The organism is Roseburia sp. 1XD42-69 (assembly GCF_003612565.1).
In the GTDB taxonomy this organism is placed as follows: Bacteria; Bacillota; Clostridia; order Lachnospirales; family Lachnospiraceae; genus Roseburia_B.
On the sequence record NZ_RAZG01000002.1, the window covers coordinates 115,343 to 173,013 of the forward strand.

At 44.5% G+C, this 57,671-nt stretch carries 53 protein-coding genes and 1 other RNA gene (2 of these 54 running past the window's edge); 46 read left to right on the top strand and 8 right to left on the bottom strand.

Features of this window, described 5'->3' with window-relative positions; genetic code table 11:
* Window positions 1-1,424, top strand: the 3' portion of a protein-coding gene (locus D7Y06_RS01930) for a L,D-transpeptidase family protein (RefSeq protein ID WP_158591191.1). Its footprint begins 169 nt before the window's first position; only the last 1,424 of its 1,593 coding nucleotides appear in the window; the start codon falls outside the window, past its left edge; its stop codon occupies window positions 1,422-1,424.
* Here D7Y06_RS01930 and D7Y06_RS01935 read toward each other — a convergent pair.
* Complete coding sequence (locus D7Y06_RS01935; protein WP_120406144.1) at window positions 1,405-2,211, bottom strand: hypothetical protein; 807 nt, start codon at window positions 2,209-2,211, stop codon at window positions 1,405-1,407. The two genes, D7Y06_RS01930 and D7Y06_RS01935, sit on opposite strands and share 20 nt — an antisense overlap.
* A 120-nt stretch (window positions 2,212-2,331) precedes the next feature.
* On the opposite strand from D7Y06_RS01935, the gene thrC reads away from it, so the two are divergent.
* Window positions 2,332-3,822: a threonine synthase gene (gene thrC, locus D7Y06_RS01940; protein ID WP_120406145.1), complete on the top strand. Its 1,491-nt coding sequence runs from the start codon at window positions 2,332-2,334 to the stop codon at window positions 3,820-3,822.
* Between the two features lie 125 nt (window positions 3,823-3,947).
* On the opposite strand, the gene D7Y06_RS01945 is transcribed toward thrC, so the two are convergent.
* Window positions 3,948-4,934: a chemotaxis protein CheX gene (locus tag D7Y06_RS01945; RefSeq protein WP_199714605.1), complete on the bottom strand. Its 987-nt coding sequence runs from the start codon at window positions 4,932-4,934 to the stop codon at window positions 3,948-3,950.
* A gap of 3 nt (window positions 4,935-4,937) precedes the next feature.
* A complete protein-coding gene (locus tag D7Y06_RS01950) occupies window positions 4,938-5,315 on the bottom strand; it encodes a response regulator (protein WP_120406146.1) in 378 nt (125 codons plus the stop codon).
* A gap of 205 nt (window positions 5,316-5,520) precedes the next feature.
* Between D7Y06_RS01950 and D7Y06_RS01955 the strand changes: the two genes are divergently transcribed.
* On the top strand, window positions 5,521-5,865 hold the full coding sequence (locus tag D7Y06_RS01955; RefSeq protein WP_147415563.1) for a hypothetical protein: 345 nt from the start codon (window positions 5,521-5,523) through the stop codon (window positions 5,863-5,865).
* A 73-nt stretch (window positions 5,866-5,938) separates the two neighbouring features.
* Here the strand turns inward: D7Y06_RS01955 and D7Y06_RS01960 are convergent, their stop codons facing one another.
* Complete coding sequence (locus tag D7Y06_RS01960) at window positions 5,939-7,303, bottom strand: citrate/2-methylcitrate synthase (RefSeq protein WP_120406148.1); 1,365 nt, start codon at window positions 7,301-7,303, stop codon at window positions 5,939-5,941.
* A gap of 245 nt (window positions 7,304-7,548) precedes the next feature.
* Here D7Y06_RS01960 and cdd point away from each other — a divergent pair, with 245 nt between their 5' ends.
* The 11 genes from cdd to D7Y06_RS02015 all read left to right on the top strand — a co-directional run bounded on the left by cdd (window position 7,549) and on the right by D7Y06_RS02015 (window position 18,853).
* Entirely contained in the window at window positions 7,549-7,944 is a 396-nt protein-coding gene (gene cdd, locus D7Y06_RS01965; RefSeq protein WP_120406149.1) for a cytidine deaminase, read from the top strand.
* A 96-nt stretch (window positions 7,945-8,040) separates the two neighbouring features.
* Window positions 8,041-9,765, top strand: coding sequence for a phosphoenolpyruvate carboxykinase (ATP) (locus D7Y06_RS01970; RefSeq protein WP_120406150.1), 1,725 nt, complete (start codon window positions 8,041-8,043; stop codon window positions 9,763-9,765).
* Window positions 9,766-10,034: 269 nt separating this feature from the next.
* A non-coding RNA gene (ssrS, locus tag D7Y06_RS01975) (6S RNA) lies at window positions 10,035-10,213 on the top strand.
* Window positions 10,214-10,419: 206 nt separating this feature from the next.
* Window positions 10,420-12,693 carry a SpoIID/LytB domain-containing protein gene (locus tag D7Y06_RS01980; RefSeq protein ID WP_158591192.1) on the top strand — a complete coding sequence of 758 codons (2,274 nt, stop codon included), beginning with the start codon at window positions 10,420-10,422 and terminating at the stop codon, window positions 12,691-12,693.
* 46 nt (window positions 12,694-12,739) lie between these two features.
* Window positions 12,740-13,597 carry a YihY/virulence factor BrkB family protein gene (locus D7Y06_RS01985; RefSeq protein WP_120406151.1) on the top strand — a complete coding sequence of 286 codons (858 nt, stop codon included), beginning with the start codon at window positions 12,740-12,742 and terminating at the stop codon, window positions 13,595-13,597.
* A gap of 188 nt (window positions 13,598-13,785) precedes the next feature.
* Window positions 13,786-14,628 (top strand): hypothetical protein, encoded by an 843-nt coding sequence (locus tag D7Y06_RS01990; RefSeq protein ID WP_120406152.1) that lies wholly within the window; start codon window positions 13,786-13,788, stop codon window positions 14,626-14,628.
* 206 nt (window positions 14,629-14,834) lie between these two features.
* The gene (locus D7Y06_RS01995; RefSeq protein ID WP_120406153.1) at window positions 14,835-15,677 is read left to right on the top strand and encodes a hypothetical protein; all 843 of its coding nucleotides are present in this window, start codon (window positions 14,835-14,837) and stop codon (window positions 15,675-15,677) included.
* 24 nt (window positions 15,678-15,701) lie between these two features.
* A complete protein-coding gene (locus tag D7Y06_RS02000) occupies window positions 15,702-16,547 on the top strand; it encodes a hypothetical protein (RefSeq protein WP_120406154.1) in 846 nt (281 codons plus the stop codon).
* 21 nt (window positions 16,548-16,568) lie between these two features.
* A complete protein-coding gene (locus D7Y06_RS02005) occupies window positions 16,569-17,426 on the top strand; it encodes a hypothetical protein (protein WP_120406155.1) in 858 nt (285 codons plus the stop codon).
* A 9-nt stretch (window positions 17,427-17,435) separates the two neighbouring features.
* The gene (gene queA, locus D7Y06_RS02010) at window positions 17,436-18,461 is read left to right on the top strand and encodes a tRNA preQ1(34) S-adenosylmethionine ribosyltransferase-isomerase QueA (protein WP_120406156.1); all 1,026 of its coding nucleotides are present in this window, start codon (window positions 17,436-17,438) and stop codon (window positions 18,459-18,461) included.
* Window positions 18,462-18,508: 47 nt separating this feature from the next.
* Entirely contained in the window at window positions 18,509-18,853 is a 345-nt protein-coding gene (locus D7Y06_RS02015; RefSeq protein ID WP_120406157.1) for a PilZ domain-containing protein, read from the top strand.
* Window positions 18,854-18,975: 122 nt separating this feature from the next.
* On the opposite strand, the gene aroA is transcribed toward D7Y06_RS02015, so the two are convergent.
* Window positions 18,976-20,253 (bottom strand): 3-phosphoshikimate 1-carboxyvinyltransferase, encoded by a 1,278-nt coding sequence (aroA, locus tag D7Y06_RS02020; protein ID WP_120406158.1) that lies wholly within the window; start codon window positions 20,251-20,253, stop codon window positions 18,976-18,978.
* Window positions 20,254-20,268: 15 nt separating this feature from the next.
* Entirely contained in the window at window positions 20,269-21,366 is a 1,098-nt protein-coding gene (locus D7Y06_RS02025) for a prephenate dehydrogenase/arogenate dehydrogenase family protein (RefSeq protein WP_120406159.1), read from the bottom strand.
* A 230-nt stretch (window positions 21,367-21,596) separates the two neighbouring features.
* Between D7Y06_RS02025 and D7Y06_RS02030 the strand changes: the two genes are divergently transcribed.
* The 3 genes from D7Y06_RS02030 to leuS all read left to right on the top strand — a co-directional run bounded on the left by D7Y06_RS02030 (window position 21,597) and on the right by leuS (window position 27,694).
* A complete protein-coding gene (locus D7Y06_RS02030; RefSeq protein ID WP_120406160.1) occupies window positions 21,597-23,684 on the top strand; it encodes an elongation factor G in 2,088 nt (695 codons plus the stop codon).
* A gap of 150 nt (window positions 23,685-23,834) precedes the next feature.
* Complete coding sequence (locus tag D7Y06_RS02035; RefSeq protein ID WP_243119038.1) at window positions 23,835-25,157, top strand: InlB B-repeat-containing protein; 1,323 nt, start codon at window positions 23,835-23,837, stop codon at window positions 25,155-25,157.
* A 125-nt stretch (window positions 25,158-25,282) separates the two neighbouring features.
* On the top strand, window positions 25,283-27,694 hold the full coding sequence (leuS, locus tag D7Y06_RS02040; protein WP_120406161.1) for a leucine--tRNA ligase: 2,412 nt from the start codon (window positions 25,283-25,285) through the stop codon (window positions 27,692-27,694).
* Window positions 27,695-27,732: 38 nt separating this feature from the next.
* Here leuS and D7Y06_RS02045 read toward each other — a convergent pair whose 3' ends face one another.
* Complete coding sequence (locus D7Y06_RS02045; protein ID WP_120406162.1) at window positions 27,733-29,472, bottom strand: Rqc2 family fibronectin-binding protein; 1,740 nt, start codon at window positions 29,470-29,472, stop codon at window positions 27,733-27,735.
* Between the two features lie 228 nt (window positions 29,473-29,700).
* Between D7Y06_RS02045 and D7Y06_RS02050 the strand changes: the two genes are divergently transcribed.
* The 15 genes from D7Y06_RS02050 to D7Y06_RS02120 all read left to right on the top strand — a co-directional run bounded on the left by D7Y06_RS02050 (window position 29,701) and on the right by D7Y06_RS02120 (window position 43,204).
* Window positions 29,701-32,013, top strand: coding sequence for a glycosyltransferase (locus D7Y06_RS02050; protein WP_120406163.1), 2,313 nt, complete (start codon window positions 29,701-29,703; stop codon window positions 32,011-32,013).
* An 18-nt stretch (window positions 32,014-32,031) separates the two neighbouring features.
* Window positions 32,032-33,123: a hypothetical protein gene (locus D7Y06_RS02055; RefSeq protein ID WP_120406164.1), complete on the top strand. Its 1,092-nt coding sequence runs from the start codon at window positions 32,032-32,034 to the stop codon at window positions 33,121-33,123.
* 2 nt (window positions 33,124-33,125) lie between these two features.
* A complete protein-coding gene (locus D7Y06_RS02060) occupies window positions 33,126-34,556 on the top strand; it encodes an MBOAT family O-acyltransferase (RefSeq protein ID WP_120406165.1) in 1,431 nt (476 codons plus the stop codon).
* Window positions 34,557-34,567: 11 nt separating this feature from the next.
* Window positions 34,568-35,767: a DHHW family protein gene (locus tag D7Y06_RS02065; protein WP_120406166.1), complete on the top strand. Its 1,200-nt coding sequence runs from the start codon at window positions 34,568-34,570 to the stop codon at window positions 35,765-35,767.
* 16 nt (window positions 35,768-35,783) lie between these two features.
* A complete protein-coding gene (locus D7Y06_RS02070; protein WP_120406167.1) occupies window positions 35,784-36,884 on the top strand; it encodes a glycoside hydrolase family 5 protein in 1,101 nt (366 codons plus the stop codon).
* A 95-nt stretch (window positions 36,885-36,979) separates the two neighbouring features.
* A complete protein-coding gene (locus tag D7Y06_RS02075; RefSeq protein WP_120406168.1) occupies window positions 36,980-37,858 on the top strand; it encodes a YicC/YloC family endoribonuclease in 879 nt (292 codons plus the stop codon).
* 17 nt (window positions 37,859-37,875) lie between these two features.
* Entirely contained in the window at window positions 37,876-38,139 is a 264-nt protein-coding gene (locus D7Y06_RS02080; RefSeq protein ID WP_120406169.1) for a DUF370 domain-containing protein, read from the top strand.
* Window positions 38,139-38,774, top strand: coding sequence for a guanylate kinase (gmk, locus tag D7Y06_RS02085; RefSeq protein ID WP_120406170.1), 636 nt, complete (start codon window positions 38,139-38,141; stop codon window positions 38,772-38,774). Before D7Y06_RS02080 ends, gmk begins: the two co-directional genes overlap by 1 nt.
* A gap of 2 nt (window positions 38,775-38,776) precedes the next feature.
* On the top strand, window positions 38,777-39,022 hold the full coding sequence (rpoZ, locus tag D7Y06_RS02090; RefSeq protein ID WP_120406171.1) for a DNA-directed RNA polymerase subunit omega: 246 nt from the start codon (window positions 38,777-38,779) through the stop codon (window positions 39,020-39,022).
* A gap of 95 nt (window positions 39,023-39,117) precedes the next feature.
* Window positions 39,118-40,443 carry a 30S ribosomal protein S12 methylthiotransferase RimO gene (rimO, locus tag D7Y06_RS02095; protein ID WP_120406172.1) on the top strand — a complete coding sequence of 442 codons (1,326 nt, stop codon included), beginning with the start codon at window positions 39,118-39,120 and terminating at the stop codon, window positions 40,441-40,443.
* Between the two features lie 2 nt (window positions 40,444-40,445).
* Window positions 40,446-40,985 (top strand): CDP-diacylglycerol--glycerol-3-phosphate 3-phosphatidyltransferase, encoded by a 540-nt coding sequence (pgsA, locus tag D7Y06_RS02100; protein WP_120406203.1) that lies wholly within the window; start codon window positions 40,446-40,448, stop codon window positions 40,983-40,985.
* Between the two features lie 38 nt (window positions 40,986-41,023).
* Window positions 41,024-41,515 carry a CinA family protein gene (locus D7Y06_RS02105; RefSeq protein ID WP_120406173.1) on the top strand — a complete coding sequence of 164 codons (492 nt, stop codon included), beginning with the start codon at window positions 41,024-41,026 and terminating at the stop codon, window positions 41,513-41,515.
* On the top strand, window positions 41,512-42,069 hold the full coding sequence (gene rsmD, locus D7Y06_RS02110; RefSeq protein ID WP_120406174.1) for a 16S rRNA (guanine(966)-N(2))-methyltransferase RsmD: 558 nt from the start codon (window positions 41,512-41,514) through the stop codon (window positions 42,067-42,069). Before D7Y06_RS02105 ends, rsmD begins: the two co-directional genes overlap by 4 nt.
* Before the next feature lie 8 nt (window positions 42,070-42,077).
* On the top strand, window positions 42,078-42,563 hold the full coding sequence (gene coaD / locus D7Y06_RS02115) for a pantetheine-phosphate adenylyltransferase (protein ID WP_120406175.1): 486 nt from the start codon (window positions 42,078-42,080) through the stop codon (window positions 42,561-42,563).
* A gap of 11 nt (window positions 42,564-42,574) precedes the next feature.
* Window positions 42,575-43,204, top strand: a complete 630-nt coding sequence (locus D7Y06_RS02120) for an ATPase (protein WP_120406176.1) — start codon at window positions 42,575-42,577, stop codon at window positions 43,202-43,204.
* Here D7Y06_RS02120 and D7Y06_RS02125 read toward each other — a convergent pair.
* Window positions 43,178-44,098 carry a hypothetical protein gene (locus D7Y06_RS02125; protein WP_147415564.1) on the bottom strand — a complete coding sequence of 307 codons (921 nt, stop codon included), beginning with the start codon at window positions 44,096-44,098 and terminating at the stop codon, window positions 43,178-43,180. The two genes, D7Y06_RS02120 and D7Y06_RS02125, sit on opposite strands and share 27 nt — an antisense overlap.
* Before the next feature lie 45 nt (window positions 44,099-44,143).
* On the opposite strand from D7Y06_RS02125, the gene D7Y06_RS02130 reads away from it, so the two are divergent.
* The 14 genes from D7Y06_RS02130 to D7Y06_RS02195 form a co-directional block, all read left to right on the top strand.
* A complete protein-coding gene (locus D7Y06_RS02130) occupies window positions 44,144-45,592 on the top strand; it encodes an aminoacyl-histidine dipeptidase (RefSeq protein ID WP_120406178.1) in 1,449 nt (482 codons plus the stop codon).
* A gap of 3 nt (window positions 45,593-45,595) precedes the next feature.
* Entirely contained in the window at window positions 45,596-46,234 is a 639-nt protein-coding gene (locus D7Y06_RS02135) for a M23 family metallopeptidase (protein ID WP_243119039.1), read from the top strand.
* A 9-nt stretch (window positions 46,235-46,243) separates the two neighbouring features.
* The gene (locus D7Y06_RS02140) at window positions 46,244-46,957 is read left to right on the top strand and encodes a pseudouridine synthase (RefSeq protein ID WP_120406179.1); all 714 of its coding nucleotides are present in this window, start codon (window positions 46,244-46,246) and stop codon (window positions 46,955-46,957) included.
* A complete protein-coding gene (locus D7Y06_RS02145) occupies window positions 46,951-47,622 on the top strand; it encodes an HAD family hydrolase (protein WP_120406180.1) in 672 nt (223 codons plus the stop codon). The genes D7Y06_RS02140 and D7Y06_RS02145 overlap by 7 nt, the downstream gene beginning before the upstream one ends.
* A gap of 2 nt (window positions 47,623-47,624) precedes the next feature.
* Window positions 47,625-49,547, top strand: coding sequence for a YgiQ family radical SAM protein (locus D7Y06_RS02150; protein ID WP_120406181.1), 1,923 nt, complete (start codon window positions 47,625-47,627; stop codon window positions 49,545-49,547).
* Window positions 49,544-50,542, top strand: coding sequence for an RluA family pseudouridine synthase (locus D7Y06_RS02155; RefSeq protein ID WP_120406182.1), 999 nt, complete (start codon window positions 49,544-49,546; stop codon window positions 50,540-50,542). The genes D7Y06_RS02150 and D7Y06_RS02155 overlap by 4 nt, the downstream gene beginning before the upstream one ends.
* Window positions 50,515-51,048 carry a Holliday junction resolvase RecU gene (locus tag D7Y06_RS02160; RefSeq protein ID WP_120406183.1) on the top strand — a complete coding sequence of 178 codons (534 nt, stop codon included), beginning with the start codon at window positions 50,515-50,517 and terminating at the stop codon, window positions 51,046-51,048. The genes D7Y06_RS02155 and D7Y06_RS02160 overlap by 28 nt, the downstream gene beginning before the upstream one ends.
* Before the next feature lie 72 nt (window positions 51,049-51,120).
* Complete coding sequence (hisZ, locus tag D7Y06_RS02165) at window positions 51,121-52,308, top strand: ATP phosphoribosyltransferase regulatory subunit (protein WP_120406184.1); 1,188 nt, start codon at window positions 51,121-51,123, stop codon at window positions 52,306-52,308.
* Window positions 52,309-52,321: 13 nt separating this feature from the next.
* Window positions 52,322-52,975, top strand: coding sequence for an ATP phosphoribosyltransferase (hisG, locus tag D7Y06_RS02170; RefSeq protein WP_120406185.1), 654 nt, complete (start codon window positions 52,322-52,324; stop codon window positions 52,973-52,975).
* Window positions 52,976-52,997: 22 nt separating this feature from the next.
* A complete protein-coding gene (hisD, locus tag D7Y06_RS02175) occupies window positions 52,998-54,287 on the top strand; it encodes a histidinol dehydrogenase (RefSeq protein WP_120406186.1) in 1,290 nt (429 codons plus the stop codon).
* A 10-nt stretch (window positions 54,288-54,297) separates the two neighbouring features.
* On the top strand, window positions 54,298-54,885 hold the full coding sequence (gene hisB, locus D7Y06_RS02180; RefSeq protein ID WP_120406187.1) for an imidazoleglycerol-phosphate dehydratase HisB: 588 nt from the start codon (window positions 54,298-54,300) through the stop codon (window positions 54,883-54,885).
* A gap of 21 nt (window positions 54,886-54,906) precedes the next feature.
* Complete coding sequence (gene hisIE, locus D7Y06_RS02185; protein WP_120406188.1) at window positions 54,907-56,187, top strand: bifunctional phosphoribosyl-AMP cyclohydrolase/phosphoribosyl-ATP diphosphatase HisIE; 1,281 nt, start codon at window positions 54,907-54,909, stop codon at window positions 56,185-56,187.
* A gap of 57 nt (window positions 56,188-56,244) precedes the next feature.
* The gene (locus tag D7Y06_RS02190; RefSeq protein ID WP_120406189.1) at window positions 56,245-56,544 is read left to right on the top strand and encodes a hypothetical protein; all 300 of its coding nucleotides are present in this window, start codon (window positions 56,245-56,247) and stop codon (window positions 56,542-56,544) included.
* A 42-nt stretch (window positions 56,545-56,586) separates the two neighbouring features.
* On the top strand, window positions 56,587-57,671 hold the 5' portion of the coding sequence (locus D7Y06_RS02195; RefSeq protein ID WP_120406190.1) for a TIGR03960 family B12-binding radical SAM protein. It continues 775 nt past the right edge of the window; 1,085 of the gene's 1,860 nt are visible here — the first part of the coding sequence; it begins with the start codon at window positions 56,587-56,589; its stop codon lies beyond the right edge, outside the window.

Consider the following 57,671-nt stretch of genomic DNA (forward strand, 5'->3'; position numbering starts at 1 on the left):
GCGGCCTGACGGCGGAGGAGGCAGCGGATAATCTGAAATCGGAAGTGCGGGATTATCTCTTGACTATCTATGACAGGGATGGAAACAAGTATCAGATTCTGGGGATGGATTTTGAGTACGAATACCAGCCCTCCGGGGAGGAGGAGAAGTTGGTAAAAGACCAGAAGAATTTTCTATGGCCGGGAAAGATTACCAAGCAGAAAAACCTGGATATAGACAAGAGCATTACATATGACGCCAGCCTGCTTAAAAAAGCGGTAAATGAGCTTTCCTGTTTTGACCAGGAACATATGGAAGAGCCAAAGGATGCCCATATTGAGCAGACAGAAAACGGGTATGAGCTGGTACCTGAAAAACAAGGAAGCTATCTTTTAGAGGATAGGGTATATACCTATGTAAAGGCTGCCGTGGAGGCGGGAGAATCGGAACTCACCCTGCCGGATGAGGTGTATAAAGCCCCGGAGGTTACGGCGGAAGATGAGGTTTTAAGCCGCTGTATGTCGGACATAGAGTCATATTTTGGGGCAAGCATCACCTATGATATGGGAAATGACACAGAGGTGGTGGACCGCTCTGTGATTTCTGACTGGATTAAAATTGATGAGGATTACCAGGTGACTTTCGATGAGAGTGCAGCGGCATCCTTTGTCCAGCGTCTGGCCAGCAAATATAACACCTACGGGGATGTGCGGAAGTTTGAGACTACCAGGGGAGGCATTATCTCCATAGGCGGGGGAGATTACGGCTGGGTAGTGGACAAGGAAGAAGAGCTTGCCCAGCTCTTAGAGGAAGTGAGAGAGGGAAAAGTAGTTACCAGGGAGCCGGTATATCAGCAGAGGGCTGCGCAGCCCGGGCAGGATGATATCGGGGACACTTACCTGGAGATTGACTATACGAATCAGCACCTTTACTATTATGAGAAAGGAAACTTAAAGCTGGATACAGAGATTGTCTCCGGAAATATCAGCAGGGGAAACGGATCCCCGGACGGAGTATTTAAGATTGTGTACAAGAAAAGCCCCGCTGTGTTAAAGGGGGAGGACTATGAGTCCGACGTTACATATTTTCTTCCCTTTGCCTATAATGTGGGAGTCCACGATGCCTCCTGGCGCAACGGCAGATTTGGAGGGGAGATTTATAAGACTTCCGGTTCCCACGGCTGTATCAATGTGTCTGAGGAAGCTGCCACCAAACTCTATGAGATGATAGAGGTGGGGACGCCGGTCATTGCCTATTACAGGGAGGAAGTCCGCCTGACAGCGGAAAATACAAAAATTTCCAATGCATATTCCTATTATGACGAGGAGAAAGAAAAGAAGAAAGAAGAGCAGCAATCCCAGCAGAGAACCCAGGACAACCCTGTGGCAGGTGAAAACCAGATAATTGAAGAGGACGGGAATGTTGTCAATGTTCCCCAAAATTAGTTTTCAGATAGTTTACATATTTCCTGGAAATCTTTAAACCGGCATACATTTCTGTATATTCCTTGGCAGACAGTTCCGGTATATAGTTTTCCGGGAAATTTTTTTTAACCCCATGGGACAGGGCAAGGTCCACGGCCTTGTTGTAGGCCACTGCCCCCTGTGTCTCCGTTTCATAGGTGCCGATTTTATAATTTCCGTTAATGTGTATCTGGGTTTCATAGTATACATTCCCCTGTTTTGTCACTGCGGTTACGCCGTAGTACTGGTTGATTACGATAATGTTGGAATATCGGTAGTCAAAGGAATCTCCGTTGGCAAAATCATAGTCCCTGCCCGCCACGGCAAAATTTTTAATGCCGTACCGGGAGAGAAGATTGGTCTGCATGCCGTATTCATTTACAAAGAGATGTCCCCCACGCTTCATGATTTTATGGCTGGAATAAAAGAACAAATCGTCAATATCAAATTTGTATTCCTCCCTGGGAGAGATATAATAAGAAAAATAGTTTGCGTGAAGGTAAATGGGGGTTTTCATATAAATCTTGTTGTCACGGAAATTTGCGAGGGAAACTATTTTTTCAAAATGCAAGATATCCTCCTCGTAGAGAAGCTGCTCTAAGAGAAGAGATTTGTCTTTCAGAATTTTATCAGCTTTTTCATAGGCCTTATGGGCACTTTCCTGGGTTTTGAAACTTCCTAGGCTGATGTGCTTATTGGAAAAAGTAATGCTGGAACGATAATAGATGCTTCCGTCCTTTTTCTTTGCCTGGTAAACGCCAGCTAACATAAAAACCTCCTAAAATGCATTGACATTACAGATTTGTTTCTTATATAATAAAAAATGCAGATATGTTATACTATAACACAAAAAGACGTATTTCACCATAGAAAAGAAGAGGATAAAGACATGGAATTAATTTATGCAAGCACGAGAAACAAAGAGGAAAGGGTTACGGCATCCCAGGCAATTTTAAAGGGTCTGGCAAAGGGAGGGGGGCTGTATGTGCCCACCGAGATTCCTGCCTTGGATATAGACATGGAAAAACTTTCCGGGATGACTTACCAGGAGACTGCCTACGAGGTGATGCGCAGGTTTTTCACGGATTTTACGGAGGAGGAGTTAAAGCACTGTATTTCCAGTGCATATGACAGCAAATTTGATACGGAAGAGATTGCGCCTTTGGTTTCGGCAGAGGGAGCTTATTATTTGGAGTTATTTCACGGTTCCACCATTGCCTTTAAAGACATGGCATTGTCCATTCTGCCCCACTTGTTAATTACGGCGGCCAGGAAAAATCAGGTGAAAAACGATATTGTGATTCTCACGGCCACATCCGGGGATACGGGGAAGGCGGCTCTTGCAGGATTTGCAGATGTGGAGCATACAAAGATTATCGTATTTTATCCCAAAGACGGCGTAAGCCCTATCCAGAAAAAGCAGATGGTAACCCAGAAAGGGGAAAATACATATGTGGTGGGGATTAACGGGAATTTTGACCAGGCCCAGACAGGGGTAAAGAAAATGTTTTCCGATGAAAAACTGGCGGAGATTATGAACCAGGCGGGGTATCAGTTTTCCTCCGCAAACTCCATAAATATCGGACGCCTGGTTCCTCAGATTGTATATTATGTGTATGCCTATGCAAAGCTCTATGCAGGAGGGGAGATAACAAAAGGGGAAAAGATAAACGTTGTGGTTCCCACAGGAAATTTCGGCAATATACTGGCGGCATTCTATGCAAAAAATATGGGGCTTCCCATTGGAAAGTTAATTTGTGCCTCCAATGAAAACAAAGTGTTGTACGACTTTTTTACCACTGGGACGTACGATAAAAACCGGGAATTTAAATTGACCTCTTCCCCCTCCATGGATATTTTGATTTCCAGCAATTTGGAGCGCCTTATCTACCGCCTTGCAGGGGATGACGCGGAGAAAAATGCTGAGTTTATGTGTGCCCTGGGAAAAGAGGGCAGGTATGAAATCACGCCTAAGATGCGGGAAGAACTGAAAGATTTTTACGGCAGCTATACAACGGAGGAGGAGACGGCAGAATTTATCCGTAATCTCTATGAAAAAACAGGTTACGTTATCGATACCCATACAGCTGTGGCTGCAGGGGTATATGAGAAGTACAAAAAAGAGACGGGAGACAGCACAAAAACTGTGATTGCATCCACTGCAAGCCCCTTCAAATTTACAAGAAGCGTAATGGATGCCATTGACAGGGATAAATACAGTTCCCTGGGAGATTTTGAACTGGTGGATGAGCTTAGCAAAATCGCCAATGTGAAAGTTCCCCAGGCTATCGAAGAAATCCGAAGTGCTCCGGAACTCCATAAGACGGTGTGCGAAGTGGATGAAATGGAAGAAGCCGTAAAGAAGTTTTTAAAGATATAAGGCAATTGAGCAGGGAAGAGCCATCTTCCCCCTACCCGTTGCGGGACGTCCGTCAACGTATGCTGACATTTTCCTCTGAGTGCCCGTGTGCATAAAAAAGCAGGGAAGAAAAACTTCCCTGTTTTTTATGACATTTTTTCTAAATCGTTCATCAGCGCTTCTAGATTATTTAAACTTTCCAGACTGTTTAAATTCTTTGTCTCCGGAAGAACAGAATTTTCGCTTTCGCTGATGGAAATCAGCAGATTAATAATTCCGAAAGGATAGATGATGGGAAGAAGTATGGTTTCTGTGGAACAGCTTATCATGGTATTATCCATGGAAACCGGCGGGTCTAACTGCAACGATACCTCGGAGTTGTTATTAGAGATATTCACATTGAATAATCCATTATGTAAATTCAAAAAGTCTTCCACAGATGCCTGTACATATTCGTCGTATTCGGTAAAAGAATCATTTACATAGCGGGAAGCAAATGCCACGGCGGCATCCTCTGTCATATCAAAATAGGAGGTAAGCTGAAAATCACCTTTTACAACCTGGCTGGAACATCGTCCGGTTACAAATTCCGACACAATAGAAGGGTTTAACGGTGTAAAGTCTTCCCCTATAAAACGAAGCAGATTGTTGAATAAAAGATTCAGGTACTGAAGTACATACTCAGGTACATTCTCAAGAGTAATCAAGAAAAGATTGCGCACAAGGGCATCTAAATTTTCCTGCTGTTCCTTGTCGCTTTCCAACTGGGAAATCTCATTTTCCTTCTGGTAGGACTTAATGTATTTATCCAAATCTGTATTGGTAAATACGCCGTCGTCCACTAAGGTCTGTCCAATTAAGAGGTAATCCGGTGTCTGGGTATTTAAAAGTTCCTCCACCTGTTCCTCGGTTAAAAGCCCTTCCTCAATGGCAATTTCTCCAAAAAGTCTGTCTTCATGGGTTTGGCGGATTACTACATTGTCTACCTGCAGGGCGGTGAGCAATCCTGCGTGCATAGCCAGTGTACCCAGCCTTAAGTGTTTGGTGTGCTGTTCCTGGATAGCGTGAACTAACTGGTCTGTGGTAACTGCCTGCTTGCTGAGCAGGTAATTTCCAAAAAATTGTGAATACATATTTTATCTCCCTTCAAATCGAGTTTTTAGAATAGACTCTATCTGATTGCGGTTTAACGGCTTTTGTACAAAATCTTTTGCACCGAGCTGGATAGCCTGCTTTAACTGCAGCTGTGTGCCGATAGATGAAACTACAACTATGTCAGCCGCGGGATCATTCTTCATGATTTCAGCAATAGCTCCGTTGCCGTCTACTACAGGCATTACAATATCTAAAAATACAATGTCCGGGGAATTGGCAGCATATAAATCAATGGCTTCCTGTCCATTAGAAGCTTCTAAAAAATGAGTGCCGCCAATTGAGAGAATAATATCTTTGAGCTGCTTTCTGGCCAGAATGGAATCATCACCGATTAATATTTTTGCATCTTCGAGTTTCATATATAACCGCTCCTTTTCATTTCTATATGATAATCATCATTACCTATTTTAAACTATAATATTTAAAGTTTCAATATTTATTGCACCGATTATTGGATTTTTTTGAAAAATTTTGGGAAGAAGTATAAAAAAGTATAAAATGTATATAAAAAATAACCAAAATATGTTATACTTGAAAAGATAGAAAAAAGAAAGCGAGGAAGAAATGATGGATTTTATGTTGATTTTTGATTTGGTTATTGCGGGATTAGGACTGTATCTCATATATTCCTCCCTGAAAATGAGACAGACAGGTGAGCTGAGTACCATTGTGGTGAATCAGGACGATATGGCCCGGTGCAGAGACAAAGGGGGATTTATTGAGGCTATTGCCATGAAATCTGTTTACTTTGGCCTTGTTGCGCTGATTTACGGCATTTTGGCCCTGTTAAACGATTTTTATTCTATTTTTGGGAAATATTTTAATGTGGCGGGAGCGGTTGTCTTTATTGTGTCCTGGCTGTGGTTTGCGGGGGAACTGAGAAAGGCCAGGGAAAAGTTTTTCTATTAAGGTTTTTAGGGAAAAAGAAGGCGTTTTCCATGTGGAAAGATGCCTTCTTTTGTGTCTTGGCCGATTTGTATGCCTACCGCTTTAAGATAGGCACGTAGTCTCTGTGATGCCCCACATACTTATATGCGGGACGCATAATCTTGCCGTTGCTGGAAAGCTCCTCTAATCTGTGGGCGCTCCACCCGGCGATTCGGGCTATGGCAAAGATTGGCGTGTATAATTCCAGGGGAAGATTCAGCATGGAATATGCAAATCCGCTGTAGAAATCTACATTTGGGCTGACGCCTTTGTAAATTTTCCGCTCTTCTCCAATGATTTTTGGTGCGAGCTGTTCTACAAGAGTGTACAGTGCAAATTCTTTCTCTTTTCCCTTTTCCGCCGAGAGGCGTTCCACAAAGGAGTGGAAGATAACCGCACGGGGGTCAGACAGGGAATATACCGCATGGCCCATCCCGTAAATCAGGCCGGCGCGGTCAAAGGCTTCTTTATTTAGGAGAGCCCTTAAATACCGGGAAACCTCTTCCTCATCCTCCCAGTCTTTTACAACTTCCTTCATATCTTCAAACATCTGTACCACTTTAATGTTGGCGCCGCCGTGTTTCGGGCCTTTTAAAGAACCTAAGGAAGCGGCAATCACCGAGTATGTATCTGTGGCGGAGGAGGATACCAGATGGGTGGTAAAGGTGGAGTTGTTACCGCCGCCGTGTTCCATGTGGAGAATCAGGGCAATGTCCAATAGCTTTGCCTCCAGTGCGCTGAATTTGGAGTCGGCCCTTAATATGTGCAGAATATTTTCCGCAGTGGAATATTCCGGTTTGGGCTGGTGGATAAACAGGCTTTCCCCGTCATGGTAATGTTTGTATGCCTGATAACCGTATACGGATAAAAGCGGGAATAAACTAATCATCTGAAGGCATTGACGCAGCACGTTGGGAATGGAGATATCGTCCGCCGCATCATCATAGGAATAAAGGGTGAGAACGCTTCTGGCAAGAGTATTCATCATATCCCGGCTTGGGGCTTTCATTATAATGTCCCGGACGAAACCAGTGGGAAGGGTGCGGTAATAACTAAGCAAATGAGTAAATTCATCCAGTTCTATCTGGTTTGGAAGTTTGCCGAAGAGCAGAAGATAGGTGCATTCCTCAAAGCCGAAGTGGCTTGATTCAGAAATCCCTGTCACCAGGTCCTTCACATTGTATCCCCGGTAGTAAAGCTCGCCCTCCATGGGAACGGATTTGCCGTCCACGATTTTTGAGGAGCAGACATCGGAAATTTCCGTCAGGCCGACTAAAACGCCTTTTCCGTTTAAGTCACGAAGCCCTCGTTTCACGTCATATTTTGTATAAAGCTCCGGGTCAATACTGATATCGTCTTCATATATCTTAGAAAGCTTTAATAGTTCCGGTGTAATTTCGCTGTATGGATTTGTGTACATAGAATACCTCCCTATAAAAGTTTTTGAAAAATCTCATAAGAAAAATCCTTTAGAAATGAAAATTTATTATATTGAGATTTAGCTGTTTGATAATCATACCACAGATGGGAAAGGCAACACAAGAAAATGAATAAAATTTAATAAAAATTTAGTTTTTGTTCATATTTTTGAAATTATTATAAAGTCGTGGAAATATCCATATTTTTGGGGTATAATAAAGCCATGCAATATACGGAGGACATGGTATGGAGAAAGAAAAACTGGTGAGAGCGGCTTATCAGGCAAAAGAATTTTCCTATGCCCCCTATTCCAATTTTCATGTTGGGGCGGCGCTTTTGGGGGAGAGCGGCAGGGTTTATCTGGGATGCAATATTGAAAATGCAGCATTCTCCCCCACAAACTGCGCCGAGCGCACCGCTGTTTTTAAAGCGGTATCGGAAGGGGAGAGAAAATTTAAGGCCATAGCTCTTGCGGGGGATAAAGAGGAGTATTTAACGCCCTGCGGGGTGTGCCGCCAGGTGATGGCAGAATTCTGCGATCCCGGGGACTTTCAGGTAATCTGCGCAAAAAATGAGACGGACTTTCGGGTGTATACGTTACAGGAACTTTTTCCGGAAGGATTTTCGCCGGAAAATTTATAAAAAACACATTGAAAAAAAAAAACACTTAGTGTATATTTGTAATAGAGTATTTTAGGGCAGACCGCCCTATACATAATATGAAGGAGGAATATAGTAATGGCAACAAAAGCTTATTACCCTATTAACGAAATTGGCGCTGGAAAAGTTGGGTTTTCCAAGACACGCTCTATTATTGAGGCTGCTTTCTATGGAAACAACGTGGTGAAAGTAAACACTTTAAAAGAGGCGTATCAGTTGGCGAAAAATTCACCTGGAACCATTGTGACAGACATGCCTGTGAAAAACGGGGAGACATTCGGTCTGGAGAAGGATGCAAAGGTATTGTTATTCAACGATGGAGCCGTAACAGGGCGTTATGCTGCAGCAAGGCGTATCAAGGGCGAGCCTGGCGTTGACGATGCAAAACTGGACAAAGTTGTTATGGATGCCGTTTATGAGACAAGATGGAAAACTATGTACCACGCAGAGTGCTTCATCGGCCTTGATCCGGAATTTATGGTAAAAGCTCATCTTCTCATTCCAGAAGGAGAAGAGAATATCCTTTACAACTGGATGTTAAACTTCCAGTATATGTCCGATGAGTATGTGAAAATGTACAAAAACTCCAAGTTAATCGGAGACGGCAAAGAGCCGGATGTATATATTTTCTCCGATCCCCAGTGGTTTCCACAGGAGAGGCCTGACGTTGACTTTAGCTGCTTAAGCGACCCCTTAACTTTATGTTATTTTGACACCAATGAAAACTGTGCGGCAATCCTTGGTATGAGATATTTCGGAGAGCACAAAAAAGGCACACTGACCATGGCATGGGCTCTTGCAAACAGAAACGGCTATGCTTCCTGCCACGGCGGACAGAAAGAATACTCCTTAGAGGGCGGCAAGAAATTCGTTGCTTCCGTTTACGGCCTGTCAGGATCCGGTAAGTCTACATTGACCCATGCAAAACATGGTGGAAAATATGACAGCTTCGGCGGAATCAAAGTACTTCACGATGATGCGTTCATTATCAATACAGATACCTGTGCGTCCATCGCTTTGGAGCCCACTTATTTTGATAAGACAGCAGATTATCCTACAGGCTGCCCGGATAATGAATATTTGTTATCTGCTCAGAACTGTTCCGCAACATTGGATGAGAATGGCAAGATTCAGCTTGTAACTGAAGATATCCGTAACGGTAATGGACGTGCCATCAAATCCAAATTATGGTCTCCTAACCGTGTGGATAAGATTGAAGCTCCTGTAAACGCAATCTTCTGGATTATGAAAGATCCTACTATTCCGCCGGTATTGAAACTGAAAGGCTCTGCCCTTGCGTCTGTTATGGGAGCAACCCTTGCAACAAAGACATCCACCGCTGAGCGTGTGGCTGCCGGTACAGACCTTAATGCACTGAGAATTGTTCCTTATGCAAACCCATTCCGGACATATCCACTGGTGAACGACTACGAGAAATTCAAAAAGCTGGTAGAGGAGAAAGATGTGGCATGCTACATTGTAAATACTGGTGATTTCATGGGTACCAAATGTAAACCTGCAGATACACTGGGAATTCTCGAGGATATTGTGGAAGGCAAAGCAAAATTCGAGAAATGGGGACCTTTTGAAGATATTGAGATTATGTACGACTGGTCCGGCAAGACAGCAGACTTTAAACCAGACCTGGGAAATAAAGATTATGTTGCAGCATTAAAGAATGCTATGCAGAACCGTGTGGATGCTGTGGAAGGATTTGCAACCAAGAAGGACGGTTATGACAAACTTCCAGATGAAGCTTTGGCAGCATTAAAGAAACTTGTAGATGAGGCAGCTTCCATTTAGTTTTATTATATTTTAATCTAAAAAATTGGGAATCTCTCTATGGGATTCCCTTTTTTGGCAGTGAAGATATTTTATTGAAGATGCTAAGGAAGCGCTGATGAAATCATCGCTTCCTCTAGAACCTCCAGTGGATGTGCAGGAATTTGCAGCGGAAAATGCTGCTTCGCAGGGCAAATCCGGCGCAGGTAACGCTTTAGTCAGCGTTTTCCTAAAATTTAACATGAATTTTTCGTTGAAATATGAGAGAAACTATAGTATAATCTAAACATAAATTCCTGGGATGTTCGATACCCTGCTATTTTGAACCTACATTTTATTTTAGGGTTCCCTATATTGCAGATTGGATGTCAGGCCGCCGTTTGCAGCGGAAGGCAGAAGAGATGCTGCGGTTACCCACCTAGCTCTGGCTAGGCGTCAAAATTGCAGGAAACGGCATTTTGGGTTTTTGTAAAGTACGAAAGAGAAATACATAAGGCACAAAAGATTTGGTACAAAAGAAAAATGTTTTATGTACAAGGGATAAACGATGTAAGTACTTTAAGATTTACAAAATATACGCAGGAAAAAGAAGAAGAGAACAAAAGAGAGAGAAGCTGCTGTTACAGTGGCTTCTCTTTTAGGTTCGGCTTTTTACGGGAAGGGAAGGTAAAAATATTGCGGAGACAGAGAAATAGATACAGAGTGAGAAAAAGGGTGCAGCGCCTGGAGAAGAGGCAGGAAGACAAAAAGCTTTTTGCTATGATGATAATTGTGGCAGTTTTGGGAGCCATTGCAGTTTGCCTTATAATAAAAAATCAAAAAGGTACGGTTACATACCAATATTGTCAGGAGTATGTTATGACAGAAGAACTGCCTTATCTTATGGATTTCTGCTATTATTCCTCTGATGAATGGAAAGGTAAGATAGAGGAGGAGAAGTTTGGGGGAACTGTAACTATCCAAATGTGCAAATGGCTTCTGCAGCAGACAGGCACGGCAGAGTACGTGGTTCTGCCGGAGGGAAAGGAGAAACAGACAGTTACCAGAGATGAATTTAACCAGGTTTATGACCAGATTTTAGATTTGCTGGATGAAAAACGGGAGATTCATGCTGCAGATGAAATTCTCTTAAAGCAGGAGGGGCAAAATTTTATTACGGCAAATCAGACCTACATATGTGAGAGGGACTTTTCTTTTGCGAAACCTATGAAGTCCTATGAATTTTATGTAAGGGGGGAAACTATTATCGGTGTAAGGAATATGAAGGGAATTTCCTCAGCAATAAAAAATGCTTATCTTTTGGAGGAATCCGGGGATAAAATCCGTTTTCTCTACGGGGGGGACACTTACGAGATTTCCATGGAGGAGTGGCAGACAAAAGGGGTGGAGAAGCAGGTGTGCGACCTGGTGTGGGAAGAGGGGGAATTGTGTAAAATTCAGTTAAAGGAAGAGCGCATTCAGGGGAATTTGATTGCGGTGGATGATTCCAGGATACAGATTGAAGGATATGGGGAAATCAATCGCTCTGTAAATCTTCCAGTATATAAAATTTATGGATCGGTGGAGGAAAAGAACCTTTCGGATATTGTAATAGCCAATATGAAGGTGGAGTATGTGGTGGCGGAGGACCGGGTGGAAGCCATTCTTTTGGTGGAGCCGGCCCAAATCAGCAGGATACGTGTGCTTCTTTTGGGGGAGGATTCCAGTCCTTACCGCAGAGAGGCAGCCCTCACCTGCAGTACGCCTTATACCGTGGATTACCATGACAGACAGGAGGTGAGGGAACAGGATGCTGTGGTGAAGGGGGAGGAATTGTTTTCCGGTACGGAGGGCGGCAGCATTCGTTTTACTCCCGCAGAGGATGGGGGAGAGTTTTTTTTGTGCAGCCAGGAGGGAGAAAAAATTTCTCTTGGTTACCGGGGGGTTTTGGAGCTTTACCGGTATCCGGAAGGCTACACACTAATCAGTGAACTTTCTATCGAAGATTATCTGTGCAGTGTTGTTCCCAGCGAGATGCCTGCCACTTACGGAATGGAAGCCCTTAAGGCCCAGGCGGTGTGCGCCAGAAGCTACGTGTATATACAGATGCAGAAAGGAGCCTATGCCCCTCTGGGCGCCCATGTGGATGACTCCACCAGCTATCAGGTATATAACAAACAGGCCAGGGAGGAAACCACCAGCAATGCGGTGTGGGATACTGCAGGGGAGGTGTTAAAATACCAGGGAGAGATTGCGGAGGCATATTATTTTTCCACATCCTCAGGGGTTACGGGAAATGGGGACAGCTGGGAATTGGACAGTGACCCAGCCTACGGATATCTCCGCAGTATCCAGTTAAAGGATGAACCGGAAGCTTTTGATTTGTCCGGTGAAGAAGCTTTCGGGGCATACATAAATTCCGATGGGGATAGTTATGATAGTTTTGCACCTTTTTACAGGTGGAATGCCGTGTGTTCTTTTGGGGATGAGGAGGTCTTAAACAAAATTTCAGGAATCCTAGCCGCCCGAAAAGAAAAAGCACTGGATGCCATCACTTTTTTGGATGAAAAGGGGGCGGAAGCAGAAAATGTAAAGGGATTTGGAAACCTGACGGGAATGGCTGTACAGAGAAGAAGCGTCTGCGGGGTGATATTGGAATTATGCCTGGAATATGAAAAGGGAAAAGTGATTCTTAAAAATGAGTACAATATTCGTGCGGTTTTAGGGGCGGGGTGCAAAAGCCTCACTTTGAAAGACGGAAGCGCAAGGGAGAACGTATCATTAATTCCCAGTGCCTTTGCAGTAATTACCCCGTCTCCGGAAGGGGAATACCATATCAAAGGGGGCGGATATGGACACGGAATCGGCATGAGCCAGAACGGGGCAGGGAAAATGGCGGAAGTGGGAAAAAATTATAAAGAAATTTTACAGTTTTTCTTTCAGGATGTTGAAATCCTTCCCGTTTCGTGATACCCTTTAAAGGCTTACTGTCAACAGCATTCAGAACGGAGTTTTTATGGTTTTTCGGACAATAATCGAAATTAAACGGTTTACGGATAAATGTAAAAGAGATAATATAAATGCTTTTGCAGCCCAGTCTGCTTTTTTTCTCATTATTTCCCTGATACCCTTTGTTATGGTATTCTGCTCTCTGCTGCAGTATACGGTGGTGTCGGAGGGGATGCTTTTGAAAATAGTAAGAGAGATTATGCCGGAGTATATTTCCCCGGTGGTGGTCTCCATTATTGATGAATTTTATAACAAATCCATTGGTATCGTGTCCCTGACAGCCCTTTTGGCCATTTGGTCTGCGGCAAAGGGCGTCCAGTATATGGCAGACGGGCTGAATGTGATAAACGGGATTCAGGAGACAAGAAACTGGGTTGTGCTGCGGTTCTGGGCTGTGGTGTATATGATTGGATTTCTGCTGGCCCTTTTAGCCGCCCTGCTGTTTTTGGTGTTTGGCAACGGCATCCAAAAAATACTGGTAGGGTATTTTCCTTTTCTCGCCCATGCCACAAATCTTATTTTTCAGCTCCGCAGCGTGATTATGCTTGGGGTTTTAAGTATAATGTTTACGGTTTTGTATAAGACACTGCCCAACAATAAAGAGATCAGGGACAGAAAGCTTACCTTTAAAAACCAGCTTCCCGGCGGGATTGTCTGCGGTGTGGCATGGTATCTCTTTTCTTTTGGGGTATCTGTCTATGTGGACTATTTTAACGGGTTTTCCATGTATGGAAGCCTGACTACTGTTGTGCTTGTCATGCTCTGGCTCTATTTCTGCATGTATATTATGATGCTCTGCGGCGAACTGAATGTTTTATTTGGAGAGAGAATTCAAAAGCGGATTGGGGCAAGAAAGTATTTATAAAACAGGTTTTTCACGGAGATTTCAAAATATGGACACACTTTTGACATAATTACCAAAAAACTACAAGATATGGTAAGGAAAAATCGTGGCTTATGCACTATTGATTCAGGCAATCCCCAGGGGTATAATAAGCTTGTAAGTTATTTTTGACCATTTTAACAAAATAAAAACGAAAGGAAAGAGAGAAAATGGAGAAAAACATTTTAAAACGTGTGGCAAGTCTTGCACTTGCATTGGTGATGGTGCTTTCTGTATTGGTTGTAGTTGATCCAAAGGAAGTAAGCGCAGCAGGCGTAACCAAGAATGGTACTGGTAAATGGAGTGTCACAATTAGTGATGATCAATGTTATGGTGGTGCTGGTTATGATGCCTATGGCAATTATATTTCTTATGGCACAGGGCAGGTGTATTGGATAAAATTTAAAGCAAAAGCAGATGGATATGTAAGGTTTACAGCTTCGCCTGCTACTTCTTTAGATTCCTTTTCTGATGGAAAATGGGGATTGTATGATAATAAGAAAAAGCTTTTAAGTTATGAAGATACTTTTACTACATTAAAAGATGATTATAAGCAGACATATTACGGAATTAAAAAGAATAAAACATATTATTTTGGTGTTAAAGCTTATGTGGGAACAAAAATTAATGCCAGTTTTACGAAGGTAAACGAGAAAAGTGGTTCCAAGAAATCCAAAGCAAAAACGATTGCTAGAAATCAAAAAGTTCAGGGTGTTATTACAGCAAATTCTAAGGAAACAGATTGGTATAAGTTCAAGCTTAGCAAAAAGCAATATGTAAATCTTTCATTTGCGGCAAAAACTAACGGAGTACTTAAGTTTACTATTTATCAAGGTGGGAGAAGCATTGGTACGGTAAAACAGAACTATGAGTCATCTGAATCTTATTCAGATTATATTCGTAATGCTTACACTAAAGCAAAATTGAAAATACCAAAAGGAACAACTTATTATATAAAAGTGGAGAGAGAGGGTACAGGTTCTTCTGGCGGTTATACATTGAAATGGAAATAAAATTAAACTTACAATGAGGGAGCGGGCAATGCCCGCTCTTTTCGATTGTTTGGCGCGATGAATCCTTAATTTTCGTTGTACTAAACCCAATATATGGTATATGAAATTCATATTTCTTTCCTTCACAACAAGTTTTAGTCTTTACATCCCTTGGATAATCTTTTATAATAAATATAGCAATGTTGCAGAGGATGGAGGAGAAGAGTATGAATAAGGGGAAATTGTATTGCATGACAGGCATTTTTTGCCTGATTCTTATTTTTGGGGGAGTGCTTCCTTCCCGGAAGGTAAGAGCTTCCGAGAATTTTAACAGTAATCCAACGGTTACCATTCCAGAGGAAAAATCTTATTCGGTTACAGGGGCCTATACCTGGATAAAATATAAGGCTCCGGGCAACGGCTATATCACGGTAAGGGCATCATCCATTTTACCGAAGAATACCGTTTCCTATACGGACAATACAGTTACCATTCAGGATCCGGCCACAGGGCAGCAGTCCACTCTTCCACGGGTGTATTCCCAGGGAAAATGGAGATTGTATAGTGCAAAGAAAAATACAGCTTTGTCTTCTGATGATATCTTTCGCACCGCCAGTTCTCAGTCTATGGACACCACCCAGACCTATGGCGTCAAGAAAAATACCACCTATTATCTCAGGGTATCCTCCAACGGAAATCTTACTATAAAGTGCAAGTTTACCAAAGTCAGTGAAAACAGCGGGAGTCAAAAATCCAAGGCGAAATCTGTGAAAAAGAATAAGACAGTGAAGGGAATTATAGGGGCAGGGGAAAAAACTGCTGACTGGTACAAGATAAAGCTTCCGAAAAAACAGGTGCTGCATCTTTATTTTTCAGGTAAGACAAACGATAAAATAAAGCTTACATTTTCCGGAACTTATTTAAAGACGGCAAAGAAGTATATTGTGAGAGGAAATACAAAAACTCAGCACACCTATACGACAGAACGGGCTCAGCCAGGAACTTATTATGTAAAAGTGGAGCGGAATAACAGTAAATCTTCCGGGTACTACACCTTAAAGTGGAAGTAAATAGGGAAAAGAGGCACAGTATTTATGAGAAAAGTAATGGTGAGAAATGAGAGAATGGGGAACAGGAGAGGGAAACTGAAAGTCTTTTTGGGGATGTTTGCCATGATGTTTATGGTCTTTGCGGGAAACCTTCCTGTGTCTGCTGCGGGAAGCAGGGATTTTAACAAGACAAAAACGGTGAGCATTTCCGACTCGGAGGCCCATATGGTTTCCGGAAAATTCACCTGGATTAAATATAAGGCTCCGAAAAACGGTTACATTACTGTTGCCGCAGAATTTGGTTCCAGAAAGTATAACAGGTCCGAGGGATACTGGCGGCTGTATGCGTCCAATAAAAAGACAGCGCTTTCAGAAAAGAATATTCCCTACAGCGTGGGCGTTTACAATACCGGGAGCAAACATGCGAGACAGAGCATATTTGGGGTGAAAAAGGGAACCACCTATTATTTAAGGGTACAGGCGTACGACGGGGTCAGGATTTCCTGCAAGTTTAAAGAGGTAAAGGAAAAGTGCGGAAATAAGCGCAGCAAAGCTCCTGTCCTCAAGAAAAATAAGTCTGTCACCGGGTTGATTCTGCCCAAGGATAAGAACAAGGACTGGTACAAGATTCGGATAAAAAAGGCTCAGTATATCCAGCTTTTTTATGATATTAAATCTGACGGAAAATTTAAAATCAGTTTTTGTTCCATTATAGGAAGCAAGCTCCAAAGCGGAAAATTTGGTTATACCTCTTCCGCCAGAAGGCTCGTGATGAAACAGCACAATTCTGTTACCAACAAGAACAGTAAAATTAATGCGGGGACCTATTATATTAAGGTGGAACCTGTGAACAAGTACAGCAGCGGATATTACAGGCTCAGATGGGAGTAATCCGCAAAGGGAGGTTATTGCATGGCATTTAGACGCAGCATTTTGGCAATGTTTATCCTTTGTCTGCTCTGTCTTTTTCCTTTGGATGTAAAGGCGGGAGATGCAGATAAATCGGGAAATACAACCACAGGAAAGACCCAGGAGCAAAAGATTAAAGACAAGAGTTTTAACAAGCATAAAACCATAACGATTCGGGAGGAGGAGACTTTTCAAAAGGCAAAGGAGTATATCTGGATTTCTTATCAGCCCAAATATGACGGTTACCTCACCATTCAAAATACAAATGTGGGGAATGTTCCCGCCAATGGCTATCTGGCCCTGTACAATAGGACGAAGTCCATTGTGCTCTCCTCAAAATCTATTTCCTACAGCGGAAAATACAGTTCCAACAAAAAAACGTCAGAGTATTGGACGAAAAATGTTTTTGGCCTGAAAAAAGGAGAGACATATTTTATACGGGTAAAGGCATTTACTCCTGTTACCCTGAAGAGTTCTTTTAAGAAAGTCACGGATAAGTCCGGGGCCTTACAGTCAAAGGCACTTAACATAAAGAAAAGTAAGACAAAAACTGGGTTGATTCCCGCAGGGGGAACTACCCCGGACTGGTATAAATTTACCTTGAAAAAGAACCAGAAAATACAACTGTATTACAATATCCATACGAAAGGAAGTTTTCAGATTTCCCTGTATTCCGGCCGCAGACGGCTTGCCGGCAAAGTGCTGTCCACCCAGGGGGCACAGAAGATGACCATTGCCCGTCAAAAGACCGATACAAAGGGAAAGAGAACCACCCACCCTATGGAGAAGGGAACTTACTACATAAAAATAGAGCCGGTGAACAGCCTTAGTTCCGGTTATTATACCTTAATGTGGAAATAGGTAAAAAACATGGATGTAAAAGATTTTTATTATGATTTGCCCCAGGAATTGATTGCCCAGGACCCCTTGGAGCACCGGGACAGTTCCAGACTTATGGTGCTGGGGAAAAAAGACGGTGCTGTAAAACATCGGTTTTTCCGGAACATTACAGAGTATTTAAGGCGGGGAGACTGCCTTGTCATTAACAACACTAAAGTGATTCCAGCCAGGTTGTATGGAATCAAAGAGGACACCGGGGCACAGATTGAAATTCTTCTTTTAAAGAGGAAGGAAAAGGATATCTGGGAGACTTTGGTAAAGCCGGGAAAAAAGGCAAAAATCGGTGCTAAAATTTCCTTTGGGGAGGGTTTGCTTTTTGGAGAAATTTTAGATGTGGTGGAGGAGGGAAACCGCCTGATTCAGTTTCACTATGAAGGGATTTTTGAAGAGATTCTGGATAAGCTGGGACAGATGCCCCTGCCTCCCTATATCACCCATCCCCTGGAGGATAAAAGCAGATACCAGACAGTGTACGCCAAATACGACGGCTCTGCGGCAGCGCCAACTGCAGGGCTTCATTTTACGCCGGAACTCCTGGATAAAGTGAGGCAAATGGGAGTGGATGTGGCGGAGATAACCCTTCATGTAGGACTTGGGACATTCCGTCCGGTAAAAGAGAGGGATGTATTAAAGCATCACATGCACTCAGAATATTTTCAGATTGAGGAACATGCGGCGGAGCTGATAAACAGGGCCAAGGCGGCGGGAAACAGAATTATTTCTGTGGGAACTACCAGCACAAGGACATTGGAGTCGGCGGCAGATTCCGAAGGCTTTATAAAAGCAAAGAGTGGTTTTACGGATATTTTTATCTATCCGGGATATGAGTTTAAGGTGATTGACGGACTGATTACCAACTTCCATCTGCCGGAATCCACTTTGGTGATGCTGGTGTCCGCCCTGGCGGGAAGAGAGCAGGTATTAAAAGCTTATAAGCTGGCAGTGGAAGAAAAATACCGCTTTTTTAGCTTCGGAGATGCCATGCTGATTATATAGACATACAACTAAAATTTAACCAAGAGACGGAAGAGAGGAAAATAATTATGGATGAAAAGAGAAGGAATAAAAGGCTGGATTTGGAAGTCTCCGTGGAGATGGAAAGGCTGGATAAAGATGAAAATATTACTGCCATGAAATTTATCCATGTGGATGTGACCAATATATCACGTTCTGGAATCGGCTTTTTTTCTAATATAGAGTTGGTGCCAAATACCTTCTACAATTCCAAAATTCAGATATGGACAAAGGAGATTGTGAATGCGGTGATTAAAATTGCCCGGTGTGTTCCTGAAGAGGAGGGATTTAGCTGCGGAGGAGTCTTTATCGGACTGGCGGAAGCAGACGCCCTGAAAATTGATATCTATGAAATGTATAGCGATAAGGAATAAAAAAGCTGCCCCAGGGACGGGGCAGTTTTTTATGTGCAGACCCACATAAGGAAATTTGTTGCAGGCGCAGCATGTGGGCGCAGGGCGAGTAGGGAGAAAATCTTTCCTGCCCGATTTCCTGTTTATTCCGCTAAATCGTACAAATCCTGATAAAAGGTGGGATAGGAGATATTGACGCACTCTCCGTTTTTCATGGTGCTGGGTCCATCTAAGGCAAGGGCGGCAACGGCGAAAGACATGGCAATCCGGTGGTCTAAGTAGCTGTCAAAGCCTGCACAGTGGAGAGGGGTGCCGCCTTCAATTATCATTCCGTCTTTTGTGGCGGTGACATTTGCCCCCATGCGTTTTAAATTAACCGTTACCGTGTCGATGCGGTTGGATTCCTTTACTTTTAATTCCTCCGCATCCCTTATCACTGTGGTTCCCTTTGCAAAGGCGGCCATAACCGCCAGAATGGGAATTTCGTCAATAAGGGTGGGAATCATATCCCCGGCGATTTCCGTCCCTTTAAGCTGGCTTGAGGATACGAAAAGGTCGCATACCGGTTCCCCGGATACGGTGCGCTCATTTTCTTTTTTTATCTTTGCCCCCATGGCATAGGCGGCTTTTAAAATCCCATCCCTGGTGGGGTTTACTCCTACATTTTTAATGAGTATTTCCGAGTTTGGCAGCAAGAGCCCTGCCGCAATAAAATAGGCTGCGGAGGAAATATCCCCGGGAACCTGAATGTGCTGCCCCTGAAGTTTTGGATTTGGCAGAACCCCTGCGGTGGCATCCCCGGAAATCACTTTTGCCCCGAAGGCCCTTAACATTAATTCCGTGTGATTCCGGGATGGGGCGGGCTCTTTAATGGAAGTTCCTCCCTCGGCGTAGAGTCCGGCTAAGAGAATACAGGATTTTACCTGGGCGGAGGCCACGGGAGAGTCATACCGGATGCCCTTTAATGAGGAGGGGTGAAAGATCAGCGGTGCACAGTTGTTTCCTTTTTTGCTGGAAATATCGGCTCCCATTAAGGTGAGGGGGGAAATAATCCGTTTCATAGGGCGCTGTCTTATGGAGGCATCCCCGTCTAAGGTGGAGGAAAAGGGCTGGCCGGCTAAAATACCGGAAAGCAGCCGTGTGGTGGTTCCGCTGTTTCCCACGTCTAGGGGGGAGGAGGGCTTTTTTAAGCCGTGAAGTCCCTTTCCATGGACAATCACCTGGCTTTCATTGTTTTCAATTTCAATTCCCATCTTTTTGAAACAGGAGATGGTGGAGAGGCAGTCCGCCCCCTGTAAAAAGTTTGTGACTTCCGTTGTGCCTTGGGAGATTGCCCCAAACATAATTGCCCGGTGGGAAATGGATTTGTCCCCGGGGATGGCAATGGCGCCGTTTAGTTTTTTTGCTCGTTTCAGTTCCATGGAAAGTCCTTTCTTTTACCGCTCATAAACGGTGTAGTTGTATTTGCGCAAAAGTTTAATGGCATCGGAGTAGGAGGTTTCATCGTACATTTCAATTTTTAATACCCCCTCCTCAAATTCCCGGTTGTGTATGATGCCTATGTTTTTTATGCTTAACTGATTCCTGGCCAGGATGGTGGAGATTGTGGCAATTCCCCCGGCTTCGTCCGCCAAATCGCAGTACAGTTCATAGGCTGCCCCCGGGGAGCCTTTTGGGGCAAGAGCCAGGGAATCCCGGTAATCTTTGGCACTTTGAAAAAATTCCCTAAGGCCCTGCCCGTCTCCGGCAGAAATCTTATCCCGAATATTGTTCAGATATATATGATATGTATCTATCATGGACAATAGCATATCCCTGTTGGAAATGCAGATTTCCTCCCACATCACGGGGGAGGAAGATGCAATCCTTGTGATGTCCTTAAATCCCCCTGCGGCAATCCTTTTCATAATTTCCGCTTCATTGTCGGAATCCTTTACCAGATTTACCAGGGCATATGCCAGGACATGGGGCAGGTGGCTGATGGCCGCCGTGGATTTATCGTGTAAGCCATATCCCATGGTAAGGGGAATTGCACCTAAGGAGGAGATGAAGCTGCAGAATTCTTCCACCCGCTCTTTTGGGACAATTTCTGTGGGGGTTATAATATAATAAGCATTTTCCAAAAGATAGGGGCTTGCGTGGCCCAAGCCCGTTTTTTCGGAGCCTGTCATGGGATGTCCGCCGATAAAACAGCGCTCCATGTCCAGTGACACAATTTCCCTGTGGATATCCCCCTTCACACTTCCCACATCCGTTAAAATGCAGCGGGGGTTTATTATATGTTTTAATTCTCTCAGATATTCCAGGTTCTGTTGTACAGGGGTACACAAAAAAATATAGTCGCAGTCAGAAAAATCCGAAAGGGAAGGATTTTTGCTGTTTTTTATCAGGCCTTCCTCAAAGGCTTTGGAAACGGTGGACGTATGTCCCGAACGTGCAATCATCTCAATTTCCGGATGGATTCTCTTTGTGGTCTTTGCAATGGAGCCTCCGATTAATCCCAAACCGATAAACCCCAGTTTCTGAATGGACATATGCATGCCTCCTGAACTTTAATATAAAATTATGGCTGTATGACATAATTTTTCTATTAAATCTTAGGGGAAAACTGTGTGTAAGTCAATACTTCGGGGGAAAATGGAATTTTTCCGGAAAAAATATGTGCAAATTCAATAAAATAGTTGTAATATTTTTCTGAATTTAGTAAAATATAAACATAATAAATAGGACTAGTGTGTTTTGCACTGGATGGGAGGATTTGACAATGAATGTATACACAACTGACAAAATTCGCAACGTTGTTCTTCTGGGACATGGGGGATGCGGCAAGACCAGCCTGGTGGAAGCAATGGCTTACTTATCCGGCATGACCACACGTATGGGGAAGGTAGCTGACGGCAATACTATCAGTGATTACGATAAGGAGGAAATCAAACGGCAGTTTTCCATAAATACATCTGTTGTGCCCATTATCTGGGAAGATACAAAGATTAATATTTTGGATGCTCCCGGCTATTTCGATTTTATCGGCGAAGTGGAGGAGGCTGTCTCCGCAGCGGACGCGGCGATTATTGTTGTGAGCGGCAAAGCGGGAATCGAGGCAGGTACAAAGAAGGCCTGGGAGATTTGCGAAAAACATAAACTGCCCCGTATGGTGTTTGTGACAGACATGGATATTGATGAGGCCAGTTACAGACAGGTAGTGGAGCAGCTCCAGGAGCTTTACGGAAAACGTATTGCACCCTTCCATCTGCCAATCCGTGAGGGCGGACAGTTTGTGGGATATGTGAATGTGCTGCAGCAGCGGGCAAAGAGATGGACAGACAAGGGAGATGTGGAGAAAACCGATATACCAGAGTACTCCAAGGCCAACCTGGAAATCTGCAGGGAAGCTTTGATGGAGGCCGTTGCAGAGACAAGTGAGGAATTTATGGACCGTTATTTCGCAGGGGAGGAATTTTCCGAAGACGAAATCCGTCAGGCCCTCCGTGTGAATGTGGCGGACGGCAGCATCGTACCTGTGCTCATGGGTTCCAATATTCTTGCAAGAGGCCAGTACACCCTTTTAGTGGATATTGTAAAATATCTTCCCAGCCCGGAAAAGAGAAAATGTGCGGGGATTCACGCAAAGACAAACGAAGTTTACGAGGCGGATTACGATTTTGCTAAACCAAAATCTGCCTATGTGTTTAAAACGATTGTAGACCCCTTTATCGGAAAATATTCTCTGATTAAGGTAAATTCCGGTGTGTTAAAGACAGATGACGTGCTCTTTAACTTCCACAAAGATGCGGAGGAAAAAATTGGAAAACTTTACGTTCTTAAGGGTAATAAAACCGAGGAGGTAAAGGAACTCCACGCCGGGGACATCGGGGCTTTGGCAAAGCTTTCCGTTACTACCACCACAGATTCCCTCTCCGTAAAGAGCAGCCCTGTTTTGTATATCCGCACTGTGATTTCCATGCCCTATACGGCAATGCGGTATCAGGCGAAAAATAAGGGGGATGAGGATAAGATTTCCCAGGCGCTGCAGAAACTTACCATGGAGGACCTCACTTTAAAGACGGTAAATGACAGCGAAAACGGCCAGACCCTTTTATACGGCATCGGGGACCAGCACCTGGAAGTGACAGCCAGCAAGCTGTTAAACAAGTACAAAATAGAAATTGAGCTGAGCAAACCTAAGATTGCTTTCCGCGAGACAATTCGCAAAAAAGCGGATGTGGAATATAAATATAAAAAGCAGTCCGGCGGACACGGCCAGTACGGCCACGTAAAAATGACCTTTGAGCCTTACGGGGAGCTGGGGGAAGCCTATGTGTTTGAGCAGACTGTTGTGGGAGGGGCAGTTCCGAAGAATTACTTCCCAGCCGTGGAAAAAGGTATCCAGGAGGCGGTATTAAAAGGACCTTTGGCAGCTTATCCCGTTGTGGGGGTTAAGGCAGTGCTCTACGACGGCTCCTACCACCCGGTGGACTCCTCTGAGATGGCATTTAAGACGGCAGCAAGGCAGGCGTTTAAGAAAGGCTTTATGGAGGCTTCCCCAGTGCTGTTAGAGCCAATCTCTTCCTTAAAAGTGGTAGTGCCGGACGCTTACACAGGAGATGTTATGGGGGACTTAAATAAACGCCGGGGCAGAGTGCTTGGCATGAATCCTGTGGAGGGAGGCAAACAGGAGATTGTGGCGGATATTCCCACTATGGAGCTTTTTGGATATAACACGGATCTGCGCTCCATGACAGGAGGCACCGGAGAATTTTCCTATGAGTTTGTCCGCTATGAGCAGGCACCCTCCGATATACAGGAGCGGGAAGTTGCCGAGAGGGCCAGCAAGTTAGACAGCGGAGAATAAGGAAAAACAGGAAGATTTAAACATACATAAATAAAAAAGAGAAGCAACAGACTATTACAGAGAACGGAAAACATGCAGCAGTGAAGTGAATAGAGGGCATGAAGCGCTGCATCCATGACATCCTAAATCCAAAGAACGGGAGATGATTTTATGAGGATGAAAAGGGAATGTTTTACGGTGCTGTTGATAGTGACGTTACTCCTGCAGGATCCTTTCGTTTCCAGGACAAACCGGTTGATGAACGAAATGAAACTGTGGAGGGAACAAAATTCAGTATACAGTCTGACCGAACATGTGATAGAGATAGAATCTGCAAGTTTTACGGATCAGTTTCAGATTCAGTATTTCCTAAACGGCGGGGCCAATCCACAGGGGAATCCTCTTACGATTTATAAAGAGAATCTGCCGGTGGCATTGGCTGCCCCGGTAAGGGAAGGTTATAACTTTGCAGGGTGGTACACCGACAGCGGCTACCGCCATAAAATAACTGAGATAAGCCAGGAGAATGCGGATAATTACACCTTGTATGCCAAGTGGACAAAACCCATAGACGGGCACTATAATGTGCAGATGTACTCCTACCAAAATACGGTGACGCCAAATAACCGGAATAAAAAGCTGAAAAACTGCAGTTATGATTTTGTGGATGAGATTCAGATTCCGGGAATGCCCACCACAAGGGAAAGTGATGCGGTGGAGAACAGGATTACGGATACCAGTGTTTGTCCCCAGGGGATCTGTCTGACCAAGGATTACATTCTGGTAAGTGCATACACGGCAAACCGCAGAGGGACTTTGGGATGCGTCCATGTGTTTGACAAAAACAGCGGAGAATACCTTGTCACCCTTGGAATGAAAAAGGAAAGCCATTTGGGGGGCCTGACCTTTGACGGGGAAAACATATGGGTGTGCCATTCCGATAACAGCACCTTAGAGTGTATCCCCTACAGTTTTGTGAAAAGGCTTGCTGCAAAAAAATCAAAAGCCGTGGTGGACTGCACTTCCTGGTTTGAGGCTTTCCACGTATCCAATTCCCCATCCTGTATTGCCTTTTACGACGGGAAACTGTGGGTGGCTACCCACACAAAAATTTTAAATTCCGTTATGATTGCCTATAAGCCTACGGAGAAGGGGTTAAAACAGGTGGAGACATACCGGATTCCCGACAAGGTACAGGGTGTGGCTTTTGACGATAAGGGCAGGGTATATTTAAGCACTTCCTTTGGAAGGCAGAATTCTTCTTACCTGAAAGTATATGACTCTTTGGAAAGGATGAACAAAAAGCCTGCACACCCTATGGTTAAGGTGGAAATGCCGCCCTGTTCCGAGGAAATCGATATGGAAGACGGGAAGGTTTATGTCCTGTTTGAGTCCGCCAGTGAGAAATATTTTGAGGGAACAGACGGGAAAGGAACCAGTGTATCCCCCATAGACCAGATTCTTACCCTATCAAAAAGCTCTATTTTTCAATAAGTTTTCTTGACAAATATTGGTCATGTGATAAAATTTTATAGAGAATGCATAAGATTTCATTACAGTTTGCAAAAGCGGCTTTTCATATCTTTGCAAACTGTAATGTTTTTTAGGAGGAAATGACTATGTCGATACCGTACAACCACAGAGCCATCGAACAGAAATGGCGTAAAAACTGGGAAGAACATCCCATTAATGTGAATGATGGGAAGAAAGAAAAATATTACTGCCTGGATATGTTTCCCTACCCTTCGGGAAATGGGCTTCATGTAGGCCACTGGAGAGGTTATGTAATCTCCGATGTGTGGAGCAGATATAAACTGATGCACGGACATTATGTGATTCACCCCATGGGGTGGGATGCTTTTGGACTTCCCGCAGAAAACTATGCCATTAAAATGGGTATCCATCCCTCCAAGTCCACCGCAGAAAATGTAAAGAACATTAAGCGCCAGATTCAGGAAATCGCAGCAATCTATGACTGGGATATGGAGGTAAATACCACAGATCCTGATTTTTACAAATGGACCCAGTGGATATTTGTAAAGATGTTTAAAAAGGGCCTGGCATATGAGAAAGAGATGCCTATCAACTGGTGTCCTTCCTGTAAGACAGGCCTTGCCAATGAGGAAGTGGTAAACGGTAAGTGCGAGAGGTGCGGGGCTGATGTTACCAAAAAGAATTTAAAGCAGTGGATGCTTAAGATTACAGCCTATGCAGACCGTCTCCTGGCGGATCTGGATAAGCTGGACTGGCCGGAAAAAGTAAAGAAGATGCAGACAGACTGGATTGGAAAAAGTTACGGGGCGGAAGTAGACTTTAAGGTGGAGGGAAAAGAGGAGAGTATCACCGTATACACCACAAGGCCGGATACCCTCTATGGCGCTACCTTTATGGTGCTTGCCCCGGAACATGAATTGGCTAAGGGACTTGCAACTGACGAGACCAGGAATGCCGTGGAAGATTATATTTACAAATCTTCCTTAAAATCTTCTGTGGACCGTCTTCAGGATAAAGAAAAGACAGGGGTGTTTACGGGAAGTTATGCCATCAACCCCTTAAACAATGCAAAGGTTCCCATCTGGCTTTCCGATTATGTGCTTGCAGACTATGGTACAGGGGCGATTATGTGCGTGCCTGCCCATGACGACAGGGATTTTGAGTTTGCCAAAAAATTTGACCTGCCCATTATCCAGGTGATTGCAAAAGACGGCAAAGAGATAGAAAATATGACGGAAGCCTACACGGAAGCTTCGGGAACCATGATAAATTCCGGAGAGTGGGACGGCATGGAGTCTTCCGTCTTAAAGCGGGAAGCCCCTGCTATGATAGAAAAAAGAGGATTTGGGAAAAAGACGACAAACTATAAGCTCAGAGACTGGGTATTTTCCCGCCAGCGTTACTGGGGAGAGCCAATTCCCATTGTCCACTGCAAAGACTGTGGCGCTGTGCCTGTGCCGGAAGAAGAACTCCCATTGCTTTTGCCGGATGTGGATTCCTATCAGCCCACAGGAACCGGGGAATCTCCGCTGGCGGATATTGAAGACTGGGTAAATACCACCTGCCCCAAATGCGGGAAAGCTGCAAAGCGGGAGACAAACACCATGCCCCAGTGGGCAGGGTCATCCTGGTATTTCCTTCGGTATGTGGACAGCAAAAACGATAAGGAACTGGTAAGCCGGGAAAAGGCGGATAAATACCTTCCTGTGGATATGTATATCGGCGGGGTGGAACATGCGGTGCTGCATCTTCTCTACTCCAGGTTTTACACCAAGTTTTTGTGCGATATCGGGGTCATCGATTTTGACGAGCCCTTTACCAAGCTTTTTAACCAGGGGATGATTACCGGGAAAAATGGCATTAAAATGAGCAAATCCAAAGGAAATGTGGTTTCACCGGATGATTTGGTGCGGGATTACGGCTGCGATTCCCTGCGGCTTTACGAGCTTTTCGTGGGACCGCCGGAGCTGGATTCCGAGTGGGACGACAGGGGAATTGAGGGGGTGTACCGTTTTATCACCCGTTTCTGGAACCTTGTCATGGAAAACAAGGATAAAAACGTGCCGGAGACAAAAGAGTTGGTAAAAGCCCGCCATAAGCTGGTGTATGATATTACCAACCGTCTGGAGAGCTTTAGCTTAAATACTGTAATCTCCGGATTTATGGAGCACAACAACAAACTCATTGATATGTCCAGAAAGGGCGGCGTGGACAAAAAGACACTGGAAGTATTTGTTCAGCTTTTAGCCCCCTTTGCCCCCCATATCAGCGAGGAACTCTGGGAGGAATTAGGACATAAGGAGTCTGTATTCCACTGCGGATGGCCGGAGTATGACGAGAAAGCCATGGAAGAGGAAGAGATTGAGATTGCAGTCCAGGTGAACGGCAAAACTAGGGCGGTTGTAACAATCCCTAAGGATGCGGCAAAAGAGGAGGCTGTCGCAAAGGGCAAGGAAGCTCTGGGGGATAAGCTTACCGGAAATATCATAAAAGAAATATATGTGCCTGGGAAGATTATAAATATTGTGGCAAAATAAGTGAAAAAAGCGGCTCTGGAAATTTCAGAGCCGTTTTTTTACTGGGAAAGTAGTTTTATGCCGGTAATGTCAGGATGGATGGTGAGGGAATAGTTTGTGTAATACACCACAAATCCCGGCGCACCTTTATTTGGTTTTTTTACATTTTTCTTCTGGAGATAATCGATTTCCACTTTTTCGCTGTCCCTGCCTTTGGAGTAGTAACCTGCCAGTTTTCCTGCCTCCTCAAAGGTGCGGTCGGGAAGTTCCTCCCCTTCTGTCTTTACCACCACATGGGAGCCGGGCATGCCTTTTGCATGGAACCACCAGTCGTTTCCCGTGGCAAATTTAAAGGTCAGCTCATCGTTCTGATAATTATTTTTTCCCACGTACATATGGAATCCGTCAGAGGAAATATAGTGGAAGGGTCTGCTTTTTACCTTTGCCTTTTTATCCCCACGCCTTTTTTTGATATAGCCGAATTCTATCAGTTCCTCCTTAATTTGAACCAGATCGTCTTCCGCCAGGGCAATATCTAAGGAAGATGCAATGCTCTCCAGGTGAAGAATTTCATGTTCCGTCTCCTGGATTAAAGTGGTTAGGGCTTCATAGGTGCGCTTTAGTTTTCCGTAACGGTCAAAATATTTTTTTGCATTTTCCGTGGGGGAGAGAGTCTCATCCAAAGGAATTTTTACCATCTCATTGGTGTAATAGTTTAAGGCGGATAATTCCTTTGCACCCTCTTTTAATTCATAGCCGTAGGTGTTTAAAAGTTCTCCGTACACCCGGTACTTTTCCCTTTTTTCCGTGTCTTTCAACTGTTTTTGCTGCAGGGTGAATTTTTTCCGGTTTCTGTCTAAAGCTGTGGAGACGATCCTTCTTAAGTCAGAGGATTTCTGGCGGATTCTGGTGTATACGTTTTTGTCCGCATAATAAGTTTCCAGGACCTGGGAGATGGAAGGAAAATCCACTCTTCTGTAATCACTGTATTCTTTTAAGCACAGGGCGGAAAAATCCACAGGCTCTTTTTCGTTATAGACGATATTGGGGGAAAAATTCGCCTCTTTGATATCGGAGATAAGCCAGTCAAAATTGTGGTACAAATGAAGCTTTTCCTCCTCCTTTAGGGAACTTGTGGAAAAATCCCCGTCAAGCCCGGCCCGGAAACAGATTTCATTGGCCATGGCAGGGCTGATTCCCGTGTAAGTACTGTAAATGGCTTTGGAAATAGATTCCGGTTTCTTTAAGGCTGTTTCAAAGAAAGAGGCTTCTGTGGCGGTGAGAGGATTTTCTTTGTGGGCTGTCTCCGGTATAAAATAGGCCCGTCCCGGCAGTACCTCCCTCACAGAGCTTACCTGGGCGGAGACATGTTTGATGCTGTCAATGATGGTGCCGTCCTCTTTGCAGAAAATAATATTGCTGTGTTTTCCCATTAATTCCACAATGAGAAGCTTATGGCACAAATCCCCCAGTTCGTCTAAATGTTCGATTTCAAATTGGATAATCCGCTCCAGCCCCGGCTGGGAAATCTTTGTAATCCGCCCGTTTCCAATATGCTTTCTTAAGACCATGCAAAAACTTGGGGCAGTCATGGGGCTGGGCTTGTTTTTATCTGTTAGATATAAAAAGGGCAGGGAAGCGCTGGCGGACATAGCCAGACGGTGCTGTCCCCCCGGGTTTTTCAGTGTAAACAGAAGTTCGTCTTTTTCCGGCTGGGCAATCTTGCTGATTTTACTGTTTATTATATTTTGATTTAATTCATGGACTAGGTTTGCCACTGCAATACCGTCAAATGCCATAGCATAATCCTCCGTTTTTTTGCTTTTCGGCAGATTATATAGTTCTTTCCCATTCGATGGGGTATTTTTATGGGATAATTGCCGTAAACTTCATTTTAGCATTGTTCTCAAGTAAACACAAGGAAAAAATAGAACTAATAAATGTATTTCCGGTAGATTTTTTCTGTCAGATACGATATAATAATAACAGAGCCGAAAAGTTCAAAAATCATAAAAGGAGTATGCGAGATGAGTAAAGGAAATACCAAGGCAATCAGAAACCGAGCCTGGCTTTTTTTCAATATTGGCTGGACAGTTGTATATCTTTTGTGGAGAACCTTCCGTACAGTGCCCCTCCATGACGGCATAGTGTCGGCGGTGGCGGGAATCTCTCTCCTTGTGGTGGAGATTTTTGGAATGTTTGAAGCTTTCGTGCACTATTTTAATATGCATAAAATCGAAAATCATGAAATTCCGGTGGTTCCCCCAGAGGAATACCCGGATATCGATGTGCTTATCGCTACATATAATGAGCCGCCGGAGCTTTTGTATAAAACCGTAAACGGCTGCGTCCATATGGAATATCCCGATAAAAACAAAGTTCATATCTATATCTGTGATGACGGAAACCGCAGTGAGATGAAAGAACTCGCCCAAAAAATGGGGGTGGGTTACTTAAACCGCGAGGATCACAAGGGCGCAAAGGCAGGAAATTTAAACCATGCCATGTCAGTCACCTCCTCCCCTTTGATTGCCACTTTTGATGCGGATATGATTCCCAGAAGAGAATTTCTCATGGTGACGGCTGCCTACTTTGTGGACCAGGAGATAAAAAACAGGGAGTTAGAGGAAAAAGACAGGATTAAAATCGGCTTTATCCAGACACCCCAGAGTTTCTATAATCCGGATTTGTTCCAGTTTAATCTCTTTTCTGAGAGTACGATTCCAAATGAACAGGACTATTTCTATAAAGACGTGCAGGTGTCCAGGAATAAAAGCAACAGTGTAATTTATGGAGGATCCAATACCCTGATTTCCAGGGAGGCGTTAAATGACGTGGGAGGTTTTTATACCAAGAGTATTACGGAGGATTTCGCCACAGGAATGTTGATACAGGGTAAGGGATATAAGTGCCTGGCAATAAACCACGTGTTAGCTTCCGGGCTTTCCCCAACAGATTTAAAGAGCCTGATTAACCAGAGGGTGCGCTGGGGCAGAGGATGTATCCAGACGGGAAGGAAGATGCATCTGATTTTCAACCTAAAATTAAAGTTTAAGCAGAAAATAAATTATCTGGCTTCTGTGTGGTACTGGTATGCCTCCTGGAAGAGGCTGATTTATATTATGTCCCCCATTCTCTTTGCCACATTTGGGGTGATGGTAGTCAAGTGTACTTTGATGGAAGTTTTGATTTTCTGGCTGCCTATGTATATCAGCAGTAATATCTCCTTAAAGATGATGAGCCGGAACATCCGCACCACAAAGTGGACGAACCTTTATGAGACGATTATTTTTCCCTTTATGTTAATCCCTACCTTGCTTGAGACATTCTGTATCAGCATGAAGAAGTTTAAGGTGACAAAAAAAGAGAGGAAACAGGAGGAGAGAAACTGGCCCTACGCTATCCCACATGCCATACTTGTGGTTTTGTCTGTGATTGGAATCGTAAACTGTATCTCATGGACTTTTGCCACAGGAAGAATTGATTATATTGTGATTCTTTTCTGGCTGTTTTTGAATCTGTATAATATTGTCATGTCCCTGTTTTTTATTCTGGGAAGAAAGACTGTGCGGAATGCGGAGCGGCAGAAAGTTTCCATACCCTGTGTGGTAAAGACACGGTTCGAGGAGATGGAGGGGGTCACGGAGGATATATCGGAAAGCGGGACATCCATTTATCTCAATGTGCCCTGTGATATAGAGGAGGACGAGCCGGTCACCCTTACATTGGACGACGGGTATTATCACGCCGAAGTGGAGGGAAGGGTGGTCTCCGTTGCCAACAGAGACGGAAAGAGATGGAGGTATGCCTTTAAAATAGTGGATTTAAAGGACAGCAGGGCAGAGTACTGCCAGCTGATTTATGACAGGGAGCCCTCCCTGCCCACCAACCTGGACGAGTCCCAGAGCAGTTTTGAGGATTTGAAGAAGAATGTGACCAAACGTATGGTAAACTCGGAGTTTCACAACAGGAAGAAGGCCAGAATCCCTGTCAACAAAACATTTTTGGCTGACGGGTATAATGAAGTGATGATGGTAAACTATAATTATGACTATGTGCTCCTGGAAAAACGCCTGGGCCTGGGACGTTTCCTGGAGCTGGAACTGGAGGATGGCTTAAAGCTGGAACTGGGGAAATACCGGGAGCTGGGGCGGGGGGGAATTCTCTACCGTGTGGAAAATGAAGCCGAGCTCTATGAGGATTTTGTCCTTCACACAAAAATCAGGGAGTGGATTATGAAGCTGCTTGCCCTGGAGGAAAACCAGGTGGAGGAGAAGGCGCAATACAGCAAAAAACATGTTGTTAAGGAAGATGAGTTTTCGGAAATGGAATGTCTGTAGCAAACAAGGAGTATCTGTATGAAGTTAAAGAAAACTGTAAGTGTGGCTTTTCTGGCATTTTTTCTGCTGCTTCCCCACATAAATGCCCAGGGGGAAAAAACACTTGACTTTAAAGAATATATCCCCGGAGGGGAAACGGGGGAAAATGTTTCCGTAAAAACAGATGTGGAAAAGGGAAAGCTGGATATCCAGTTTTCCTTTGAGGAGACAGGATATCACACGGTGACTGCATTTCAAAATGATATGCAGGAGTTACAAGATGAAATAGGAGTGCGCTTTACTATGGAAAACCTTTCAGGAGGAACGGCCAGAATGAATCTGGCGTTGATTAACAGCGAAGGTACAGTGCTCCAGGTGAAAGACGGATGCTACGTTCGTCTCACAGAAAAAGACGCTTCAGGAGAAGCTTCCTATTCCCTTGCGGAAAATGGATGTTTTGAAGTTCCGGAAGGTTTTTACGGGGACGTGGAGATACCCTTTTCTCTCTACGCCAGTGAATTTGGGGAGGCGGACCATTCCTTGGAAAAGATTACAGGATATGGCATGGTTTGTGTGACAGAGGGAAAAACCCCTTGCCATTTGGTGTTCCACCACATGTCTTTTGCGGATAAAAAGCATATGAGGGATGCAAAGGATCCGGCATTTCTTGCCATAGAAGGCCCGGACTCCATGTTAAAATCCCATGTGGGGGAGAGCAAAGAAAATTATAGGGCCCTTGTATATAATATGCTGGGGGAAGGGGAGGAGACGAATGCTTCTTTTTCATCAGGAGATTCCCAGGGTATTATGGTGGACAAAGATGGGTGGGTTATGGTTCCGGCAGGGTTAAGTCTGGAATCTTTTACCCTGGAAGCCTCCATTTCCGGGGGGATGAAAGCGCAGAAAACGATTTTGCTCCAGGAATCCTGGACCAGACAGGTGCTTACAGAAAACGGTTATGATGCTTCCATTGCGCCTCCCTCCGAGATTGTGTCCGTGGAAGGCGAGATGGCATTTTTGACACAAGAGCGGATTTTATGGATCATACGTCTAAGTTTTGGGGCAGGGGTACTGATTCTTTTTGCATATTATGCCGCTGTCCGCAACCGAAATCGTATGAGGAGGGAGTAAAGGTGTTATTTTCCAGCATAGTGTTTCTTTTTTATTTTTTACCGGCAGTTTTGGCGCTTTACTATCTGTTCCGGTTTAATGTGCCCATTAAAAATGCCATATTGTTGGTGGCGAGCCTGTTTTTTTATGCCTGGGGAGAACCCTGGTTCCTTTTTGTCATGCTGGCCTCAATCCTGGGAAATTATTTTTTGGCCCTGTTTGTGGATAAATACCGGGAGAAGCCCCAGAAAGCCAAATTTTTTGTGGTTTTATCGGTGGTTTTAAATATCGGGCTGTTATTTGTATTTAAGTATCTGGATTTTATTATCCGAAATGTAAATCAGGTGACGGGGAGGAATCTTCCCCTTACTGGGCTTGCCCTGCCCATTGGAATTTCTTTTTTTACCTTCCAGGCTATGTCTTATGTCATCGATGTTTATAGGGGAAACGGGGAGGTGCAGAAAAATCCCTTTTATGTGGCTCTTTATATTGCATTTTTCCCTCAGCTCATAGCAGGGCCTATTGTGCGCTATGAAACCATTGCACAGCAGATTCGCCACAGGACGGAGACGGTGGATAAATTTGCTGTGGGCGTCTGTCGGTTTATTTCAGGAATGGGGAAAAAAGTGCTTCTCTCCAATAATTTTGCTATCATCGCCGACCGCATTTTTGACGGCTATCAAAGCGGAAATTGCCCTGTGACCCTGGCCTGGCTTGGCTCTTTTGCCTACACTCTTCAGATTCTTTTTGATTTTTCCGGGTATTCTGATATGGCCATCGGCTTAGGGTTAATGTTCGGCTTTAAATTCGAGGAGAACTTTAATTATCCCTATATCTCAAAATCCATCGGAGAATTCTGGAGGAGATGGCATATTTCCCTGGGCACCTGGTTTAAGGAATATATTTATTTCCCACTGGGAGGCTCCCGGGTGAAAAATATGGATATTGTACTTCGGAATATGTTGGTGGTGTGGGTCTTTACCGGAATCTGGCATGGTGCGGAATGGACCTTTCTTATCTGGGGGCTTATCAATTTTGCCGCCCTGGTGTTTGAGCGGTTTGTAGATTTTGAGGAGATTAAGGGACATGACGCCCTGCGATGGTTTTACACGATGTTTATTGTGAACCTGGGCTGGGTGATTTTCCGGGCGGAAAATCTTGTGTATGCAGGAAATTATATTAAGTGCATGTTTGGGTTTGGAGGTGGCGGCTTCTTTTCCAGTTATGCCCTTATGTATTTAAAGGAATACGGCATTTATTTTATTGCAGCCGTGATATTCTGTATCCCTTTTGGAAAGCGGATGAACTATCTCATTACAAAAGACCAGGTGTCAAAGCCTGCGCTGCAGATTCTAAATACATTGTATCCCCTTGCCATGATTGGCATGTTTTTAATCTGTGTCACCTCACTGGTGAAGGGAAGTTACAACCCCTTTATTTACTTTAACTTTTAAGGAGGAGAGAGATGGAAAAATTAAAAGGCAAGAAGATTGTGACAATGATTCTCTTTCTTATGTGTATTTTTCTCTACTCTGTGATAAATATTAAAAAAGAACTGCCTGTACTTAAGGAGACAATGGAAAATCTTGATTTTACAACAGGTTTCAATAATCAGATACACTCTCTGGAAAGCGCCATCAATGACAATGTGGCGGGAAAGTATTATTTTATTGACGCTTACGGCTATATGCAGCGCCTCTTGGGGAAAAATGAGGAATCCAATTTTGAGGTGGTAAAAGATACGGAGGGAAAACTCCATTACACCTATTTTACAGATAAGCCCAATGATACCCACGAGGTTGCAAAAAGGGTTTCTAACCTGAAAAAGGCGGTGGAAGGAGATGGCACAAAGGTGATTTACGTTCTTCCACCGGAAAAATATATTAAGGGACACACAAAATTTTCCACTGGAATTCCCTATCACATGGCAAATGAGGCGGCGGATTTGTTTGTGGAGCATTTGGATGACTATGGCATTCCCTGCCTGGATTTAAGGGAAGGGTTAAAAACCAGCGGCCTTGATATGTCTGAGGTGTTTTATATCACAGACCATCACTGGAAGATTGAGACGGCGTTTTGGGCAGCCAGTTGTTTTGACAAATGGATGAATGAGACTTTTGGGGAAAATATGGACCCAGAGGGGTTTTATGCAGACGACAATAACTACAACAGGATTACTTACAAAGAGATTTCCCTTGGCTCCATGGGGAGAAAAACAGGGCGCTATTATGCCGGGGTGGATGATTTCACCCTGATTTATCCCAAATTTGAGACAATGTATACCTATGTGAACACGATACAGCCGGATTTAAAGTATACCGGGCGCTTTGAGGAAGCCCTTATGGCCACGCCCATAATTCGCCAGAGCAGCGACCCTTTTGACGCGGATATGTATATGTCCTATCTCTACGGAAATCCTGCTTTTTCCCATATTGAAAATATGAATCGGGAAGATGGGTTAAATATCTGTTTTATCAAGGATTCCTTTGCGGTTCCCTTTGCGGCCTTTACTTCTCTTAGATGCCATACGGTGGATATGATTGACCCCAGGTATTTTGAGGAGGATTATGTGGAAACCCTTCGGAAGGGGAAGTATGATTATGTAATCCTTATGGTTTCTCCCCAGAATCTGGTGGAAGAATTTTTCCCCTTTGGAGAAAAATAGGAGGTTGCGTTGAAATATGAAAAGAAAACTGGCTTTTTTTATGGTGGTGTCTTTTCTCTTGTGCACAATTTTCTCTGTCAGCGGATGTGCCGGGAAAAAGGAGAGTGAGGCAATGCTTTTTGTAAGAAAGATGGGGATGGGAATCAATATGGGAAATTCCCTGGATTCCACCGGGCTTTTGGAGTATAATCCTCTGGCTGATGATTTGGATTTTGAGACATTCTGGGGAAATCCCCCTCTCACCAGAGAACAGTTTCATGAGGTAAAGCTTGCGGGGTTTGGCACGGTGCGCATTCCTGTGACCTGGCAGGACCATATGGACGAAGAGGGAAAGGTTTCCCCTGTGTGGATGGGACGGGTGGATGAGGTGGTGCGCATGGCCTTAGGGGAAGATTTATATGTGATACTGGATACCCATCATGAGGACTGGCTGGATTTGGATGGGGCCAGCCAAAAGATAACAGAAGAAAAATTTGCTTTTTTGTGGGAACAGATTGCCCTGCAGTTTAAAGACTGCGGGGAAAAACTGCTTTTTGAGGGCTTAAATGAGCCCAGAAAACGGGACAGTGAAGGGGAGTGGCAGAAGGGGACCAAAGAGTCTAGGGAGATGTTAAACGCACTGAACAAAATTTTTGTGGATACGGTGAGACACTCCGGGGAGAGCAATGAGTCCCGGTATCTTCTGCTGGCTCCCTATGCCTCAAACCCCATATCCGGGGGCTTTGAGGATTTTGCGCTGCCACAGGATTCCAGGCTGATTGTCTCCATACATGCCTATTATCCCTATGACTTCTGCCAGAATATGGAAGATGGGGCTTCTGTTTCCTGGGACAGGGGCAGCCAGGGGAATACGAAAGAGATGAAAAAATCTTTTGTCAATGCAAAAAGAAAGTTTGTTGACAAAGGGATACCTGTGATTATGACAGAGTTTGGATGTGTGGACAAATCCAATGAGGCAGCCCGGCAGGAGTGGACGAAATATGTGATGGAACTTTCAGAGAAGTATGAAATTCCCTGTATTTGGTGGGATGAGGGCAAAAATTATAAAATTCTGGACAGGACATTGCTGACCTGGGAAGAGGATATTCTTAAAATCCTTACGGGAAAAAAGGAATGATTTGACTATTCCGGAATTTTCCGATATAATATAAAGTAATTATGCGTATAGGCAGAATTTGGAAGAATGATAAGGGATTCAATCAGGGGGATTTCATGATTAAGAGCATGACAGGATTCGGGCGCTGTGAAATTTTTGAAAACGACCGGAAATTTGCGGTGGAGATAAAGTCCGTAAACCACAGATATCTGGATGTTTCAATAAAGATGCCGAAAAAATTAAGTTTCTTTGAGAGCAGCATCCGAACCGTACTAAAAGAGTATGTACAGCGGGGAAAAGTGGATGTTTTTATCACCTATGAGGACAATACGGAAGAAAATTTTTCGTTAAAATACAACGAAGATATCGCCGGGGCTTATTTAAAGTATCTTCGTCTTATGGGGGAGCAATTTGGTCTGGAGGATGATGTGCGGGTGAGCACTCTCTCCAGATACCCAGAAGTATTTACAATGGAAGAACAAGGCGTGGACGAAAAGGAGCTTTGGCAGCTTTTGGAGCGGACTTTACGAAATGCCTGTGAGGCTTTCGTCCATTCCAGAATTGAAGAAGGGGAAAACTTAAAGCGTGATTTGTTGGAGAAGCTTCAAAAAATGGATTCTTATGTGGATTTTATTGAGGAGCGCTCCCCGGCTATTTTGCAGGAATACCGGGCACGCCTTGAGGCAAAGATGGGAGAACTCTTGGAAAACAGTACAATAGACGATTCCAGAATCGCTGCGGAAGTCACCATATTTGCGGATAAAATGTGTGTGGACGAGGAGACGGTTCGGCTGCGAAGCCACATTGAGAGTACCAGGACAGCCCTGTTAGAGGGTGGAAGCATTGGGAGAAAGCTGGATTTTATCGCCCAGGAGATGAACCGGGAGGCAAATACCATACTCTCTAAATCCAATGACCTGCAAGTTTCCGATACGGGAATTGATTTAAAGACAGATATTGAAAAAGTCAGGGAACAGATTCAGAATATTGAATGATATGCAGAGGTTTTTATATGGCAGAGCTTATGAATATCGGATTTGGCAATCTGGTACATACGGATAAAATCGTGGCGATCATCACACCGGATTCCGCCCCTGCAAAGCGGCTGGTGCAGCATGCGAAACAGGGAGAACGGATTGTGGATGCCACCCAGGGAAGAAAGACAAGGAGCATACTTATTATGGAACAGCAGTTAGTGGTGTTGTCCGCCCTTGGCCCGGATACCCTGGCGGGCCGTTTTCACGAATTATTCCGGGAAACAGAGGAGGATAAATAATGGCACAGGAAGGGATTTTAATTGTGTTTTCCGGCTTTTCGGGAGCGGGAAAGGGCACCATAATGAAGGAACTTTTAAAGCGCTATCCAGATACATATGCCCTTTCCGTATCTGCTACTACCAGAGCCCCAAGGCCCGGAGAGACGGAAGGAATTGAATATTTCTTTAAAACAAGAGAAGAATTTGAAAAAATGATTGAAAAACAAGAGCTGATAGAGTATGCTAGGTACGTTGAAAATTATTACGGCACTCCAAAGGCATATGTGGAGGAACAGCTCCTGAAAGGAAAAGATGTCATTTTAGAGATTGAGATTCAGGGGGCACTAAATATTAAAAAAATGTTCCCCCGGGCACTGCTTTTGTTTGTGGCCACCTGTGATGCAAAGACGTTAAAAGAGCGCCTTTTGGGACGGGGCACAGAGACTTTGGATGTGATTCATGCCAGGCTTAAAAGGGCCGGGGAGGAGTCACAGGGAATGGAAAATTATGATTACCTGGTGGTAAATGAGGATTTGGAGCACACGGTGGAACAGGTACATTCCATTATATGCAATGAGCATAAGAGGGTGAGCCATAATCTGGATTTTATTGCCCGCATCAGAGAAGATTTAGAAGGTTTTTTGAAAGGAGAATAAATATGATACATCCATCTTATGTTGAACTGATGAAAGTGGTAAATAACGATGTTGCCATAGGGGAGGAGCCGGTGGTAAACAGCCGTTATTCTATTGTGATTGCATCTGCCAAAAGGGCACGCCAGCTCATTGACGGCGCGGAACCCTTAGTTCCCAATGCATACAATAAAAAGCCTTTATCCATTGCAGTGGATGAACTCTACAAAGGCGAAGTAAAGATTATGACGGAAGATGAGGTAGAAGAATAGGGATATGGATTGGCAGCGATAGAGGTACCGATTCCTTTTTTGCCCCTGGCAAAAAGGAGTGTCCCCTGTCGCTGTATCCTTTCCTGGAGGCGTACATGAAAATATTTTTTATATCACTGGGATGTGACAAAAATCTGGTGGATTCCGAAAATATGCTTGGCATTTTAAGGGATAAAGGGGTCACCGTGACCAGCCAGGAGCAGGAGGCGGATGTGATTATCGTCAATACCTGCTGTTTTATAGGGGATGCCAAGGAGGAGAGCATCAACACCATCTTGGAGATGGCGGAGTACAAAAAAAACGGGAATTTAAAAGGGCTGATTGTTGCCGGATGCCTGGCCCAGCGCTACTGCGAGGAGATAAAAGAAGAAATCCCTGAGGTGGATGCCATATTGGGAACCAATTCCTGGGATGACATATACCAGGCCGTGTGCCAGGTATTGGAGGGCAAAAGATATGAAAACAGAAAGCCTTTTACCGGGATTCCAAAGTTTTCGGAGAACCGCATCCTTACCACGGGAGGCCATTATGCCCATCTTAAGATTGCAGAGGGGTGCGATAAGCACTGTACCTACTGCATTATCCCTAAAATCCGGGGGGAATACCGCAGCGTGCCTATGGAGGAGCTTATCGCCCAGGCGAAAAAACTTGCAGAGTCCGGGGTAAAAGAGCTGATTTTAGTGGCCCAGGAGACGACCCTTTACGGAATGGACCTTTACGGGGAAAAAAAACTGGGAAAGCTTTTAGATGAATTAAATAAAATTCCGGGGCTCTATTGGATTCGGATTTTATACTGTTATCCCGAGGAGATTGACGATGAGCTGATTGAGGCCGTGATAAGAAATGAAAAAGTCTGCCATTACCTGGATATGCCAATCCAGCATGCCAGCGACGGCATTTTAAAGCGCATGGGAAGGCGCACCTGCAAAAAAGACATTGTGGCTGTGGCGGAGAAATTGCGGGAGCGCATACCGGATATCTGCCTTCGCACCACGCTAATCTGCGGTTTCCCAGGGGAGACACAAAAAGACCATGAGGAACTTATGGCTTTTGTCAATGAAATGGAATTTGACCGCCTGGGGGCTTTTGCCTATTCCCCTGAGGAGGGAACTCCTGCGGAGACATTTAAGGATCAGGTAAGTGACGAGGTGAAACGAACCTGGCAGGAGGAAGTGATGGAGTTACAGCAGGAGGTTTCCTATGATAAAAACCAGGAACTTTTAGGCCGGGAATTTGTGGCCTTTGTGGAGGGGAAGGTTGCCGACGAAAATGCCTATATGGGAAGGACGTACCGGGATGCGCCCAGTATTGACGGTTACGTGTTTATCCAGACAAAGGAGACCTTAATGACCGGGGATTTGGTGAAGGTAAAAATCACCGGGGCATATGAATATGATTTGATAGGAGAGATTGTGAAATGAAAATGAATTTGCCAAACAAACTGACTATGATCCGGGTTATTTTAATACCATTTTTTGTGGTTTTCCTGCTGTACCCCATGGTGGATTACAGTAATTATATAGCAACGGGAATTTTCATTGTGGCCAGCCTCACGGATCTGGCAGACGGAAAGATTGCAAGAAAATATAACCTGGTAACCAATTTCGGGAAATTTATGGACCCCCTGGCAGATAAGCTTTTGGTATGTTCCGCTATGATTTGCCTGATTGAAACGGGACAGTTAGCTGCCTGGATTGTGATTGTCATCATAAGCCGTGATTTTATCATCAGCGGATTCCGTCTGGTGGCATCCGATAACGGGGTGGTGATTGCGGCAAGTTACTGGGGAAAGTTTAAGACTACATTTCAGATGCTTATGATTATTGTGCTGATTTTGGACATTGATATGGAATTTTTTGACATTTTAGGTGTGATTTTGACCTATGTGGCATTGATACTTACCATCATTTCCCTTGTTGATTATATTGTGAAGAATAAACAGGTGCTAAATGAGCAAAACTGATTTTAGGCATTGTAAAATCAGAACAGGAGAATTTTTATATGGATGAATTTAACGCAAGGGAAGAAAAGGTGGCAGCTCTTTTAAAAGAGAAGGGGTTAAAGGTGACCACGGCGGAATCCTGCACTGGGGGCCTTATCGCGGGAACCTTGGTGAATGTGTCCGGCATTTCCAGCCAGTTTGAGGAAGGGTATGTCACCTATTCCAATGAGGCTAAGGAACGCCTGCTTGGGGTGCACCATGAGACTTTGGAAAAATTTGGGGCAGTGAGCGAGGAGACGGCAAGGGAGATGGCCCTTGGGGCAAGGCATAGGGCAGGGGCAGATATCTCTGTTATCTCCACAGGGATTGCCGGCCCCGAAGGGGGAACAAAGGAAAAACCTGTGGGCCTTGTGTACCTGGGATGTGCCTTAGGGGACAATGTGGCGGTGGAGCGCCATATTTTCCCGGGAAACAGGTGGGAAGTAAGGCATGCCTCTACCCAGGCGGCGCTGCAGTTACTGGAAAAAGTTTTGACAGAGGATAAGATATGAGAATTATTGCGGGAAGTAAGCGGAGCATGCCCTTAAAAACCATAGCGGGAAAGGATACCCGTCCTACAACGGACAGGATAAAAGAGACCTTATTTAATATGATACAGGGAGAAGTCCCGGGAGCTTATTTTTTAGATTTGTTTGCCGGAAGCGGGCAGATTGGCCTGGAGGCATTGAGCCGAGGGGCAAACTTTGCCGTATTTGTGGAAAGTCAGAAGAAAGCAGCCGCATGTATTGAAGAAAATATTCACTTTACAAAATCTGACAGGGAAAGCCTTCTTTTAAAAATGGACGTGCTTTTTGCACTGCGCTCCCTAGAGGGAAAATATAAGTTTGACATTATTTTTATGGACCCGCCCTATGGGGAAAAGCAGGAGGAGGAAGTGCTGTGCTATCTGAAACAATCCACCCTCTTAAAAGAGGATGGGCTGGTGATAGCGGAAGCGGCATTAAACACCGATTTTTCCTTTGCAAAGGAGTTTGGCTTTCGGATTACAAAGGAAAAAAACTATAAAACCAATAAACATGTGTTTTTGGTAAAAGCGCAAAAATAGGAGAGTATATGAAAAAAGCAATTTATCCCGGAAGTTTTGACCCGGTAACTTTTGGGCATCAGGATATGATTATCCGTTCCTCCGCCATTGTGGACGAACTGGTGGTGGGCGTATTAAATAACAGGGCAAAAAATTCATTGTTTTCTGTGGAGGAACGTGTTAGTATGTTAAAAGAGATGACCGCTTCTCTGCCCAATGTTACGGTGGATTCTTTTGACGGGCTTTTGGTAGACTATATGAAAGAACACGGGGTGTCCCTTATTGTAAGAGGGCTTAGGGCAGTTACGGATTTTGAATATGAACTGCAGATTGCCCAGACAAACCATGTGGAAAATCCCGATGTGGAGACAATTTTTTTGACCACCAATTTGCAGTATTCTTATTTGAGTTCTTCCATCGTCCGGGAATTTGCAGCTTACGGCGGAGATATTTCAAAATTTGTTCCGGCTCTGTTTATTGACAGGATTTATGATAAATATAATATGAAAAAGTAAGGAGTGTGGCCATGAACAGCAGAATTGAGCAGATTATTGAGGAAATTGAAGAATACATAGATGGCTGTAAGATAAAACCTTTATCCAACGGTTCCCAGATTATTGTAAACAGAGAAGAAATTGATGAATTGCTGACAGAACTGCGGACAAAAACTCCCGATGAAATTAAACGGTATCAGAAAATTATCAGCAACAAGGAGGCGATTTTGGCGGATGCCAAGACAAAGGCGGAGGAAATTATCGCCCAGGCCCAGGTGCAGACCAGCGAATTAATCAGTGAGCACGAGATTATGCAGCAAGCTTATGCCCAGGCCAACGAGGTGGTGATGATTGCCACAAAACAGGCCCAGGAGATATTGGACAATGCCACAAACGATGCCAATGCCATAAGGTTAAGCGCCATTACCTATACAGATGATATGTTAAAGGCCATGGAGGATGTGATTGCAAGCTCTATTGAGACGGCCAAGGCGAGAACGGATAATCTGGTAAATTCTCTTCAGGGTTACCTGGATATTATCACCTCCAACCGCTCAGAATTAGTTCCACAGGAATTAGATGCCAAACCTCAGCCCCAGCCCCAGGCAAACACAAAGGGGACTGCGGCATTAAATTCAGGCACACAGAATACTCCCAAATAACCTGTAGCAGATAAAACCTAAAAGGCCGCTTATGATGGCAAAGATCAGGCGAAGAATTAGATAGCGCCTGTGGGAGAAACCACATTCTTTTGTCATGGAGCAGGTTTGGGCAAAGCCGCAAAGTCCGCCGAAGGAGGCAAAAAACAGGGCCAGTGGATAAGTAAAGCCTAAGGGAAGATGGGTATCTTTCAGATAGGAAATCCCCGTGGTGACTTCCACGCATCCTGTAAGGAGCAGGTTTACAAGGGGATAATGCCTGTTATAAGTGTGCAGCATGGAGGCAAAAATGGAAAAAAGGATGATATATCCCCCTAATTTCGTCAGAGCTTCAAAACCGTTCATAATACCGGCATCTATCATTCCAAAATCCAGATGAGGAATAGATGCCGCATTTTTTGTATTGGAGAAGGGGCGTTTTCTCAGCTTAGACCGGGCGTAAATGCAGGGCGGCAGGTATAAAAGCAGAAAGCTTACGGGTATCAATTCCGGCAGGTTTAAAATACTTGTGAGGAGATACCCGCTGAAAAATACAGGGCTTAGCTGGTTAAAACAAATGGCCAGAAGCTCCCCCTCCTCCCTGGTGATGGAATGTTTTACCGTTAAATCCCCGCTGATTTTACTGCCCATGGGAAATCCAAAGAGGATGCCACCTAACAGGGCAAAACAACCGTTTCTGCTGGTTTTAAACAGATGTCTGGTGAGAGGGTACAAATATTTTGTGATGAGCTGCATATAATTGGAGTACACCAGGATGTTGGAAAGGATGGCAAGGGGCAAAAGTGCCGGGAGGAGCTTTTGATACCACAGCAAAAGTCCGTCAAATGCCGCCTTTGTGGAAATCCCGGGATGTGTTATAATAAATAAAAGTATGACAATAAATAGTAGGATAAGCAAATGATTTTTTTTCATATAAAAATATATGAAAGGAGAAAGAAAGCTATGAGTAAATTGGAAAATTTGGAACCGGAGAGGGTATTTCATTTTTTTGAAGAAATCGCCTCCATTCCCCGCGGTTCTTACCATACAAAAAGTATCAGTAATTATCTGGCGAATTTTGCAGAAAGCCGGGGGTTGGAATATTACCAGGATGATACGGACAATGTGGTGATAATCAAGGAGGCCGCAGAGGGGTACGGGGATTTGGAACCTGTGATTCTCCAGGGACACATGGATATGGTCTGTGAAAAAGAGTCTGGATGCGAAATTGACTTTTTAAACGACGGGCTGGATTTGTATGTGGAGGGGGATTTTTTAAAGGCGAGAGGAACTACCTTAGGGGGAGATGACGGCATCGCCCTAGCCTACGCCCTGGCAATTTTGGATTCCCAGAATTTAAAACACCCAAGAATCGAGGCCGTGTTTACCACAAATGAGGAAGTGGGGCTTTTAGGGGCAAAAGACATTGATTTGTCCATGTTGAAAGGACGTATCCTTTTAAACATAGATTCCGATGTGGAGGGACATTTTCTCACCAGCTGTGCAGGGGGGCTTTCCGCCCACAGCCATATTCCTGTGGAATACCATACCTTACAGGGGGTGGGAATTTCCATAAAGCTTTTTGGCCTCTCCGGCGGTCACTCCGGCGGTGAAATACAAAAGGAGCACTGTAACGCAGCCATTGCCATGGGCAGGATTTTAAAAGAGATTGAAGAAAATTGTCCTGTGGGGCTCTGTGAGCTTTCTGGGGGGTTAAAGGATAACGCCATTCCCAGGGAGGGGGAGGCTTTGATTGCAGTACCTGGGGAAGCGAAAGATACTGTGCTTTCTGTTCTGCATACACTGGAAGGCATATTGAAAAAAGAGTATGATGTGTCAGAGCCTAAGCTTGCCCTTTTGGTGCAAGTTTTAGAGACAAAGGAGTACTCTGTTTTAAAGCCCGCTTCCATGCAGAGAGTGTTATTTTACCTTCGCAATGTGCCGGACGGGGTGATGCACAAAAGTTTGCATATAGAAAACCTGGTGGAGACGTCCCTGAACCTTGGGATTATGGAGTTAAAGGGGGAGGAGTTTTACACCTGCACTTCCGTGCGCAGCAGCGTGGGCACAAGAAAGGAAGAACTTGCAAAAAGGCTGTGCTATCTGGTGGAATTCTTGGGGGGAGAATTTGAAATAGAGGGGGATTATCCTGCCTGGGAGTACCGCAGCGAGTCAAAGCTTAGAGAAAAGATTTCCCAAGTTTACAAAGAGATGTATGGGAAGGAGCCTGTCTTTGAGGCTATCCATGCAGGGCTGGAGTGCGGTATTTTGTCGGAAAAGATTCCTGATTTGGATGCGGTATCTTTTGGGCCGGATAATTTTGATATTCACACCCCAAAGGAGCGGTTAAGCATATCAAGCACAAAGCGTGTGTGGGAGTTTTTAACGGGATTTTTGGAGAAGGCCAGGTAATTTTTGAGATGGAGACAATATCTACTTGTCTTTTTACTGTTTCTAACCCTTGTCATGGGAAACTGCCTGCTCTTTGACTATTTTAAGGAACAGCAGGGGATGCTTTTCGGGGAAGATTTGAATCTGGACAGTATCCGGCAGGATATGGTGTATTTTCCTGTGGCGGAGTCCTCCTTTGACCCATCCGGGTATCAGGTCACTTATGCGGACAGTTACGGTTCCGCCAGAAATTTTGGAGGGGACAGAGCGCACGAGGGCTGTGATTTGATGGCTTCCTCCAACCGACGGGGACACTATCCTATTGTTAGCATTTCCGACGGGGTGGTGGAAAAAATCGGCTGGCTGAAACTGGGGGGATACCGTATCGGCATCAGAAGCCCTCATGGAGTCTATTTTTATTATGCCCATTTAAACGATTATTTCCGGGAGTTTGCCGTGGGGGATAGGATAGAGGCCGGGGAGGTTTTGGGGTTTATGGGAGACAGCGGATACGGGGAGGAGGAGGGCACCACCGGTATGTTTCCGGTGCATCTTCACCTGGGGATTTATCTCAATGATAAGGACGGGAGAGAGAAGACCGCCAATCCCTTTCCATTTCTGCAGGAATTGGAGAAAAAGAAGATGAGATTTTATTTTGAGTAGGAGAGAGAAATGCGTCTGGATAAGCTGCTGTCGGATATGCAGGTGGGAACGAGAAGTGAAATCAAAAAATATATCAAAGCTGGTCTTGTGACGGTAAACGGTGGCGCCGCAAGTCCCCAGTTAAAAGTGGGCCCGGAGGATACCGTTACCTTTCGGGGGAAAGAGATTTCCCACAGGCCATTGGAATACTTTATGCTTTATAAACCTGGGGACTGCGTCACCGCAAGGCGTGACAATTTTCACAAATCGGTCATGGATTTTATCGAGGATGGAAGAAAGGATCTATCCCCGGTGGGGAGACTGGATTTGGACACCACAGGGCTTCTTCTCATTACCAATGACGGGAAACTGGCCCATGCCCTTTTAAGCCCGAAAAAGCATGTGAAAAAGCTTTACGAGGCCAGGGTAAAAGGCCGGGTCACGCAGGAGGATGTGCTAAAGTTTGAAAGCGGGGTGGATATCGGGGACGATACTCTGACAAAGCCGGCGCAGCTTAATATTTTACAGGCGGGAGAGGAATCTCTGGTTCAAATTTCCATCACGGAAGGGCGGTATCATCAGGTAAAGCGTATGTTTTTGGCGGTGGGCAAAGAGGTTCTCACTTTAAAACGCCTGGCTATGGGAGAACTTGCCCTGGATGAAAGCTTAGCGCCTGGAGAGTGCCGCAGGCTTACGGAAGAGGAAGTGGCAATATTAAAAAAATCGGAGGAGGTTTTATGCTAGAAGGTATTAAAGCAGTAATATTTGACCTGGACGGGACACTGGTGGATTCCATGTGGATGTGGAGAAATATTGATATGGAATTTTTAGCCGAAAGAAACCTCCCTTATGAGGAGGATTTGCAGGATAAGATAGAGGGAATGAGTTTTACGGAGACCGCCAGATATTTTCAGGAATATTTTAAACTGACGGAAACTGTGGAGGAATTGAAACAAATCTGGAACGAGATGGCCATAGAAAAATACCGTCATGAAGTTCCCTTAAAAGAGGGCGCGGGAGAGTTTTTGGAATATTTAAAAGAGAATAATATAAAGATGGGAATCGCCACCAGTAATTCCAGTGAGCTGGTTCAGGCAGTTGATGCTGCCCATGGGCTAAGCCGTTACATATCCTGTGTCATCACCGCCTGTTCGGTGAATAAAGGAAAGCCGGCCCCGGATGTTTATCTGGAGGCGGCAAGGCAGTTACATGTAAATCCGGGAGACTGCCTGGTATTTGAGGATCTTGTAAAAGGCATGGAGGCAGGAAAAAACGCAGGGATGAGAGTCTGCGGCGTGGAAGATGACTATTCCCTTGGCCAGCGGGAGAGGAAGCGGAAAACCTGCGATTACTATATCCGTTCTTTTTTGGAAATTTTTGACAACACTTATGAGATTATGGAGCATTGACGATGAATAAAGGGTTTCTGCCTGTTACAAGAGAAGAAATGTTACACCAGGGAATCTCACAGCCTGACTTTGTCTATGTGATAGGGGATGCCTATGTGGATCATCCCTCCTTTGGACATGCTATTATTTCCAGGGTGTTGGAGTCCCGGGGATACAGTGTGGGGATAATTTCCCAGCCGGATTGGAAATATGAAGATTCCATAGACGTGTTCGGGGAGCCGAGGCTTGGTTTTTTAGTCTCCGCCGGAAACATGGACTCTATGGTAAACCATTACTCCGTGTCGAAAAAGCGCCGGGACAGAGACGCTTTTACCCCGGGAGGGGTTATGGGAAAACGCCCGGATTATGCAACCATTGTGTACTGTAATTTAATCCGTCGGAAATATAAAAAGACTCCTGTTATCATCGGGGGCATTGAGGCCAGTTTAAGGCGTCTTTCCCATTATGACTACTGGAGCAATAAAATAAAGCGCTCCATCCTTTTGGACTCAGGTGCGGATTTGATTTCCTATGGCATGGGGGAGCGGAGCATTGTGGAGATTGCGGACGCTTTAAACAGCGGACTTGACATAAAAGATATCACCTTTATCCCAGGTACGGTATATAAGACAAGAAAACGGGAAGATATCTATGATGCCCTTAAGCTTCCCTGTTTTGAGGAGGTAAAGGCGGAGAAAGAGGCCTACGCCAGAAGCTTTTATATTCAGTACTGCAATACGGACCCCTATTCGGGAAAACGTCTCTTTGAGACGTATGACGACAAAATGTATGTGGTGCAGAACCCTGCCGCAAAGCCTCTGACCACAAGTGAGATGGATACGGTGTACGCCCTGCCCTATATGCGCACCTACCATCCTTCTTATGAGGAATTAGGGGGAGTTCCTGCTATTTCTGAGGTAAAATTCAGCCTTGTGAGCAACCGGGGATGTTTCGGGGGATGTAGTTTCTGTGCCCTCACCTTCCATCAAGGAAGAATGATTCAGACCAGAAGCCATGAATCTATTGTAAACGAGGCAAAAAAGATGGTGTGGGAGGAAGACTTCAAGGGATATATCCATGATGTGGGAGGGCCTACGGCAAATTTCAGGGGAAAATCCTGTAAAAAACAGGAGAAAAACGGAGCCTGCCCCGGAAAGCAGTGCCTGTTTCCAAAGCCCTGTGAAAATTTGGAGATTGATCATCAGGATTATCTGGCCCTGCTGCAGAAATTAAGAAACCTGCCCAATGTGAAAAAAGTGTTTATCCGCTCCGGCATTCGGTTTGACTATCTGATATATGATAAGGACAGAACCTTTCTCAGAGAGCTGTGCGAGCACCATGTCAGCGGTCAGTTAAAAGTAGCCCCGGAACATATATCAAATGAAGTCTTAACTAAAATGGGGAAACCATCGGTGGAAGTCTACGAGAAATTTGTGGAACTGTACCAAAAGACCAATGAAAAACTGGGAAAAAATCAGTTTTTAGTGCCATACCTTATGTCCTCCCATCCGGGCTCTACCCTAAAAGAAGCTGTGGAGCTGGCGGAATATTTAAGGGATTTGGGGTATATGCCCCAGCAGGTGCAGGATTTTTACCCTACGCCTTCCACCATATCCACCTGCATGTACTGTACCGGCCTTGACCCAAGGACTATGGAGCCGGTATATGTGGCAAAAAATCCCCATGAAAAGGCCATGCAGCGGGCGTTGATTCAGTATAAGAATCCGAAAAATTATGAGCTTGTGAGGGAGGCCCTCATCAAAGCGGGACGGGAAGATTTAATCGGATATGATAAGAAATGCCTGATTCGCCCCGGAAAGGGAGAAGGAACTTATTCCAAACATCCGGGGAAAACCCATGGACAGGGGAGAAGGAAAAATTCCGGGGGGAAACCCGGTAAAAAGAAGACCATCCGAAATGTGCACAAAAAAAGGGATAAATCATGAGGGAGATTCTAATTGAAAAGAACCAGGCGGGACAGAGATTTGACAAATATTTAAAGAAACTTCTCTGCGGCGCAAACAGCAGTTTTATCTATAAGATGCTCCGGAAAAAAAATATTGTCTTAAACGGGAAAAAATCAGAAGGGGCGGAAAAACTGAAAGAGGGTGACAAGGTGACGCTGTTTTTTTCCCAGGAGACCTTTGAGAAGTTTACGGCCAGTGAGACGGAGTCTTTCAGAATCCAAAATCTTCCCAAAGTAAAAAAGGATAAGCTGCCCTTTCAGGTGCTCTACGAGACAAGGGACATCTTAATCATTAATAAGCCTTCGGGCATGTTATCCCAGAAAGGGGAAAAGGGGGATATATCCGCCAATGAATATATCCTTTCCTACCTTCTGTTGACAGGTTCCATAAGAGAGACAGAGTTTGCCACATTCCGTCCCTCGGTGTGTAACCGTTTAGACCGGAATACCTCAGGAATACTCATTGCAGGGAAAACCTTAAAAGGACTCCAGGAGATGAGTGAAAATTTAAAGAACCGTTCTTTAAAAAAGTATTATTATGCCCTGGTAAAGGGGGAGGTGAGCGGGCGCTGCCGCCTTAAGGGATATCTTATAAAAGATGAAAAGACAAACCGGGTGTATGTGTCAAAAAAGCCAGACACAGGGCAGGAAAAGCCCATAGAGACAGAGTATGAGCCAATCATCACAAAAAATCAGGCCACTCTTCTCAATATTCATTTGATTACCGGGCGTTCCCATCAGATACGGGCTCATCTTTCCGCCACAGGCCACCCCATTATCGGGGACCCAAAATACGGGGACAGGGAAGTAAATGAGAGATACAAAAAACAGTATCAAATCACCTCCCAGCTCCTCCATGCACGGTCTTTGATCTTAGAAGACGGAAGGGAAATTATTGCCCCCCTGCCAAAAGATTTTACAAGAATACTGGGAGAGGAGAATGGCATATGGCAACCTGGAATTCCAGAGGTTTAAGAGGTTCCTCCCTGGAAGAATTTGTTAATTTGACGAATGAAAAATATCTGGAGCAGAACCTGGCGCTGATACAAAAAATTCCCACCCCCATTACCCCGATCAACATTGATAAGGGCACAAGACATATCACCCTGGCCTATTTTGACCAGAAGAGTACGGTGGATTATATGGGGGCTGTCCAGGGGATTCCCGTGTGCTTTGACGCCAAGGAATGCCATACGGATACCTTTCCCCTGGCCAATATCCACGAACATCAGGTGGAGTTTATGAAACGCTTTGAGGGGCAGGGAGGAATCGCATTTTTTCTCATTGCTTTTACAGCCAGGGAGGAGTATTATTATTTACGGTTAGCTCTTTTTAAAAAATTCTGGGAACGGAAAAATTCCGGGGGGAGAAAAAGCTTTCGCTATGAGGAGCTGGAGCCTGAATTTTTTCTGGACAGGAAAAATTCATTTCTCATTCCCTACCTGGAAGGCCTGCAGAAAGATCTGGATGTCAGGGATTGACAATGATCAAGAGATAAAATATAATAATTTCATTATTGTAGCACGTTAATACACGAAAGTGCGGGAGGAAACATGAAGCGAAAATTGCTGCATACGCCGGAGGGAGTCCGGGATATTTATAATGAGGAATGTGAAATCAAACAGGTGTTAAAAGAGCGTTTAAAAAGGACAATGGGGCAGTACGGCTATCATATTATCCAGACGCCTACCTTTGAGTTTTTTGACATATTTGGAAAAGAGATTGGAACCACCCCCTCCAAAGAATTGTACAAGTTTTTTGACCGTGAGGGAAATACCCTGGTTTTAAGACCGGATATCACCCCTTCCGTGGCGAGGGCGGCGGCAAAATATTTCAGTGACATAGACATGCCCATCCGTCTTTATTATATGGGAAATACCTTTACCAACAATTCCAGCTACCAGGGAAGGTTAAAGGAGAATACCCAGCTTGGGGGAGAGCTCATCGGGGACAACTCCGTGGAGGGTGACGGGGAGGTTTTATCCCTGGCCATAGAAAGTTTAAAGGCGGCGGGGTTAAAGGAATTCCAGCTGAGCGTAGGACATGCGGATTTCTTCTTAGGACTGGTGGAAGCTGCCGGCCTTAAGGAGGACGAGGAGGAGGAACTGCGGGAACTGATTTCCAATAAAAACTATTTCGGGGTGGACGAGATGGTTTCCAAATGGGATATGGAGGAGAGTCTGAGGTCTTTGTTCCGCATGCTGGGGGGCTCCTATTTTTCTATTGAAGAACTGGCAGGCGCCAGGGCATTAGCGGTGAATTACCCCAAGGTTTTATCTGCAGTTGTAAGGTTAGAAGAACTTCATAAAGTACTTGAAGTCTACGGTGTGGACAAATATGTCTCCTACGAGCCCGGCCTTTTAAGCAATTACCAGTACTATACAGGAATTATTTTTTCCGGTTATACATTTGGAACCGGGGAACCTATCTTAAAGGGTGGGCGTTATGACAAACTTTTGCACCACTTTGGAAAAGACGCACCTGCCATTGGATTTGCAGTGGTAGTTGACCAGTTAATGTTAGCTTTAAGCCGCCAGAAGGTTCAGGTTGAGGTATCTCATACCGGCGAGATGATTGTATACACCAAAGAGCGTTTAAGAGACGCTATTCTTGCGGCAAAGAAAATACGTGACAATGGGGGCTGTGTGGAACTTTTTGCCATAGATAGCGGCAAGGGCAGGGAGGATTATGAACTGTACTGTGAGAAAAACCACATAGGAAACCTTACATTTTTAGATTAGGAGGCATAGGGGAATGGAGGACCAGAGATATCTTACATTTGCTTTGGGAAAAGGAAGGCTGGCAAAAAAGACCATGGAAATGTTTGGGAAAATCGGCATAACCTGTGAGGAAATGCAGGATAAGGATACCAGAAAACTTATTTTTGTGAACGAGGATTTAAAGTTAAGGTTCTTTCTGGCAAAAGGCCCTGATGTGCCCACCTATGTGGAATATGGAGCGGCAGATATCGGAATTGTGGGGAAGGATACCATTATAGAAGAGGCAAGAAATATCTACGAGGTTTTGGATTTAAATTTCGGGAAATGCAAAATGTGCGTATGCGGGCCGGAAAGCGCCCGGGAATTATTAAAACACCATGAACTTATCCGGGTTGCCACAAAATATCCCAGGATTGCGAAGAATTATTTTTACAATAAAAAGCACCAGACAGTTGAGATTATCAAGTTGAACGGCTCCATTGAGCTGGCGCCTATTGTAGGGCTTTCAGAGGTGATTGTGGATATTGTGGAGACGGGCTCCACCTTAAGGGAAAACGGACTCTCCGTGCTGGAAGAAGTGTGTTCCTTGTCCGCCCGTATGGTGGTGAACCAGGTGAGCATGAAAATGGAAAATGAGCGGATTACAAAACTGATTACGGATTTAAAATCTGTGATTTTAGCATCTTAAACCTAAAGTGAGGATTGTAAGGATGAGAATATTAAAGTTGACAAGCGAGACAAAGAGCAGCCTTTTAAAAGACCTGCTGAAGAGAAGTCCGGGAAATTATACGGAATTTGAGGGTCGGGTGAACGATATTGTAAATAAAGTAAGGGAACAGGGAGACGAGGCTTTATTTGAATACACAAAGGCCTTTGACAAGGCGGATATCAATATCTCTAACGTAAAAGTGACAGAGCAGGAGATAGAGGAAGCCTACGGCCTGGTGGATAAAAAGCTTCTTGAAGTGATACGAAAGGCAAAGGAAAATATCTGGGACTATCACATCAAGCAAAGACAGTACAGTTGGTTCGACAGCAAAGAAAACGGGACGATTTTAGGACAGAAGGTGACACCTCTTAAGGATGTGGGGGTGTATGTGCCGGGGGGAAAGGCAGTCTATCCATCTTCCGTGCTGATGAATGTACTTCCCGCCAAAGCGGCTGGGGTAGATCATATTGTGATGTGTACCCCTCCTATGGCGGAGGGGAAAGTGTACCCTTCCACTTTAGTGGCGGCAAAGGAAGCAGGAGTGGATGAAATCTATAAAGCCGGAGGCGCCCAGGCCGTTGCAGCTATGGCCTTTGGTACTAAGAGCATCCCCAAGGTAGACAAAATTGTAGGACCGGGAAATATTTATGTGGCCCTGGCGAAAAAAGCGGTATTTGGGCATGTGAGCATCGATTCTATTGCAGGGCCCAGCGAGATTCTTGTGCTGGCAGACGAGACGGCAAATCCAAGGTATGTGGCGGCGGATTTGTTATCCCAGGCGGAACATGACGAATTGGCCTCCGCCATATTAATTACCACCAGCGAGAAACTTGCTAAGGAGGTTTCCCTGGAAGTGGACAAGTTTACGGAAATTTTGTCACGAAGGGAGATAATAGAAAAATCATTGGAAAATTACGGCTGCATATTTGTGGCGGATACCTTGGAAGATGCCATTGATGCGGCAAATGACATCGCTTCGGAGCATATGGAAATTGTGGCAAAAGATGCCTTTACCCTTATGACAAAAATCAGGAATGCGGGGGCAATTTTTATCGGAGAATACAGTTCTGAGCCACTGGGAGACTATTTTGCAGGGCCGAATCATGTGCTTCCTACCAACGGGACGGCAAAGTTTTTCTCCCCCCTTTCCGTGGATGATTTTATAAAAAAATCCAGCATTATTTCTTATTCCAGGGAGGCGCTGGCCCCGGTATATAAAGATATTGTCCAGTTTGCAGAATGTGAAGAGCTGACGGCCCATGCGAATTCTATCCGGGTCCGTTTTGAATAGAGGTGAAAAGATGTCAAGAGAGGCAAGTTTAAACCGTACCACAAAGGAGACGGATATCACCCTGTGTTTGGAGTTGGACGGCAGGGGAGAATCACAGATAAATACAGGAATCGGATTTTTTGACCATATGCTTTATGGGTTTTCTAAGCACGGTTTTTTCGATTTGGATGTGGATGTCACCGGAGATTTGGCAGTGGACTGCCATCACACCATAGAGGACACGGGGATTGTCCTTGGCAATGCGATTAAAAAAGCATTGGGGGATAAAAAAGGGGTGAAGCGCTTTGGGAGCTGTATCCTCCCCATGGACGAGACCTTGGTGCTGTGTGCCATCGATTTGTCGGGAAGGCCCTATCTTTCCTTTGAGGGAGAGTTTACGACGGAGAAAGTGGGGTATATGGATACGGAGATGGTAAAGGAATTTTTCTATGCCATCTCCTACAGTGCAGGGATGAATCTTCACATTAAGATATTGTCCGGGAGCAACAACCACCATAAGATTGAGGCTGTGTTTAAAGCCTTCGGAAGGGCCTTGGACGAGGCGGTGAGCCTTGAGCCAAGGTTAAACGGTATTTTATCTACAAAAGGAAGTTTGTAGATCAGTGGACAGGAGCATGTTATGGAATTTAAAAACATTGTAGCAATAATTTATATAAAAAACGGCCAGGCAGTAAAAGGCCGCAACGACTTTACCCCGTCAGGGGATGTTTTTGAAGCCGCAAAAACATATAATGACTGCGGTGTGGACAAAATTCTGCTGTTTGACCTTTCCGACGATGAGGAAGAACATCGGCTAAATTTAAAAACAGTAAAAAAGTTAAATCGGGACTTGGAGATTAAAACTTGTCTTGCGGGAAACATTAAGCGTTTTGAGGATATTAAAAATGCCTTTTACATGGGTTGCCGTCAGGTAATGTTAAACGGCTCCAAACTTGGCAGCATTGCCCTGGCTGAGAAGGCCAGCCGACGCTATGGCAAGGACAGAATCCTTGTCTCTGTGGAAAATGTAAATTTTATATTCAAAAACAGGGAAGCAATGGAAGAAAATTTCCATGAAATGCTGGTTATGAATAAAAATATGCTGGATGCCATTGAAAACATCACCACCATTCCCTATGTAGTGATTATGGACGAATATAATTTGGAAGAATTTGTATCCGTGTTAAAAAGGGAATATGCCAGAGGCATTACGGGAAGTTTTGTGACAGAGGATAAAACGGATATTATGATGTTAAAGACGGAACTGTCAAATCACGGCCTGCGCATGGTAAATTTTGCCCCCAATTTAAAGTGGTGCGATTTTAAGCTAAATTTCGAGGGAATGGTTCCGGTTATCGTTCAGGATTACCGCACGGAGGAAGTACTGATGTTGGCCTATATGAACGAGGAGGCGTTCCAGCGCACCATACATTCGGGAAAAATGACATACTACAGCAGAAGCCGCCAGGAAATCTGGATGAAAGGGGAAACTTCCGGCCATATTCAGTATGTGAAATCTCTGTCTGCAGACTGCGATTATGACACCATCCTGGCAAAAGTTTCCCAGATTGGGCCGGCATGCCATACAGGAAACCGTTCTTGTTTCTTTAACCCAATTGTGAAGAAAGAATATGTTGAAAAAAATCCCTTAAAAGTCTTTGAGGATGTGTATTCTGTGATTTCCGACCGAAAAGAACATCCGAAAGATGCCTCCTACACCAATTATCTCTTGGAGCAGGGGATAGATAAGATTTTGAAAAAAATGTCCGAGGAACACATTGAGCTGCTTCTGGCGGCAAAAAATCCTAATTTGGAGGAAATTAAATATGAAATTTCCGATTATCTTTACCATCTTATGATTATGATGGTGGAAAAAGGCATTACCTGGGAAGACGTGACCCAGGAACTTGCCCAAAGGTAGCATATCTTCCCATTTCTTTACATAGGATAACAGAAAAAGGGTAAAGGAGTGTTTGGTATGCGCCGGGAAGATGTGGATAACCGCAAAGAATATATACAGAGAATCCGGAGTTCTTTTGAGAACGGCGGGTATGCCCGCTGGGAAGCGGATGATATAAAAGGGGAGGCCCAGGGAAGCTTCTCCTTTTTTAAAGTCCGTATGCTTCTGGCTCTATTTATTTTTACTGCCTATGTGCTCTGTGACCAGACAGGTACGAAATTTTATGAGTTTTCCACGAAAGATATTGCGGAAAAAATTGAAGAGAGCTATGATTATACAGAAGTGGAAAAGTATGTTACGATGCTGACGCAAAAATAAGACTTACCGGTAAATTGCTGCCGGAAGAAAGGGATAACGTTTATGACAGAAACCGCCTTAAATGATGAGATACTTCTGAAAGTGGACAAACCGGCCAGATACATCGGCAATGAAGTGAATATGGTGAAAAAAAATCCGGTAGATGTGGATATACGCTTTGCCATCTGTTTTCCCGATGTGTATGAGATTGGCATGTCCCATCTGGGAATCCAGATTTTGTACGATATGTTTAACCAGAGGGAGGATGTATACTGCGAGAGGGTCTATTCTCCCTGGCCGGATCTCCATGGGATTTTAAAAGAAAAGGGGATTCCACTTTTTGCCTTAGAATCCCAGGAGCCGGTAAAATCCTTTGATTTTCTGGGAATTACCATACAGTATGAGATGTGCTATACCAATATTCTTCAGATTTTAGATTTATCCCAAATTCCCATGGCGGCAGGAGAGCGGACAAAAGACCATCCTTTTGTCATTGGAGGAGGTCCTTGTGTGTACAACCCCGAGCCTCTTGCAGATTTTTTTGACCTCTTTTATATCGGGGAGGGAGAGACTGTGTATGACCGTCTCTTTGCCTGTTATAAGGAGTGGAAATTTTCGGGCAGAACCCGTAGAGAGTTTTTACTGGAAGCGGCAAAAATTCCAGGAATCTATGTCCCATCCCTGTATGAGGTTTCCTATAAAGAGGATGGAACCATTGCATCTTTTTTCCCGGCGGAACAGGGCGTGCCGGACAAAGTAAGAAAGCAGGTGATGATGGACATGACAAATGCCCCATATCCCAGCAAACCTCTGGTTCCCTTTATCAAAGCCACCCAGGACCGGGTGGTGCTGGAAATCCAGCGGGGATGCATTAGGGGGTGCCGATTCTGCCAGGCAGGGATGATTTATCGTCCCACCAGAGAAAAGGATGTGGAGGTTTTAAAGAAATATGCTTATGAGATGTTAAAGCATACGGGGCATGAAGAAATCTCTTTAAGCTCCTTAAGTTCTTCGGATTATTCCGGTTTAAAGGAGCTTGTGACATATCTTATAGATGAATTTAAGGGAAAAGGGGTGAACATTTCCCTTCCCTCCTTAAGAATCGACGCTTTTTCCCTGGATGTGATGAGCAAAGTCCAGGATGTGAG

What these genes read in the sequence shown, in the direction of transcription:
- D7Y06_RS01935 (WP_120406144.1), bottom strand. Translation starts at nt 2,211, where the DNA reads ATGTTAGCTGGCGTTTACCAGGCAAAGAAAAAGGACGGAAGCATCTAT.
- thrC (WP_120406145.1), top strand. Translation starts at nt 2,332, where the DNA reads ATGGAATTAATTTATGCAAGCACGAGAAACAAAGAGGAAAGGGTTACG.
- D7Y06_RS01945 (WP_199714605.1), bottom strand. Translation starts at nt 4,934, where the DNA reads ATGTATTCACAATTTTTTGGAAATTACCTGCTCAGCAAGCAGGCAGTT.
- D7Y06_RS01950 (WP_120406146.1), bottom strand. Translation starts at nt 5,315, where the DNA reads ATGAAACTCGAAGATGCAAAAATATTAATCGGTGATGATTCCATTCTG.
- D7Y06_RS01955 (WP_147415563.1), top strand. Translation starts at nt 5,521, where the DNA reads ATGATGGATTTTATGTTGATTTTTGATTTGGTTATTGCGGGATTAGGA.
- D7Y06_RS01960 (WP_120406148.1), bottom strand. Translation starts at nt 7,303, where the DNA reads ATGTACACAAATCCATACAGCGAAATTACACCGGAACTATTAAAGCTT.
- cdd (WP_120406149.1), top strand. Translation starts at nt 7,549, where the DNA reads ATGGAGAAAGAAAAACTGGTGAGAGCGGCTTATCAGGCAAAAGAATTT.
- D7Y06_RS01970 (WP_120406150.1), top strand. Translation starts at nt 8,041, where the DNA reads ATGGCAACAAAAGCTTATTACCCTATTAACGAAATTGGCGCTGGAAAA.
- D7Y06_RS01985 (WP_120406151.1), top strand. Translation starts at nt 12,740, where the DNA reads ATGGTTTTTCGGACAATAATCGAAATTAAACGGTTTACGGATAAATGT.
- D7Y06_RS01990 (WP_120406152.1), top strand. Translation starts at nt 13,786, where the DNA reads ATGGAGAAAAACATTTTAAAACGTGTGGCAAGTCTTGCACTTGCATTG.
- D7Y06_RS01995 (WP_120406153.1), top strand. Translation starts at nt 14,835, where the DNA reads ATGAATAAGGGGAAATTGTATTGCATGACAGGCATTTTTTGCCTGATT.
- D7Y06_RS02000 (WP_120406154.1), top strand. Translation starts at nt 15,702, where the DNA reads ATGAGAAAAGTAATGGTGAGAAATGAGAGAATGGGGAACAGGAGAGGG.
- D7Y06_RS02005 (WP_120406155.1), top strand. Translation starts at nt 16,569, where the DNA reads ATGGCATTTAGACGCAGCATTTTGGCAATGTTTATCCTTTGTCTGCTC.
- queA (WP_120406156.1), top strand. Translation starts at nt 17,436, where the DNA reads ATGGATGTAAAAGATTTTTATTATGATTTGCCCCAGGAATTGATTGCC.
- D7Y06_RS02015 (WP_120406157.1), top strand. Translation starts at nt 18,509, where the DNA reads ATGGATGAAAAGAGAAGGAATAAAAGGCTGGATTTGGAAGTCTCCGTG.
- aroA (WP_120406158.1), bottom strand. Translation starts at nt 20,253, where the DNA reads ATGGAACTGAAACGAGCAAAAAAACTAAACGGCGCCATTGCCATCCCC.
- D7Y06_RS02025 (WP_120406159.1), bottom strand. Translation starts at nt 21,366, where the DNA reads ATGTCCATTCAGAAACTGGGGTTTATCGGTTTGGGATTAATCGGAGGC.
- D7Y06_RS02030 (WP_120406160.1), top strand. Translation starts at nt 21,597, where the DNA reads ATGAATGTATACACAACTGACAAAATTCGCAACGTTGTTCTTCTGGGA.
- D7Y06_RS02035 (WP_243119038.1), top strand. Translation starts at nt 23,835, where the DNA reads ATGAGGATGAAAAGGGAATGTTTTACGGTGCTGTTGATAGTGACGTTA.
- leuS (WP_120406161.1), top strand. Translation starts at nt 25,283, where the DNA reads ATGTCGATACCGTACAACCACAGAGCCATCGAACAGAAATGGCGTAAA.
- D7Y06_RS02045 (WP_120406162.1), bottom strand. Translation starts at nt 29,472, where the DNA reads ATGGCATTTGACGGTATTGCAGTGGCAAACCTAGTCCATGAATTAAAT.
- D7Y06_RS02050 (WP_120406163.1), top strand. Translation starts at nt 29,701, where the DNA reads ATGAGTAAAGGAAATACCAAGGCAATCAGAAACCGAGCCTGGCTTTTT.
- D7Y06_RS02055 (WP_120406164.1), top strand. Translation starts at nt 32,032, where the DNA reads ATGAAGTTAAAGAAAACTGTAAGTGTGGCTTTTCTGGCATTTTTTCTG.
- D7Y06_RS02065 (WP_120406166.1), top strand. Translation starts at nt 34,568, where the DNA reads ATGGAAAAATTAAAAGGCAAGAAGATTGTGACAATGATTCTCTTTCTT.
- D7Y06_RS02070 (WP_120406167.1), top strand. Translation starts at nt 35,784, where the DNA reads ATGAAAAGAAAACTGGCTTTTTTTATGGTGGTGTCTTTTCTCTTGTGC.
- D7Y06_RS02075 (WP_120406168.1), top strand. Translation starts at nt 36,980, where the DNA reads ATGATTAAGAGCATGACAGGATTCGGGCGCTGTGAAATTTTTGAAAAC.
- D7Y06_RS02080 (WP_120406169.1), top strand. Translation starts at nt 37,876, where the DNA reads ATGGCAGAGCTTATGAATATCGGATTTGGCAATCTGGTACATACGGAT.
- gmk (WP_120406170.1), top strand. Translation starts at nt 38,139, where the DNA reads ATGGCACAGGAAGGGATTTTAATTGTGTTTTCCGGCTTTTCGGGAGCG.
- rpoZ (WP_120406171.1), top strand. Translation starts at nt 38,777, where the DNA reads ATGATACATCCATCTTATGTTGAACTGATGAAAGTGGTAAATAACGAT.
- rimO (WP_120406172.1), top strand. Translation starts at nt 39,118, where the DNA reads ATGAAAATATTTTTTATATCACTGGGATGTGACAAAAATCTGGTGGAT.
- pgsA (WP_120406203.1), top strand. Translation starts at nt 40,446, where the DNA reads ATGAATTTGCCAAACAAACTGACTATGATCCGGGTTATTTTAATACCA.
- D7Y06_RS02105 (WP_120406173.1), top strand. Translation starts at nt 41,024, where the DNA reads ATGGATGAATTTAACGCAAGGGAAGAAAAGGTGGCAGCTCTTTTAAAA.
- rsmD (WP_120406174.1), top strand. Translation starts at nt 41,512, where the DNA reads ATGAGAATTATTGCGGGAAGTAAGCGGAGCATGCCCTTAAAAACCATA.
- coaD (WP_120406175.1), top strand. Translation starts at nt 42,078, where the DNA reads ATGAAAAAAGCAATTTATCCCGGAAGTTTTGACCCGGTAACTTTTGGG.
- D7Y06_RS02120 (WP_120406176.1), top strand. Translation starts at nt 42,575, where the DNA reads ATGAACAGCAGAATTGAGCAGATTATTGAGGAAATTGAAGAATACATA.
- D7Y06_RS02130 (WP_120406178.1), top strand. Translation starts at nt 44,144, where the DNA reads ATGAGTAAATTGGAAAATTTGGAACCGGAGAGGGTATTTCATTTTTTT.
- D7Y06_RS02140 (WP_120406179.1), top strand. Translation starts at nt 46,244, where the DNA reads ATGCGTCTGGATAAGCTGCTGTCGGATATGCAGGTGGGAACGAGAAGT.
- D7Y06_RS02145 (WP_120406180.1), top strand. Translation starts at nt 46,951, where the DNA reads ATGCTAGAAGGTATTAAAGCAGTAATATTTGACCTGGACGGGACACTG.
- D7Y06_RS02150 (WP_120406181.1), top strand. Translation starts at nt 47,625, where the DNA reads ATGAATAAAGGGTTTCTGCCTGTTACAAGAGAAGAAATGTTACACCAG.
- D7Y06_RS02155 (WP_120406182.1), top strand. Translation starts at nt 49,544, where the DNA reads ATGAGGGAGATTCTAATTGAAAAGAACCAGGCGGGACAGAGATTTGAC.
- D7Y06_RS02160 (WP_120406183.1), top strand. Translation starts at nt 50,515, where the DNA reads ATGGCAACCTGGAATTCCAGAGGTTTAAGAGGTTCCTCCCTGGAAGAA.
- hisZ (WP_120406184.1), top strand. Translation starts at nt 51,121, where the DNA reads ATGAAGCGAAAATTGCTGCATACGCCGGAGGGAGTCCGGGATATTTAT.
- hisG (WP_120406185.1), top strand. Translation starts at nt 52,322, where the DNA reads ATGGAGGACCAGAGATATCTTACATTTGCTTTGGGAAAAGGAAGGCTG.
- hisD (WP_120406186.1), top strand. Translation starts at nt 52,998, where the DNA reads ATGAGAATATTAAAGTTGACAAGCGAGACAAAGAGCAGCCTTTTAAAA.
- hisB (WP_120406187.1), top strand. Translation starts at nt 54,298, where the DNA reads ATGTCAAGAGAGGCAAGTTTAAACCGTACCACAAAGGAGACGGATATC.
- hisIE (WP_120406188.1), top strand. Translation starts at nt 54,907, where the DNA reads ATGGAATTTAAAAACATTGTAGCAATAATTTATATAAAAAACGGCCAG.
- D7Y06_RS02190 (WP_120406189.1), top strand. Translation starts at nt 56,245, where the DNA reads ATGCGCCGGGAAGATGTGGATAACCGCAAAGAATATATACAGAGAATC.